Source organism: Pseudomonas sp. AU11447, assembly GCF_001672555.2.
In the GTDB taxonomy this organism is placed as follows: domain Bacteria; phylum Pseudomonadota; class Gammaproteobacteria; order Pseudomonadales; family Pseudomonadaceae; genus Pseudomonas; species Pseudomonas nitroreducens.
The window spans coordinates 1-57671 of the sequence record NZ_LZDG02000074.1; the positions used below are offsets into that span (position 1 = coordinate 1).

48 protein-coding genes, 1 pseudogene and 1 riboswitch (1 of these 50 running past the window's edge) are annotated in these 57671 nt (G+C 65.8%); of the genes and pseudogenes, 24 read left to right on the plus strand and 25 right to left on the minus strand.

All coding sequences use genetic code 11. The annotated features are described in order from the left end of the window. Positions 1-13: 13 nt before the first annotated feature. The 5 genes and pseudogenes from A6723_RS25820 to A6723_RS25835 form a co-directional block, all read right to left on the minus strand. Positions 14-382, minus strand: a pseudogene (locus A6723_RS25820) (polyphosphate kinase 2); the annotation flags it as partial. Between the two features lie 288 nt (positions 383-670). Next, positions 671-1123 carry a PaaI family thioesterase gene (locus A6723_RS25825; RefSeq protein WP_054907685.1) on the minus strand — a complete coding sequence of 151 codons (453 nt, stop codon included), beginning with the start codon at positions 1121-1123 and terminating at the stop codon, positions 671-673. Between the two features lie 135 nt (positions 1124-1258). Continuing rightward, positions 1259-1651, minus strand: a complete 393-nt coding sequence (locus tag A6723_RS25830) for a hypothetical protein (RefSeq protein WP_054907686.1) — start codon at positions 1649-1651, stop codon at positions 1259-1261. 338 nt (positions 1652-1989) lie between these two features. Continuing rightward, a complete protein-coding gene (locus tag A6723_RS32220; protein ID WP_175405590.1) occupies positions 1990-2145 on the minus strand; it encodes a hypothetical protein in 156 nt (51 codons plus the stop codon). A 274-nt stretch (positions 2146-2419) separates the two neighbouring features. Next, positions 2420-3541, minus strand: coding sequence for a M14-type cytosolic carboxypeptidase (locus tag A6723_RS25835; protein ID WP_054907687.1), 1122 nt, complete (start codon positions 3539-3541; stop codon positions 2420-2422). Between the two features lie 210 nt (positions 3542-3751). Here A6723_RS25835 and lpdA point away from each other — a divergent pair, with 210 nt between their 5' ends. The 10 genes from lpdA (at position 3752) to A6723_RS25885 (ending at position 18084) form a co-directional block, all read left to right on the plus strand. Continuing rightward, the gene (gene lpdA, locus A6723_RS25840; protein WP_054907688.1) at positions 3752-5152 is read left to right on the plus strand and encodes a dihydrolipoyl dehydrogenase; all 1401 of its coding nucleotides are present in this window, start codon (positions 3752-3754) and stop codon (positions 5150-5152) included. Between the two features lie 246 nt (positions 5153-5398). Next, positions 5399-5668 (plus strand): hypothetical protein, encoded by a 270-nt coding sequence (locus A6723_RS25845; protein WP_024763325.1) that lies wholly within the window; start codon positions 5399-5401, stop codon positions 5666-5668. A gap of 304 nt (positions 5669-5972) precedes the next feature. After that, a complete protein-coding gene (locus A6723_RS25850; protein WP_054907689.1) occupies positions 5973-9656 on the plus strand; it encodes a PAS domain S-box protein in 3684 nt (1227 codons plus the stop codon). After that, a complete protein-coding gene (locus tag A6723_RS25855; protein WP_054907690.1) occupies positions 9653-10654 on the plus strand; it encodes a two-component system response regulator in 1002 nt (333 codons plus the stop codon). Before A6723_RS25850 ends, A6723_RS25855 begins: the two co-directional genes overlap by 4 nt. Positions 10655-10717: 63 nt before the next feature. Further along, entirely contained in the window at positions 10718-11263 is a 546-nt protein-coding gene (locus tag A6723_RS25860) for a DUF4256 domain-containing protein (RefSeq protein WP_054907691.1), read from the plus strand. Between the two features lie 150 nt (positions 11264-11413). Continuing rightward, positions 11414-12496 (plus strand): efflux RND transporter periplasmic adaptor subunit, encoded by a 1083-nt coding sequence (locus A6723_RS25865; protein ID WP_054907692.1) that lies wholly within the window; start codon positions 11414-11416, stop codon positions 12494-12496. After that, a complete protein-coding gene (locus A6723_RS25870) occupies positions 12496-15537 on the plus strand; it encodes an efflux RND transporter permease subunit (protein WP_054907693.1) in 3042 nt (1013 codons plus the stop codon). The genes A6723_RS25865 and A6723_RS25870 overlap by 1 nt, the downstream gene beginning before the upstream one ends. A gap of 96 nt (positions 15538-15633) precedes the next feature. Continuing rightward, positions 15634-16638, plus strand: a complete 1005-nt coding sequence (locus A6723_RS25875) for a GlxA family transcriptional regulator (protein ID WP_054907694.1) — start codon at positions 15634-15636, stop codon at positions 16636-16638. A 27-nt stretch (positions 16639-16665) separates the two neighbouring features. Then, entirely contained in the window at positions 16666-16908 is a 243-nt protein-coding gene (locus A6723_RS25880) for a DUF1272 domain-containing protein (RefSeq protein WP_054907695.1), read from the plus strand. A gap of 9 nt (positions 16909-16917) precedes the next feature. Next, positions 16918-18084 (plus strand): MFS transporter, encoded by a 1167-nt coding sequence (locus A6723_RS25885; protein ID WP_054907696.1) that lies wholly within the window; start codon positions 16918-16920, stop codon positions 18082-18084. Positions 18085-18293: 209 nt separating this feature from the next. Here the strand turns inward: A6723_RS25885 and nfuA are convergent, their stop codons facing one another. The 5 genes from nfuA to A6723_RS25910 all read right to left on the minus strand — a co-directional run bounded on the left by nfuA (position 18294) and on the right by A6723_RS25910 (position 25876). Then, a complete protein-coding gene (nfuA, locus tag A6723_RS25890) occupies positions 18294-18878 on the minus strand; it encodes a Fe-S biogenesis protein NfuA (protein WP_054907697.1) in 585 nt (194 codons plus the stop codon). 208 nt (positions 18879-19086) lie between these two features. Next, positions 19087-21369, minus strand: a complete 2283-nt coding sequence (locus A6723_RS25895; RefSeq protein WP_054907698.1) for a fatty acid cis/trans isomerase — start codon at positions 21367-21369, stop codon at positions 19087-19089. 71 nt (positions 21370-21440) lie between these two features. Then, complete coding sequence (locus A6723_RS25900) at positions 21441-23600, minus strand: AAA family ATPase (RefSeq protein WP_054907699.1); 2160 nt, start codon at positions 23598-23600, stop codon at positions 21441-21443. Then, positions 23585-24802 (minus strand): hypothetical protein, encoded by a 1218-nt coding sequence (locus A6723_RS25905; RefSeq protein ID WP_054907700.1) that lies wholly within the window; start codon positions 24800-24802, stop codon positions 23585-23587. The genes A6723_RS25900 and A6723_RS25905 overlap by 16 nt, the downstream gene beginning before the upstream one ends. Before the next feature lie 267 nt (positions 24803-25069). Beyond that, positions 25070-25876, minus strand: a complete 807-nt coding sequence (locus tag A6723_RS25910; RefSeq protein ID WP_054907701.1) for a hypothetical protein — start codon at positions 25874-25876, stop codon at positions 25070-25072. Between the two features lie 274 nt (positions 25877-26150). Between A6723_RS25910 and metH the strand changes: the two genes are divergently transcribed. Both metH and A6723_RS25920 read left to right on the plus strand, forming a co-directional pair. Then, the gene (gene metH / locus A6723_RS25915; RefSeq protein ID WP_054907702.1) at positions 26151-29843 is read left to right on the plus strand and encodes a methionine synthase; all 3693 of its coding nucleotides are present in this window, start codon (positions 26151-26153) and stop codon (positions 29841-29843) included. Between the two features lie 189 nt (positions 29844-30032). Next, complete coding sequence (locus A6723_RS25920) at positions 30033-30386, plus strand: 50S ribosome-binding protein YggL (protein ID WP_024763316.1); 354 nt, start codon at positions 30033-30035, stop codon at positions 30384-30386. 59 nt (positions 30387-30445) lie between these two features. On the opposite strand, the gene A6723_RS25925 is transcribed toward A6723_RS25920, so the two are convergent. From A6723_RS25925 to A6723_RS25940, 4 genes are all read right to left on the minus strand, one after another. Next, positions 30446-30805, minus strand: coding sequence for a hypothetical protein (locus A6723_RS25925; protein WP_017519512.1), 360 nt, complete (start codon positions 30803-30805; stop codon positions 30446-30448). A 71-nt stretch (positions 30806-30876) separates the two neighbouring features. After that, positions 30877-31287, minus strand: a complete 411-nt coding sequence (locus tag A6723_RS25930) for a hypothetical protein (protein WP_024763314.1) — start codon at positions 31285-31287, stop codon at positions 30877-30879. 32 nt (positions 31288-31319) lie between these two features. Continuing rightward, complete coding sequence (locus A6723_RS25935; protein ID WP_054907703.1) at positions 31320-31850, minus strand: ATP/GTP-binding protein; 531 nt, start codon at positions 31848-31850, stop codon at positions 31320-31322. Next, complete coding sequence (locus A6723_RS25940) at positions 31847-32446, minus strand: hypothetical protein (RefSeq protein ID WP_054907704.1); 600 nt, start codon at positions 32444-32446, stop codon at positions 31847-31849. The genes A6723_RS25935 and A6723_RS25940 overlap by 4 nt, the downstream gene beginning before the upstream one ends. A gap of 121 nt (positions 32447-32567) precedes the next feature. After that, a riboswitch (cyclic di-GMP riboswitch) is annotated at positions 32568-32655 on the minus strand. 229 nt (positions 32656-32884) lie between these two features. On the opposite strand from A6723_RS25940, the gene A6723_RS25945 reads away from it, so the two are divergent. The 5 genes from A6723_RS25945 (at position 32885) to A6723_RS25965 (ending at position 37699) form a co-directional block, all read left to right on the plus strand. Beyond that, complete coding sequence (locus A6723_RS25945) at positions 32885-34210, plus strand: MATE family efflux transporter (protein ID WP_054907705.1); 1326 nt, start codon at positions 32885-32887, stop codon at positions 34208-34210. Positions 34211-34258: 48 nt separating this feature from the next. After that, positions 34259-34474: a DUF2970 domain-containing protein gene (locus A6723_RS25950; protein ID WP_024763310.1), complete on the plus strand. Its 216-nt coding sequence runs from the start codon at positions 34259-34261 to the stop codon at positions 34472-34474. 314 nt (positions 34475-34788) lie between these two features. Continuing rightward, positions 34789-35283: a PaaI family thioesterase gene (locus A6723_RS25955; protein WP_054907706.1), complete on the plus strand. Its 495-nt coding sequence runs from the start codon at positions 34789-34791 to the stop codon at positions 35281-35283. Between the two features lie 270 nt (positions 35284-35553). Further along, complete coding sequence (locus A6723_RS25960; protein WP_045208334.1) at positions 35554-37212, plus strand: nitrite/sulfite reductase; 1659 nt, start codon at positions 35554-35556, stop codon at positions 37210-37212. Then, positions 37196-37699, plus strand: coding sequence for a DUF934 domain-containing protein (locus A6723_RS25965; protein WP_054907707.1), 504 nt, complete (start codon positions 37196-37198; stop codon positions 37697-37699). The genes A6723_RS25960 and A6723_RS25965 overlap by 17 nt, the downstream gene beginning before the upstream one ends. 295 nt (positions 37700-37994) lie before the next feature. Here A6723_RS25965 and A6723_RS25970 read toward each other — a convergent pair whose 3' ends face one another. Next, positions 37995-38573 carry a TetR/AcrR family transcriptional regulator gene (locus tag A6723_RS25970; protein ID WP_054907708.1) on the minus strand — a complete coding sequence of 193 codons (579 nt, stop codon included), beginning with the start codon at positions 38571-38573 and terminating at the stop codon, positions 37995-37997. Positions 38574-38696: 123 nt separating this feature from the next. Between A6723_RS25970 and A6723_RS25975 the strand changes: the two genes are divergently transcribed. Both A6723_RS25975 and A6723_RS25980 read left to right on the plus strand, forming a co-directional pair. Beyond that, positions 38697-39134 carry a hotdog fold domain-containing protein gene (locus A6723_RS25975; protein WP_024763305.1) on the plus strand — a complete coding sequence of 146 codons (438 nt, stop codon included), beginning with the start codon at positions 38697-38699 and terminating at the stop codon, positions 39132-39134. An 11-nt stretch (positions 39135-39145) separates the two neighbouring features. Further along, the gene (locus A6723_RS25980; protein WP_038803142.1) at positions 39146-40000 is read left to right on the plus strand and encodes an alpha/beta fold hydrolase; all 855 of its coding nucleotides are present in this window, start codon (positions 39146-39148) and stop codon (positions 39998-40000) included. A gap of 21 nt (positions 40001-40021) precedes the next feature. Here A6723_RS25980 and A6723_RS25985 read toward each other — a convergent pair whose 3' ends face one another. Beyond that, complete coding sequence (locus A6723_RS25985; protein WP_054907709.1) at positions 40022-41014, minus strand: YhdH/YhfP family quinone oxidoreductase; 993 nt, start codon at positions 41012-41014, stop codon at positions 40022-40024. A 73-nt stretch (positions 41015-41087) separates the two neighbouring features. Further along, positions 41088-42116, minus strand: a complete 1029-nt coding sequence (sohB, locus tag A6723_RS25990) for a protease SohB (protein ID WP_054907710.1) — start codon at positions 42114-42116, stop codon at positions 41088-41090. Positions 42117-42327: 211 nt separating this feature from the next. Between sohB and A6723_RS25995 the strand changes: the two genes are divergently transcribed. From A6723_RS25995 to A6723_RS26010, 4 genes are all read left to right on the plus strand, one after another. After that, complete coding sequence (locus A6723_RS25995; RefSeq protein ID WP_054907711.1) at positions 42328-43038, plus strand: histidine phosphatase family protein; 711 nt, start codon at positions 42328-42330, stop codon at positions 43036-43038. A gap of 59 nt (positions 43039-43097) precedes the next feature. After that, entirely contained in the window at positions 43098-43409 is a 312-nt protein-coding gene (locus tag A6723_RS26000) for an SCP2 sterol-binding domain-containing protein (protein WP_017519529.1), read from the plus strand. Positions 43410-43727: 318 nt separating this feature from the next. Then, the gene (locus A6723_RS26005) at positions 43728-44795 is read left to right on the plus strand and encodes a phosphotransferase family protein (protein ID WP_054907712.1); all 1068 of its coding nucleotides are present in this window, start codon (positions 43728-43730) and stop codon (positions 44793-44795) included. A gap of 167 nt (positions 44796-44962) precedes the next feature. Continuing rightward, positions 44963-45730, plus strand: coding sequence for an SDR family oxidoreductase (locus A6723_RS26010; RefSeq protein ID WP_045208354.1), 768 nt, complete (start codon positions 44963-44965; stop codon positions 45728-45730). Between the two features lie 88 nt (positions 45731-45818). Here the strand turns inward: A6723_RS26010 and A6723_RS26015 are convergent, their stop codons facing one another. After that, positions 45819-46463 (minus strand): hypothetical protein, encoded by a 645-nt coding sequence (locus tag A6723_RS26015; RefSeq protein WP_037011890.1) that lies wholly within the window; start codon positions 46461-46463, stop codon positions 45819-45821. Positions 46464-46621: 158 nt separating this feature from the next. Here A6723_RS26015 and A6723_RS26020 point away from each other — a divergent pair, with 158 nt between their 5' ends. Then, the gene (locus A6723_RS26020; protein ID WP_054907713.1) at positions 46622-47404 is read left to right on the plus strand and encodes a TSUP family transporter; all 783 of its coding nucleotides are present in this window, start codon (positions 46622-46624) and stop codon (positions 47402-47404) included. A 24-nt stretch (positions 47405-47428) separates the two neighbouring features. Here the strand turns inward: A6723_RS26020 and nudC are convergent, their stop codons facing one another. The 7 genes from nudC to dnaQ form a co-directional block, all read right to left on the minus strand. Next, entirely contained in the window at positions 47429-48268 is an 840-nt protein-coding gene (gene nudC / locus A6723_RS26025; protein ID WP_054907714.1) for an NAD(+) diphosphatase, read from the minus strand. Further along, a complete protein-coding gene (locus tag A6723_RS26030; RefSeq protein ID WP_054907715.1) occupies positions 48268-49941 on the minus strand; it encodes a hypothetical protein in 1674 nt (557 codons plus the stop codon). Before A6723_RS26030 ends, nudC begins: the two co-directional genes overlap by 1 nt. A 42-nt stretch (positions 49942-49983) precedes the next feature. Beyond that, the gene (locus tag A6723_RS26035; protein WP_054907716.1) at positions 49984-50796 is read right to left on the minus strand and encodes a crotonase/enoyl-CoA hydratase family protein; all 813 of its coding nucleotides are present in this window, start codon (positions 50794-50796) and stop codon (positions 49984-49986) included. 238 nt (positions 50797-51034) lie between these two features. Next, a complete protein-coding gene (locus A6723_RS26040; RefSeq protein WP_054907717.1) occupies positions 51035-52378 on the minus strand; it encodes an amino acid permease in 1344 nt (447 codons plus the stop codon). A gap of 191 nt (positions 52379-52569) precedes the next feature. Beyond that, positions 52570-54744 (minus strand): bifunctional diguanylate cyclase/phosphodiesterase, encoded by a 2175-nt coding sequence (locus tag A6723_RS26045; protein WP_256233662.1) that lies wholly within the window; start codon positions 54742-54744, stop codon positions 52570-52572. A 118-nt stretch (positions 54745-54862) separates the two neighbouring features. Then, positions 54863-57115 (minus strand): arginine/lysine/ornithine decarboxylase, encoded by a 2253-nt coding sequence (locus A6723_RS26050; RefSeq protein ID WP_054907719.1) that lies wholly within the window; start codon positions 57113-57115, stop codon positions 54863-54865. A gap of 207 nt (positions 57116-57322) precedes the next feature. Beyond that, positions 57323-57671 carry the 3' end of a DNA polymerase III subunit epsilon gene (dnaQ, locus tag A6723_RS26055; protein ID WP_054907720.1) on the minus strand. The gene runs 389 nt beyond the window's last position, so 349 of the gene's 738 nt are visible here — the last part of the coding sequence; its start codon lies beyond the right edge, outside the window; its stop codon occupies positions 57323-57325.

Below are 57671 nucleotides of genomic sequence, written 5' to 3' on the forward strand. Positions count from 1 at the left end.
GCTGGAAGTATTACTGGGTCTGCTCGCGGTCGTTCGGCGCGGGCAGCGCGGCGACGCGGCAGACACGCGGATTGAGGCGCTGGGTGATGCGCTTGATCACGCCGCCCTTGCCGGCAGCGTCGCGCCCCTCGAAGAGGATGACCACCTTGTGGCCGGTCTTCACCACCCAGTTCTGCAACTTGACCAGCTCGGCCTGCAGGCTGAACAGGGTGTGGAAGTAACGCTGGCGCGCCAGGCGCTCTTCATGGGTTTGCAGGCTGCCGTGGCGCAGCCCTTCGAAATCGTAGAGTTCGTCGAACAGTTCGAGTTCGAGCTCTTCGTCGCGGTCGTCCTGCAGGTCGCGCTGGACGCGCCGTGGGAAGTTCTTGTCATCGAGCAGCATGGTGGGTTGCCTTGTGCCGTCACTGGCTCAGTCACATTGAGTGACACTTTCATGACAGAAAAATGTAGACACGCTTTATGACGAATTCATTACAACCGGTGAAAGAAGTTTCTTGCAGAGCCCGTGCTAGAGCGTCCCTTGATAGGACACCCGATGAATTAAGAAGATCTTAAGAACGCCGCCGGGCCGCCGAGCGGTGCTGGTATCGAAGCGCTATCAGCCCGGGGAAACAGCCGCGAACATCCGTCCGCGGCCGTGGGGAGGTGAATATTCGGGGGCGGAAAATGCTCAGGCGTCAGCCAGCGGGCGCGGCTTGTTGACGTACTTGAAGGTGCCGGAGGCGGACGCCACGGCCACACCGGCGCTATTGCGCAACTCGGCCTCGCAGAAGGCGATGGAGCGCGTGTGGTGGCGGACGCTGCCAAGGGCTTCCAGCACCTCACCCACTTCCCCGCCCGGCCGCAGGAAATTGGTCTTCATTTCCACCGTCACCACGCCGCGGCCGGCTTCGTCGGCATCGCTGGCACTCAGCGCCATGGCGACATCCAGCAGGGTCATGATCAGCCCGCCATGGGCGTTGGCCCAGCCGTTCACGTGCTGCGGTTCGACGCGCACCACCAGCCGACCGGGGCCATTGCCGTCGTCCGCCGGGGCATGGCGGAACTGCAGGAAGTCGAGCATGGGAATGGCGATGCCACGGTGTGCGGTGTAGAGCTTGAGCTGTTCGATATCGAGGGGCATGGGGCTTCCTGGTGCAACGAGTGGGGCCAGGCGATATTCCCCGCTCCGATCGGCAGATCGCAAGCCCGACGAAGCTTCATGCACGGCGGGAATGCCCACCGATTGCAACGCTCAGCGCCCCACCGGCGCGGGGGGTCAGCGCGCCTTGCGGGTGCCGTTCTTCTTTTCGCTCTGGCGCTCGACGGCCTGGACGAAGAGTTCCTCCACCAGCAGCGACTGGATCGGCGAGCGCGTTTCCAGCGACAGGCTCATGGACTCCAGCTTCTGGTTCACCCCCAGGCGGGCGATGCCGCACAGCAGGATGCGCTGGGCGCCGAAAATGCTGCCCTTGTCGACCAGCACTTCGCGGGGCTTGTCGCCGTCCAGGTAACTGATCTTGAGGGATATACCGGTGTCGTCGCGCACAGCCAGGTTGAGCCAGGTGGCAACGTTGAACTCGACCACCCATCCCAGACCGGTCTTCTTGGCCACGGCTTCACGGACCAGATGAGCGGGAACCGGACCCAGGGGGGTACTGTGGTTTTCCATGGGGTTACTTCTGACGGCTGCGGGTAGAGCGAAATGCGCTAACGGAAGACCCGAGTTTATGTGAAGCAGTTCAAGTTTTCAGTCTGTATTTTGTATGACATCGACTATTCAGTAAGCCCGAAGTTACAGATCCGGAGCGCTCTAAAATGCCGCCTCCAGCATGGAAACGGATGACGGAAGGGAGCTGACGGCGCGGAACAGCAGGTGCGGTCCGACGAAGTGAATGACTGCAGGTCAACAATCACGCAAGGCCGGTCCGGCGGGGAGCCGAATCGGCCTTGGTGTATCTCCCTGGCTGGCGCACTCGCCAGTGAGGCATGCCCCTCGGGCCTGCTGGTTCAGGCCGCGCCAGCAAACGGGCGTGACCTGTGTTCGCCCGCGCGGTTCTTGCGCACTTCACGGCGGTCTCTGAAATCCAGTTCTTCCACGGCGTCCGTGCGGTCCTGCAGGTCTTCGATGACTTGCGGGGTCAACAGCTTGCGATGTCGAGTCATACCTGCCTCCTGAATTCGTATGTCTCATGCTTTGGATTAGCACGCGAGGGTGAAGATTCAACAGCCAGGCGGGACGGATTACCCCAACGGTCAGCCGCCAGGGATGTAAGACTTCGCTAGGAAAGACGCCTTTCTGTAGGAGCGAGCTTGCTCGCGAACACCCGGAAGCTCTAGGGCTGGGCCGGTTCGCGAGCAAGAACTGGGCGTCCCCCTCGGCCCTACGAAGAGCTCCGGGGCGGGACATCGCAAACCTCGATGTCCGTCCGCTCGCGAATCAGCGCAGCTCGTCGACCATGCTGGCGACCGTGACCAGCACCGCCTCCGCCAGCGCCTTCGACCGCGCCCCGCTCCAGCCGGTACGCAGGTTGGGCGACAGGTTGTGGTCCTTGAACGGCATTTCCAGGGTCAGCGACAGGCAGTCGTAGGTGCGGCCGACGTGATTGCAGGCCAGGGTCAGGTTGGCCTGGCCGGGGGCGTCCTTCGGGTAGCCGTGCACGCTCTGGAATTCGCCGTTGGCTTCCAGACGCTCGCGGAACAGGCTTTCCAGGCGATCCAGGCGCGGCGTGAACTCCGGGTTGCCTTCGCAGCCGGCGGCGAACACGAAGGGGATTTCCTCGTCGCCGTGCACGTCAAGGAACAGGTCGACACCGTACCGGGCCATCTGCTGCTGGACGAACAGCACTTCCGGGCTTTCCTCGGCGCTGGGCGCGGCCCAGGCACGGTTCAGGTCCTTGCCGGCGGCGTTGGTACGCAGGTGGCCGTGGAAGGCACCGTCCGGGTTCATGTTCGGCACCAGGTAGAAGTCGGCGCGCTCCAGCAGGCGCTGGACCTCGGCATCACCCGATTGCAGGCGATCGATCAGGCCTTCCATGAACCACTCGGCCATGTGCTCGCCGGGGTGTTGCTGGGCGATCAGCCAGATCTTCCGCGCACCCGCCGCGCCCTTGCCGATGCGCAGCAGGGGCAGTTCGCGGCCTTCGATGCTGTTGCCGGTGGCGAGCAGCTCGGCGCCATTGGCCTGGGCGCGCCTCACCAGTTCGGCGTGGCGTTCGCGGCTGTAGGGCTCGAAGTAGGCGAACCAGGCCTGGGGCTGTTCGGCATCGAGGCTGAAGTGCAGGCCGTTGGAATCATAGGTGCTGGGCACGCGGAACCAGTCGCGCTGGTCATACGAAGCCACCGCGTTGTAGCCCGGCCAGCCGCCGGTGTAGCTGGAGCCGGGTGTATTGGTCAGGCTGAACCGGTACTGCTGGCCGGGTTCGAGGCCCTCGGCCTTGAAGTGGAACCACTGGAAGTGCGGGCTCTTCGTGTCCGGGCGCAGCGCCAGGCGCACGTGGCGCGGGTCACTGTCGTCGATGACCTGGATGTTGCCGCTGTCGAAATCGCAGTCGATCTTCATGAATTCTCCGTAGGCGCACGAACCTGAGGCGCCAAAGCCCTGCATTTTCGCCCTCCCCGCCGCGTCTGTCATGTCTGCGTGACTTGCGTTGAATCATATATTATGTTCGTAATATAAATCGAGTAACGCTTATCCCAGGCCCTGCGCTGGTGATCCGGCGAGCGCGGGCTAACCTCGATTGACCCCTTTTTCCAACTCGGAGAGCACTGCATGAGCGCATACGATGTGATCGTCATCGGCGGCGGCCCCGGCGGCTACAACGCGGCCATTCGCGCGGGCCAGCTGGGCCTGAAGGTCGCCTGCGTGGAGGGCCGCGAAACCCTCGGCGGTACCTGCCTGAACGTCGGCTGCATGCCGTCCAAGGCGCTGCTGCATGCGTCGGAACTGTACGAAGCGGCGGCCGGCGGCGAGTTCGCCAACCTCGGCATCCAGGTCAAGCCCAAGCTGGACCTGGCGCAGATGATGAAGCAGAAGGCCGAAAGCGTGACCGCGCTGACCAAGGGCGTGGAATTCCTCTTCCGCAAGAACAAGGTGGACTGGGTGAAAGGCTGGGGCCGCATCGACGGGCCGGGCAAGGTGGAAGTGACCGCCACCGACGGCAGCAAGAGCAGCCTCACCGCCAAGGACATCATCATCGCCACCGGTTCCGAGCCCTCCCCGCTGCCGGGCGTGGACGTCGACAACAAGCGCATCCTCGACTCCACCGGCGCGCTGTCGATTCCCGAGGTGCCCAAGCACCTGGTGGTAATCGGCGCCGGCGTGATTGGCCTGGAGCTGGGTTCGGTATGGCGCCGCCTGGGTGCGGAAGTCACGGTCATCGAATACCTCGACCGCATCTGCCCCGGCATGGACCTGGAAACCGCCAAGACCTTCCAGCGCGCGCTGACCAAGCAGGGCATGAGCTTCAAGCTGGGCTCGAAAGTCACCCAGGCCAAGGTCAGCGGCAAGCAGGTGACCCTGAGCGTCGAGCCGGCTGCTAGCGGCGCGGCAGAGTCGATCCAGGCGGATTACGTACTGCTCGCCATCGGCCGCCGCCCTTATACGCAGGGCCTGGGGCTGGAAAGCGTGGGCCTGGCTACCGATAAGCGCGGCATGCTGGAAAACCATGAACACCGCAGCAGCGTGCCCGGCATCTGGGTGATCGGCGACGTGACCTCCGGCCCGATGCTCGCGCACAAGGCCGAGGACGAGGCCATCGCCTGCGTCGAGCTGATTGCCGGCAAGGCCGGGGAAGTGAACTACGACGTCATCCCCAGCGTGATCTACACCCATCCGGAAGTGGCCACCGTGGGCAGGACCGAGGAACAGCTCAAGGCCGAGGGCCGCGCTTACAAAGTGGGCAAGTTCCCCTTCACCGCCAACAGCCGGGCGAAGATCAACCACGAGACCGAGGGCTTCGTGAAGGTGCTGGCGGACGAGCGCAGCGACGAGATCCTCGGCGTGCATATGATCGGCCCGAACGTCGGCGACATGATCGCGGAGTACTGCGTGGCCATGGAGTTCCGCGGCGCCGCCGAGGACATCGCGCGCACCTGCCACCCGCACCCGACCCGCTCCGAGGCACTGCGCCAGGCGGCGATGAACGTGGACGGCTGGGCCATGCAGGCCTGACCGCTCGTCGCCAACTACAAATGGCACGTGCGGCGCGATGGCGCACCCCTAAAATCGCTACAGGCCACGGCTGACGGGGCCTGTAGCGACTGAAACAGTTTTATTTGCGACTATTTTGTGTACAACCGCGACATGGGTTGTGACTTTCTTCGACTCTGAATCCATCAATTGCGTGAACGAACACGAAAGTGGATGAACCGCTTTCGCCACCTTCGCAATGGATTACCACGCAGAGAGATCACAACCATGCATGCGACTCTTCGTTTCAACGAGGCTCTGCTGATCACTGGACGAGCCTTCCAACCCTTCAATTGTGTGACCTGGGTTGACCAAGGGGGCGACGGCAGCCTCGACCTGTCCGTCCTCGATCGCACCGGTACCCGTCTGCTGGGCCTCACCCGCATTCCCAGCTCCGCCTACTCCGACCCGGAGCAGCTCGAAGGCCTGCTGAACCAGGCCCGCGACGAGCTGAACCGCGAAGGCTACCGCCTGCAGGAATGGCACATGCCCGCCTGATCCGCAGACAGGTACCCAAAGAAGCCCGGCCCCAAGCCGGGCTTCTTCATTTCCGGCGCCAGCCGTCGGCAACCGCTCAATTTGCCGCTTCGTCTGCCGACAACGAAGTGTCGGTCGCCGTCCGGGCTGCATCGTTTCAGCTTCGATTCCGAACATTGGCTTTCCGCTCGTCCGAAACCCGCATTCCACCGCCGGTTCAGCGGGAGCAGCGACCGACAATGATGGCAATTTGCAGCCATCCTGTGTTTTGCTCACCCCGTCTCGTCTTCCACCGGGCCTTCGGCACGCAGTACGGTCTCGTTCAATGCTCGATCTGCAGCGATATTTCTACAGCGGCGACACCCCTTCGCTGCTGGTTTTCGGCGAGCACAACAATGCTCTGGTGCTGCTCTCCATCCTCATTGCCGTCTTCACCTCGACCATGGCCCTGCAACTGTCAGGCGTGGCGCGGCTGGCGCGCAGCCCGTTCTACCGCCAACTGGCCATCGGCACCGGCGCGGTGGCCCTGGGCGGTGGCGTGTGGGCGATGCACTTCATCGGCATGCTGTCCTTCCAGCTCTGCGCAGCGGTGCGCTACGACCCGTTGATCACCCTGCTTTCCGGCCTGCCGAGCCTGTTCGCCTCATGGATCGCACTCAACCTGCTGGCCCAGCGCAACGTCAGCACGCTGCAGTTCATCGGTGGCGGCGTGCTGGTCGGCGCCGGCATCGGCGCCATGCACTACAGCGGCATGGCGGCCATGCAGATGGCGCCGCTGCTGCGCTACGACCCGTGGATGTTCGCCCTGTCGATCCTCGTCGCGGTGGTCCTGGCCGTCATTGCGCTCTGGGTGCGCTTCGGCCTGCGCGGCAAGATGCGCCCGAACCTCGCCATTCTGGTCAGTGGCCTGGTGATGGGCCTGGCGATTGCCGGCATGCACTACACCGGGATGGCGGCGGCACGTTTCGTCGGCATGGAAGAATTTGGCGTGCCGCAAGGCGTGCAGGGCAGCTTCTACCTGGCGATGGCGGTGTCCATGGCCACCATCAGCCTAAGCATCTGCGTCGCCGCGGTGAACGGCCTGCTGCGCTATCGCCAGCTGTTCCAGGAGCTGGAGCGCCGACGCAAGCACCTGGATTCGCTGCTCGACGCCGCCGTCGAGGCGATCCTCACCATCGATCACAGCGGCGTGATCCGCTCAGTCAACCACGCAGTGCTGCGCCTGTTCGGCTGGCACCCGCACGAGCTGGTCGGCAAGCCCATGCAGGTGCTGATGAACGAGGCTTACGGCCATCAGTTCCGAATGGCGCTGGAGAACTACAAGAGCAGTGGCAAGCGCCAGTTCAGCAACTCCGAACTGGAGCTGGAAGGCCTGACCCGCGACGGCCGGGAGATCCCCGTGCGCGTCAGCCTCGGCGTCACCGATCACAACGGCAAGCCCTGGTTCGTCGTGTTCGTCGCCGATATCAGCGAACGCCGCGAGATGGAGCAGGCCCTGCGTACCAGCGAGGAGCAGTACCGCTCGCTGATCCGCAACATGCCCGGCATCGCCTTCCGCGTCCTCCCGGACGACGCCTGGAGCACCCTGTTCGTCAGCGATGCGGTGGAGGCCGTCACCGGCTGGTCGGCGCAGGACTTCAGCGACCAGCGCATCACCTTCGCCCAGCTCTACCATCCCGATGATCAGGAAGCGGTGAACGAGGAAGTCCGCCGCGCCATTGCCGAGCGCCGCAGCTACGTCGTCGAGTACCGGCTGTTCGACCGCAGCGGCGCCGAACACTGGATCTGGGAAGGCGGCAGCGCCTGCTACGACGAGGCTGGCAACCCGCAGTGGATCGACGGCGTGCTGCTCGACCAGACCGAAACCAAGCTGCTGAGCAACGAGTACGAAGGCAAGGTCACCGCCATCGGCCGCGCCATGGCGCTGATCGAATTCGACCTGGACGGCCGCGTACTCGCCGCCAACGAGAACATCCTCGAACTCTTCGGCTACACCGAAGCCGAGGTACTGGGCCAGCACCACAGCCTGTTCTGCCCGCCGGACATCGCCGCCAGCGCCCGCTACCAGGCCTTCTGGCAGGGCCTGCGCGAGGGCGAGTACAACGCCGGCGAATACCGCCGCCTGGCCAAGGACGGGCGCGAGGTGTGGATCCACGCCACCTACAACCCGATCCTCGACTTCGACGGCAAACCGGTGAAGGTGGTGAAGCTGGCCACCGACCTCACCCCGCGCCGGGTCATGGAGCAGGAACTGCGCAGCGCCCGCGACCGCGCCGAACAGGCCGCCGCCGCGCGCAGCAGCTTCCTGGCCAACATGAGCCACGAAATCCGCACGCCGATGAACGCCATCATGGGCTTCACCGAACTGCTGCTGGATTCACCGCTGGAAGACAATCAGCGGCGCTACCTGAGCACCGTACAGAACGCCTCACGCTCGCTGCTGGGCCTGCTCAACGACATCCTCGACACCGCCAAGCTGGACCGTGGCGCCATCGAACTGGAAGCCCTGGACTTCTCCCTGCCGGAGCTGTGCGAGCAGGTCTGCGCGGCGCTGCGACTGTCCGCCGAGCGCAAGGGCCTGAGCCTGCAGATCGACTATGGCCCGCGCGCCGGCGAGTATTTCTGCGGCGACCCGCTGCGCCTGCAGCAGGTGCTGACCAACCTGCTGGGTAACGCGGTGAAATTCACCGAGCGCGGCGAAGTGAGGCTGGTGATCAGCGGCGAACCCGGCGCGCTGCGCCTGGCCATCCGCGACACCGGCATCGGCATCGGCACCGACCGCCTGGAGCGCATCTTCGACCCCTTCGCCCAGGCCGACGCCTCCATGAGCCGGCGCTTCGGCGGCACCGGGCTGGGCACCACCATCTCGCGCCAACTGGTGGAGCTGATGGGCGGCCGCATCACCGTGGAAAGCGAAGTGGGCCGGGGCAGCGTGTTCACCGTCGACCTGCCCTTGCCAGCCGGCCACAGTGTGCAACCGGTTACCCGCAGCCACGCGCCGAGCCTGCCGCCGCTGCGCATTCTGGTGGCGGACGACGTGCCGCAGAACGTCGAGCTGCTGGAGCTGAACCTGCGGCGCCTGGGCCACCACCCGCACAGTGTCGGCGACGGCCAGGCCGCGGTGGAGGCCTACAGCGCGCAGGACTTCGACCTGGTCCTGATGGACGTGCAGATGCCCGGCATGGATGGCCTGGAAGCCACCCGGCGCATCCGCACCCTCGAGCAGCAGCGTGGCGTCGAGGCCGTCCCTATCATCGCCCTGACCGCCAGCGTGCTCGACCGCGACCGGCAGAACGCCCTGGACGCCGGCATGAACGGCTTCGCCAGCAAGCCGCTGGAGCTCAATGCCCTGCTGGATGAGATAGCCCGCCTGCTCGGCGCCGCGCCCGCAGTACGCAGCACGCAAGCCACCGCGCCAGCACCACTGGCAACCCTGGACTGGACCGTCGGCGCCCGCCTGTGGGGCGGGCCGCTGCCCATGGCGCGAGCCATCGTGCGCTTCCTCGAAGAGCAGGAAACCAGCCTGAACACCCTGGAAAGCGCAGTGAGCAACGGCGATCGCGCCGGCATTGCCGCCCTCGCCCACCGCCTGCGCGGCGCCGCCGCCAACCTCGCCCTGCCGCGTCTGGCGGGCGCCATCGGCGCGCTGGAAGGTTCCGCAGAGCAGGGCAAGGCTGAACAACTGGCGGCTGCCCTGGAGCGTGTCCGCGCGGAGTTCACCACGGTCCGCGAATCAGTGCCGCTGGTACCGGAAGCTCTCGCCGAGGCGGTTGGGGCAGCCGTTGGCGAGGCCGCCTCGCAGGACCTGCGCGACGCGCTGCAGGCCCTGCAACTGGCCCTTTCCCGCGGCGGCCTGGACGACCAGGCACTGGAACGCCTGCGCCTGGGCACCGCCCAGGGCGAACACCGCGAGGCCTTCGAAGCCCTGCGCTATGCCATCGACGACTTCGACTTCGACCAGGCCCTGGAATGGGTCCGGACCCTCGGCGCCCGCCTGGAGCAAGCATGACCCTGACCGCCCAAGATCATCGTCCCTGCCTGCTGCTGGTGGACGATGAAGCCACCAACCTCCAGGTGCTGCGCCACATCCTTCAGGACGACTACCGCCTGCTGTTCGCCAAGGACGGCGACAAGGCGCTGGAGCTGGCCAACCGCGAACGCCCGGACCTGGTCCTGCTGGACGTGATGATGCCCGGCATGACCGGCTTCGAGGTCTGCCAGTGGCTCAAGGCCGAGCAGGCCACCTGCGCCATCCCGGTGATCTTCGTCACCGCGCTGGCCGATGTGCCCGACGAGGCGCGGGGCTTCGAGGTCGGCGCGGTGGACTACATCACCAAGCCGGTGAGCCCGCCCATCGTCAAGGCGCGCGTGCGCACGCACCTGTCGCTGGTGCGCGTGGAAGAGCTGCGCGAGACGCGCCTGCAGATCGTCCAGCGCCTGGGCAAGGCCTCCGAGTACAAGGACAACGAGACCGGCCTGCACGTCATCCGCATGAGCCACTACGCGCACATCCTGGCCCGCGCCGCCGGCTTCTCGGAGAAGGCCGCCGACGACCTGCTCAACGCGGCGCCCATGCACGACGTGGGCAAGATCGGCATTCCCGATGCCATCCTGCAGAAGCCCGGCCGCCTCGACGAACAGGAATGGGCGGTGATGCGCCAGCACCCGGAGATCGGCGCGCGGATCATCGGCGAACACGACTCCACCCTGCTCACCCTGGCGCGCAGCATCGCCCTCACCCACCACGAACGCTGGGACGGGACGGGTTACCCCAATGCCCTGCGCGGCGAGGAAATTCCCCTGGAGGGCCGCATCGTCGCCATCGCCGACGTGTTCGACGCGCTGACCAGCGTGCGCCCGTACAAGCCGGCCTGGAGCATCGACGAAGCCATCGAACTGCTGCGCCGGGAAAAAGACCGCCAGTTCGACCCGGAGCTGGTGGAGCTTTTCCTCGGTTGCCTGCCCGACATCCTCGCCGTGCGCGAGCGCTGGGCCGACGCCGGCTGAGCCGCAGGCCGCGCAAATCCTGCTTTACTCTCTGACCTGCAACCCCTGCCGAGAGTAAGCAAGATGAATGCGAAGCAACGCGACACCCTGCTGGCCACCCTGCAGGCGCGGTTCAAGCAACACCCCGAGCGCCACAAGGGCATCGACTGGGCGGAAGTCCAGGCGCGCCTGGAGGCCGCCCCGGCCAAGTTGAAAGCGCTGGAGCAGATGGAGGAAACCGGCGGCGAACCCGACGTGGTCGGCCGCGAAAGCGCCAGCGGCGCCTTCCTGTTCTTCGATTGTTCCGCCGAGACCCCGGCTGGCCGCCGCAGCCTCTGCTACGACCGCGAGGCGCTGGACGCACGCAAGAAGGACAAGCCCGCCGGCTGCGCCACCGAGCTGGCCGCGCAGATCGGTATCGAGCTACTGGACGAGGCGCAGTACCGCCAGCTGCAGGAGCTGGGCAGCTTCGACCAGAAGACCTCCAGTTGGCTGCGCACGCCCGGCTCCATGCGCAAGCTGGACGGCGCGCTGTTCGGCGACCGCCGCTACGAGCGGGTGTTCACCTACCACAATGGCGTGCAGTCCTACTACGCAGCGCGTGGTTTTCGCGGGGTGCTGATGGTTTAGAGCCGCTCACCTGTAGGGCATTTCTGAACGATTCCTGTACCGCTACCGAACTTTCCCAGGGCCGGCCGGCAGCCCTTGATTCATGTCAGACGGATTCCTCCGAGCGGCGCGCAGCCTTGCCTCACCCGCTCAGCTCAAGAGGAATCCCGCGTGAAAACGCCCGCCTGCCTTCTGCTCGCCGGCCTGCTGGTTGGCTGTGGCCCGACGCCGTCGGCGCCGATCGATATCGTGCGCCCGGTAAAGCTCTACAGCGTGCCCGCCGCTAGCGCCGAAGGCGTACGGCAGTTTCCCGGCCAACTGGTGGCCTCGGATGAGGTCGACCTGTCCTTCCGCCTCGCCGGCCACCTCAAGACCCTGACAGTGAAACAGGGCCAGCGCGTGGAGCGCGGCCAACTGATCGCCGAACTGGACGACGCCGACCTGCGCCTGCGCCTGCGTGACCGCGAAGCCAGCTACAACCTGGCTCGCGCCCAGTACCAGAGAGTTGCCACGCTCAACGAACGGCAACTGGTGGCCCGCGCCGAGTTGGATCAGCGCAAGGCCCAGCTGGATTCCGCCGAAGCCGCGTTGAAGCTGGCCCGCCAGGAACTGGGTTACGCGCGCCTGACGGCGCCCTTCACCGGCGTCATCGCGCAGGTGCCGGTGCAGAACCACCAGATGCTGCAGCCCAAGCAGCCGGTGGCCATCCTGCAATCCGCCGATAGCTACGACGTGCAGTTCCAGTTGCCGGAAAGCCTGCTGGAGCGCGTCGACGGTGCGAGCCTGCGCAGCGACTACCAACCCATCGTGCGCCTGGCCCGTGTGCCTGGCCGGGACTTCCCCGCGCACTACAAGGAGCACAGCACCCGCCCCGATCCGGCGACCCTGAGCTACACCGTCACACTCACCCTGGAGCGACCGAAGGACGTCACCCTGCTGCCGGGCATGAGTGCCACCGTCGAGGTGGATTTCGCCCAGCTCGGCCGCGTTGCACAGGCGCTCCTGCGGGTGCCGGTGGAAGCGGTCTTCAGCGCCGACGACGGCGCGCCGGGGCAGAGCCAGGTGTGGGTGGTGAAAGGTGAAGGCGATGCCCTGCACGTCGAGCGCCGCGCCGTGGAACTCGGCCAGCCCGGTCCCGAGGGCATCCGGCTTCTGTCGGGGCTGGAGCCGGGCGAGCGCATCGTCGCCGCCGGCACCGCCGAGCTGCGTGAAGGCCAGGCGGTGCGTCCGTGGCAACGCGAGCGAGGGCTGTGATGGACTTCACCGGCTATTTCCTGAAAAACAAGGTCGGCAGCTGGATCGTCATCCTGCTGCTGGCCCTCGGCGGCCTCTACGCCATCCTGGAGATCGGCCGGCTGGAAGACCCGGCCTTCACGGTGAAGACCGCCGTGGTCGCCACCCGCTACGCCGGCGCCTCGCCGCAGCAGGTGGAAGAGGAAGTCACCTACCCGCTGGAAAACGCCATCCAGCAACTGGCCTACGTCGACAAGCTGACTTCGATCTCCAGCGCCGGCCTCTCGCAGATCACCGTCAACGTGAAGCCGCAGTACCGCGCAGGCGACTTGCCGCAGATCTGGGACGAACTGCGGCGCAAGGTCAACGACCTCGCTCCGCACCTGCCGCCTGGCGTTTCGCCGCCACAGGTGAACGATGATTTCGGCGACGTATACGGCATCCTCCTGTCGCTCTCCGGCCAGGGCTACAGCTACCAGGAACTGCGCGACTACGCCGACTACCTGCGCCGCGAGCTGGTGCTGGTGCCCGGCGTGAGCAAGGTGGTGGTTTCCGGCCTGCAGGCCGAACAGGTACAGGTGGATGTCTCTCGGGAAAAGATGACCGCCATGGGCGTGCCGCTGACTCGCCTTGTGGACCTGCTGACCCGGCAGAATGTGGTGTCCGACGCGGGTAGCCTGCGCGTCGGCAGCGAGAGCATTCGTCTGCATCCCACCGGCGAATTCACCGACGTCTCGGAGCTGGAACAGCTGCTGGTCAGCGCACCGGGCAGCACCCAGCTGATCCGCCTGGGCGACATCGCCACGGTGAAACGCGGCTTCACCGACACTCCCAGCCACCTCTGGCGCGCCGACGGCGAAGCGGCCCTGGCGCTGGGCATCGCCTTCGCCCCGCAGGTGAACGTGGTAAAGGTCGGCGACGCCGTGCACTTGCGCCTCAACCAGTTGGAAAGCGAACGCCCCGCTGGCATGCAGCTGACGCCGTTCTATGACCAGGCCGTGGAAGTGCACGGCGCAGTGAACGGTTTCCTGCTCAGTTTCGTCCTGGCGCTGGCCATCGTGGTCGGCACGCTGCTGGTCTTCATGGGCCTGCGCAGCGGCCTGGTGATCGCCGGGGTGCTGGCGCTTAACGTGCTCGGCAGCCTGCTGCTGATGTACCTGCTGGGCATCGAGCTGCAGCGCATCAGCCTCGGCGCGCTGATCATTTCCCTGTGCATGCTGGTGGACAACGCCATCGTCGTGGTCGAGGGCGTGCTGGTCGGGCGCCTGCGCGGCCAGGGCATCGACGCCGCGATCCGCCACATCGTCCGCCTCACCGCCCTGCCCCTGCTGGGCGCCACGGTGATCGCGGTGCTGGCCTTCGCGCCCATCGGCCTGTCTTCCGACTCCACCGGCGAATACTGCCGCTCACTGTTCGACGTGCTGTTGGTGTCGCTGCTGCTCAGCTGGGTGACGGCCATGACCCTGACGCCGCTGTTCGCCCGCTGGGCCTTCGCGAAGATGCCGGCACAGGCAGCGAGCGCCGAGCCGCACCAGGGCTGGCTGTACCGCACCTACCGCGGGCTGCTGGAAGCCTGCCTGCGCCAGCGCGCGCTGACTCTGGGCGTGCTCGCCCTGGCACTCGCCGCATCGCTGCTGGGCTTCTCCCAGGTGCGGCAGAACTTCTTCCCGCCGGCCAACACGCCGATGTTCTTCGTCGACCTGTGGCTGCCGCAGGGCACGGCCATCGAACACACCCGCGACCTGGCCGCCGAGATCGACCGGCACATCACCGCCCTGCCAGGCGTCGAACGCACCGTTACCAGCATCGGCCAGGGCGCACCACGCTTCATCCTCACCTACAGCGCCGAACGCCAGCACGCCAACTACGCGCAAGTGCTGGTGCGCACCGAGAACCGCGCGCAGATTCCAGGGCTGATCGCCGACCTGCAGCACTACCTCGATGAGCGCTATCCGCAAGTGCAGACCGGCCTCAAGCGCCTGATGTTCGGCCCGTCCAACGGCAGCGCCATCGAAGTACGGCTGACCGGCGCCGATCCGCAGGTGCTGCGCCGCCTCGGCGCACAGGTGGGCGATATCCTCGCCGCCGACCCGGTCGCTACCGGCGTCGGCCATGACTGGCAAGCCCGTGCGCTGCTGGTCCGCCCACAGTTCAACGAAGCCCGCGCCCGCGAACTGGGGATCGACAAGGGCGACCTGGACAGTCTGCTGCGCATGAGTTTCAGCGGCCTCTCCGTCGGCCTCTACCGCGACGGCACGCAGCAATTGCCCATCGTCGTGCGTGAACGCGACCTGGACGCTGGGCAGATCAACGACCTGATGCTGTGGAGCCCGGTGAGCCAGCGCTACCTGCCCATCGAACAGGTGGTCGGTGGCTTCGACAGCGTCTGGGAAGACCCGCTGATCCTGCGCCAGGACCGCAAGCGCACGCTGACGGTGATGGCCGACGTCGCCCCACAGAGCGGCGAAACCTCCTCGCAACTGCTCGCCCGCGTGCGCCCGCAGATCGAGGCGCTGCAACTGCCACCGGGCTACGAACTGGCCTGGGGCGGCGACGTGGAAAGCTCCGGTGATGCCCGCAATGGCGTACTCGGCAGCCTGCCGATGGCCTTCCTGGCGATGTTCATCATCACCGTGCTGATGTTCGCCTCGCCGCGCAAGGCGCTGCTGATCTGGCTGACCGTGCCGCTGGCGATGATCGGCGTGACCGTCGGCTTCCTGCTCACCGGCATTCCCTTCGGCTTCATGGCGCTGCTCGGGCTCCTGAGCCTGTCGGGCATGCTGGTGCGCAATGGCATCGTGCTGCTGGAGGAAGTCGACAACCTCGCCGCCGGCGGCCAGCCACCGCGCGAGGCGCTGGTGAACGCGTCCTGTGCGCGCCTGCGGCCGATCTGCCTGACTGCGCTGACCACCATCCTCGGCCTGGCTCCCCTGCTGCTGGACGCGTTCTTCCAGAGCATGTCGGTGGTGATCATGTTCGGCCTGGGTTTCGCCACGCTGCTGACATTGATCGTGCTGCCGGTGCTGTATGCCAGCGCGTATCGGCTGGGTGCAGCCAGGTAGGCCGGCCTGCAGATTGGCAAGATTCGTGGGGTGACTGACGTTGCCGCCAGCGTCGGCCACCGCCACACTCGTGACATCCAATGAACGAGTGTCGCCATGGAATCGCTGCGCCGGATCGCCTGCCTGCTCTACCCCGAGGTCATGAGCCTGGACATCACCGGGCCGCTCCAGGTGTTCGCCTCGGCCAACGTCGAGCGCCAGCGCCAGGGCCTGGCACCGGTCTATGAGCTGCTGGTACTGAGCGAACAGGCCGGGCCGGTGGCCACCTCGGCCGGCCTGCGCATCTGCGCTGACATGGGATGGCGGGAGGTCGAGCCCGCCACCTTGGATACCCTGCTGGTGCCCGGCGGGCTGGGCGTCCCGCAACAATGCGAAAACACCGACCTGCTGCGCTGGCTGGCTGCCGCCGAGCCCCAGGTGCGCCGGCTCGGCTCGGTGTGCTCCGGCGCGCTGATCCTCGCCGCAGCCGGCGTGCTCAACGGCCGTCCGGCCACCACGCACTGGGCGGATGTCGATGAGCTGTGCAGTGACTACCCCGAGGTACTGGTCCAGGGCGACCGCCTGCATACCTACGATCCGCAGCACCGCGATGGCGACGATCACGTGTTCACTTCGGCCGGCGTCACAGCCGGCATCGACCTCGCCCTGGCGCTGGTGGAAGCCGATCTCGGCCGTGCCCTCGCCCTGACCGTGGCGCGGCGGTTGGTGATGTTCCTCAAGCGCCCCGGCGGGCAGGCGCAGTTCAGTCACTGGTTGACCCCGGAACCTAGCCGCACGCCACGCCTGGCGGCACTGCTGGAGTGGATACCGGCCAACCTGGGCAGCGACCTGTCGCTGGAGGTTTTGGCCGAACAGGCGTGCATGAGCCCGCGCACACTGTCGCGGGTGTTCATCAACGAACTGGGCATGGGCCCGGGGCGCTACGTCGAACGCGTGCGCCTGGAAGCCGCCCGCGCGCTGCTGCAGGACGCCCAGGCGTCGATCAGCACGGTGTCGCGCCTGTGCGGCTTCGGTCACCCGGAGAACCTGCGCCGCACCTTCCACAAACACCTGGCGATCAGCCCGCAGGAATACGCCGAGCGCTTCGGCCAGTTGCACTGACTTCAATCCACAGCAAAGGACTTTGCCATGCTCGAACTCCGCCCCGGCTGCGAATGCTGCGACCGCGACCTGCCCGGCGACAGCGCCGACGCACGCATCTGCAGCTTCGAATGCACATTCTGCACGGACTGCGCCGAACAGGTGCTGCACGGCCATTGCCCGAACTGCGGCGGCGAACTGCTGCCACGCCCACGCCGGCCGCTGGCGAAGCTGGCGGCCAACCCGGCCTCGACCCAGCGCGTGCTCAAGCCTGCCGGCTGCCAGGGCTGAGGACGGAGCATGCTGCTGCGCACTCCGGCGATCCGCCTGCTGTTCACCAGCCAGGCGCTGTACTGGTCCTGCTCGCTGATCGGCATCACCCTCACCTCGCTGGTGGGCGCGCAGCTCACGCCGATCAACAGCCTGGCTACGCTGCCCCTGGCGATCCTGGTGCTGGGCAACCTGCTGGCGGTGCAGCCGTTGTCGCTGTTCATGCAACGCCACGGACGGCGGCGCGGCCTGCTGCTGGGCGCCGCCTGCGGCGTGTTCGGCGGGCTGCTTTGCGCGCTGGGCGTGTGGCTGGCGGACTTCCTGCTGTTCTGCCTCGGCGCGCTGCCCATCGGCGCCTACCAGGCGTCGGCGATGTATTACCGCTTCGCCGCGCTGGAAGCGGTGGACGAAACCCACAAGGGGCGCGCCACGGCCTACGTGATCGGCGGCGGCGTGCTGGCGGCGTTGCTCGCACCGAGCCTGGCGCTGTGGTCGCGCAATGCCCTGCCCGCGCCCTTCGTGGGTTCGTACCTGACCATCGCTGTGCTGGCGCTGGTCTCCCTCGCCGTGCTCAGCCGTCTGCCGGAAGGCGCAGCGCCCGCGCCATCCACCGGCGGCTGGAAGGTGATGCGCGAGCTGCTGTCGCGCCCGGCGGTCCGCGCGGCCATGGCCTGCACCGCAGCCGGCCACGGGCTGATGATCCTGATCATGAACGCCACGCCACTGGCCATGAGCTTCTGCGGGCTGCCGCTGGAGCGCTCGGTGAGCGTGATCCAGTGGCACGTGCTGGGCATGTTCCTCCCCGCCTTCGTCGCCGGCCCGCTGGTGGACCGCCTCGGCGGCCGCCGCGTGGCCTGGGTCGGCATGGCGCTGCTGGCAGTGAGTGCGGCGGTGGCGCTGAGCGGTCAGTCGGTGGCGCAGTTCCTCATCAGCTCACTGCTGCTGGGCATGGGCTGGAACCTGATGCTGGTGGCCGGCACCACCCTGCTCGCCTTCGGCCACACGCCGCAGGAGCGCGGGCATGCGCAAGGGCTGATGGAACTGGGCAACGGCAGCCTGGCGGCGCTGATGTCGTTCAGCTCCGGCGCGCTGATCACCAGCGTCGGCTGGAGCGCGGTGAACCTGCTGGTGTGGCCGGTGCTGCTGGTGGCGCTGGTGATGCTCTGGTCGGGACGGCGGGAAGTGGCGCAGGCCTGAGGGTTTGGCTGCCTACGCGGTTCGCGAGCAAGCTCGCTCCTGCAAGGAGCTCAACTGCGTAGGGCGCATAACCCGGAACGGGTTATCCGCCGCAATGGCGGATAACGCCTGAGGCGTTATTCGCCCGACGTTTCCGAGCAGGCCCAGGCCCGGCTCCAAACGAAAAAGGCGACCCGAAGGTCGCCTTTTCACTGCTCGATCGCCTGCCTTTAGTAGTAGGCGTTCTCGCGGTTGCTGTGGTCGGTGACGTCACGCACGCCCTTCAGCTCAGGGATGCGCTCGATCAGGGTCTTCTCGACACCGTCCTTCAGGGTCATCTCGACCGCACCGCAGCCCTGGCAACCGCCGCCGAAACGCAGCACGGCGATGTTGTCCTCGACCACGTCCACCAGGCTCACCTGGCCGCCGTGGCTGGCCAGGCCGGGGTTGATCTCGGTCTGCAGGTAGTAGTTGATGCGCTCGGTGATCGGGCTGTCCTCGTTGACCATCGGCACCTTGGCGTTCGGCGCCTTGATGGTCAGCTGGCCGCCCATGCGGTCGGTGGCGTAATCGACCACGGCGTCTTCCAGGAAGGGCTCGCTGATGGCGTCGATGTAGGCGGTGAAATCCTTCAGGCCGACCGGGGTGTCTTCCGGCTTCTGCTCACCCGGCTTGCAGTAGGCGATGCAGGTTTCGGCGTACGTGGTGCCCGGCTGGGTGATGAAGATGCGAATGCCGATGCCGGGAGTGTCCTGCTTGGACAGCAGCTCGGCCAGGTAATCCTGTGCGGCTTCGGTAATGGTGATAGCGCTCATGGCAACTCCTCGCAAACGTGGCGCCAGTTTACGCCAAACGGGGGGATCGGATAAAGCCCTACTGATTTAGTAGGAATAATTCGCAGGTAGGCTAAGCACTTTCCTGTAGGAGCGAGCCTGCTCGCGAATGGCCCCGCAGCGGGGGCTGGTTCGCGAGCAAGGACCGGGCGTTCCCCTCGGTCCTATAGGTTCAGGTCCGCGATCTGGTTTACAGGTTCTCGTAGCGATTCATGTCCAGCACGCCTGCCTCCACCGGCTCGGTTTCGCGCAGGTAGGCATCCAGGTCATGGAAGTAGAACCAGAACTGCGGGTTGCTGCGACGCACTCCCCAGCGGTCGGCGATCTTCTCGAAGTCCGCCGCACTCTTTACCTGCTCCAGGGCGCCGACGAAGTCCCGCACGTCGGCCGCCTTCAGGTTGAACATGAAGTTCGGGTAGCTCGACAGCACGCCTGGGTAGATGGTCAGGGTATCCAGGCCCGGCTGGTAGCGCAGCGACTCGCCCGTCATGAAGGCCACGTTGCTGTGGGCACGGTTGCGCAACACGGTGTAGATCTCGCGCTGGCCGTCCGGCAGTTCCACACGCAGCATGGTCGCCTCGGGGAACTGGTCGATGACCGGCAGGCCGGCAGCCGGGCGGCTGACCAGCCGGCTGAAGGCCTGTTCGGTGTCCTGCAGCGGCGCGGCCACGGAGTTGCGGTAGCAGGCGCCGTTTTCGCACAGGTTGATCGGGTCGGGCCGCGCATTGAGCGCCACGTAGTGCTTCAGCAATTGCTTGGCGAAGGCCAGCTTGGCGCCCTTCTCCGGCAGGAACAGCCCGGTGGGCGCGTCGCTGTCGGTGGTGTAGTAGTCGGCCCACATCTTCAGCTTGCCGCTGCTCTGGTACCAGTCATCCAGCAGCTTCTTGCGCGCACCGACGGGCATCAGGCGCAGGAAGTTCTGTTCGGCGCCGTTGCGGATCAGGTCGAAGTACAGACGCGTCTGCGCCTGGTGGGCGACGTTGCCGAACACGTCGAAGTTCACCACCAGCCCGTAGTAGGTGCGCTCCAGCAGCGGGTAGTCCATCCACCAGAGGGTCTGCGGCACGCCGCCGATCAGGCCCTTGCGCACCGACGCGCTGTCGTACTGGCGGAAGATGCTCAGCACGGCGTTGTCATTGCCGGCCCAGATGTCCGCCCAGGTCGGCGCGGGCGCCTCGTCATAGACATCCTGGCGCAGCTCTTCGTATTTATTGCGCTTGTCGCGGTAGGAGCGCCATTGCGACAGCATCGCGCCGACGTCGTCGATCTGCCCCGGCAGCGCCAGCAGCGGCGAGGCCTGGCGCTGGAATTTCGGATCGGTGACATAGAGGTCGTGGTCCGGGTCCTGGAACACCGCCCAGAAGTTGTCGCGGATCACGTCGGTGGCGATCTGCCCACGGCACACCGGCCCGCGGATGAAGGTACGGACGAAGTACTCGGCGTTGTCCAGCATGAACTGGTAGCGCGCCCGCGCCGGAATCGCCTCGAAGGTCACGAAGGGGTTGGCGCGGTGCTGCAGGCCGTAGCCGGGCACCTTGTCGGTAGTCCAGGGGGTGCCGTAGAACAGCTCCTGGTTGCGCTTGAGCCGCGCCTCGTTGAGCGGATAGGTGATGTGCGTCTTGTGCACGATCACACCCTGGATCGGCCACAGGCGGTAATAGAAGGTATTGCCCGGATCGTCGTTCGGCCGCCGCGTGGCGATGGGGTCGATGGGCTGGCCGCTGGGCGTGCGCGAGCGCACCAGCTGGAAGAAGTGCCCCGGCTCGCCGCGCTCGGTGAAGTACAGGTGGGCGAGGAACAGGTGCTCGTAGATCCAGCGCGACACCAGGCTCTGACGGGCGCCGGGCTGGTTGAGGAAGCTTTCCCACTCGGCGATCTGCTGCGCTTCGCCGCTGCCCGGCTGCCAGGCCAGTTCGTCCACCGGCGCGCCCTGGGCCAGCCAGGTCTTGATGGTTTTCAGCTGCTTGTCGGTCAGGCCGGTAACGGCGAAGGGCATGCCGCTGCGCGGGTTCTTCGCCACGAAGTCGTCGATGGTCGCGGGCGTCGGGCACTGGTTGGTGCGGTTGATCGACAGGTCGAGGCCATCGGGGATCTTCGCGTTGGGCACCAGTGGGTGGTCATGCCCCAGGTCGATCATCCGTGCCATCAGCGCCGCCTGGCTGCCGCGGCCATCGAGCACCGACCAGAAGTCCTTGCGTCGCCAGGCATCCGCACCGTGGGCGTCGAGGAACAGCCGGGTGGTGTCCTGCGCCTTGGTACGCGCGCCGTCATACACCGGCAGCTTGTTCGCGCCGCGTTGCGCGCCTTCGGCGGCCGTCAGGTTGAGCTGGCACGGCGAGTCGTAACAGGCATGGCAGGCCACGCATTTCTCGGTGAAGATCGGTTGGATATCGCGGGTGTAGGACATCGATTCGGCACGCAGGCCTACGCTGGCCATTAGCAGGGCCAGCAGCACGAGGATCCGGGGGAGCATGGGGGTGTTCCTTGGCCAGTAACGCCGGCAAGTCTATCAATTCGCGGCCCGGCCGGCTCCGCGCCTTTTGGCTAGCGCGCGTCGCGCTCCAGGGTGGATAGCTCGTGGCGCAGCAGTATCGGCAGCTCGGCGGCCTCGAACTGACCGGCGAACAGCGGCACGGCAAAGGCGTAGCCATCGCCGCTGCGCTTGAGCACGAAAGCCAGTTGCAGCCGCGCCAGGGAGGCCTTGAGCGCCACAGCATCGATGCGCTCGCCGAACAGCTCGATCAGCGCCGCCAGGCCGGTGCCGGTATGCTGCGCACAGTGGTAGACGATGATCCGGTCCAGGCGGCAGGCCGTCTCGTCCTGGCTCAGGCGGCCCCAGCCGGCCAGTGCATCCTGTACCGCCTGGGAGGCCAGCGCGCCTTTGAGTTGCAGCCGCTCGATCACCCGCGCCCCCGGCGGCAGCGCCTCCAGGCATTCCTGGCAGAGGATGGCGACCAAATTGGCGCGCTGGCCGCTGGCGTCCACCAGGTCTTCCAGCAGGGTGTCGCTGGCGAACCCCAGCCGCAGCCGCGCCAGGGGCACACTGGCCAGTTCGCGGCAGGCCTGGCGCTCCAGCGCGCCGATGGTCAGCACCTCGCCGAAGTTGCGCAGCGGCGACTGGTAGTCCAGCACGGCAGTGGCATAGAGGTCCCAGAAACCGGCCAGCATGAACCAGCAACGCCCCTCCTCGCTCAATGCGCGCAAGGTCGATAGCTGTGGATAGCCGTTGGCGGCCTCGTCACGGAAGAACAGGTCGGCCTCGTCGATCAGCAGGAACAGGCGCTTGCCGAGTTGCTGGGTATTGATGTGTTCGATGATCGCCTCCAGCGTGCTTTCTGCAGGAAGGCCGAATTGCAGCGCCAGCCGTGGCGTGAGCCGGTGGTCGCGGAGCGACACATAGTGGCAGACCACCTGCGGATGATCCTCCAGGCGCCGCTGCACGGCCTTGAGCAGACTGCTCTTGCCCAACTGCCGGCCGCCGACCACCAGGTAATTGGCCGGCTCGCGGTTGAGTACTCGCGCCAGCAACTGGTCGCGGCCGAAGAACGAGCTGGCGCGCACCACGCCGCCGCGCGTCTGATACGGCGAGATGCGGGTCAGCCGCAGCTGTGCGGCGAGCAGGCGCAGCAGCAGCTCGCCGGGGTTGCCGCCCAGCAACCATTGGGTCTGCTCGCGGGCGTCGATCGCCACGCAGAGATTGGCGGTATCGGCGCAGTACTTCAGCAATTGTTCCTGGCGCTCGCCGAGCAGCACCAGCATCACGTCGAGCCCGGTGTGGGAAACGCGCAGGTGCTGGAGGACGCGGGTCTCGTTCTCCTCAGTCGCCGGCACATAGACCAGGCAACGATCCAGGGAAACCGGCACATCCTCGGGCAGCTTCCACTCGAACACCCGCCCCGGCAGCGACCAGCCCCAGCTCACCTGGCAACTGGCACCCAACGCCAGGGCCAGCGCCTGGGCGCGCTGCTCCGCTTCGGCGCCCACGTAGGCCAGCGCCTGCTGCCAGCTCTGCGCTTCGATGCCGGCGGCACGCAGGGTTGCCCTGCGCCGCCCGAGCAGACCGAGCAGGCGGTCGACCCTGGGCAGGTCCGCCGGCGGCAAGTCCAGCAGGCGTTGCGGGCGCAGCTGCACCGGCCCCAGCAAAGGGTGGCGGAACAGCAGGAGCAACGCGGCGATGACGAACAGCAGCGCGCAGATGATCACCAGCCAGCGCAGGTTCTCCACCAGCGGGCTGTCGTTCGAGGCCTTGTCCGCGGACTCCAGGCAGAAGTTCATCAGGTAGCGCGCGGGAACCGGCGGGCTCCCCGGCCGGCAGCTCCACTCGCTGCTGCGCGGCGGCATGTCGACGATGACTTGCTTGCCGGCCAGGTCGCCCATCTCGCTGCGATCCGCGACGGTCATCAGCAGGCGCTGCGGCTGCGGCGAAACGACGTTCAACACGGGATGTTCGATGGAGGGCGCGAAAGCCTGGATGTTCTCGGGCCAGTGGCCCTCGATCTGCTGCGCCTCCATCATCGCCGTTCGCCAGGCGGCCATTTCGCCGAAGAACTGTTCGAACGCCGCATTGCCCAGTGCCGCATCGCGGGTGAAAGGATTGAGCCGGGGCGCCAACACAGCGCTGACCAGCAGAAAGGTCACACTGGCAATGACCAGCAGGCGCTTGTAGCTCACCGCGCCCCGCTGGCGACTCAGGCCTCGACGCATGCGTCCAGCACTTGGCGGCCCGTCTGCCGGATGATCTCGCAGCGCCATACCAGGCGCGCCGAATCCCCGTGACCGCGGACGGTGATCAGGTTGTTCCAGAACAGCCGACGCAGCTCGCCATCGGCCAGGTACGGGCTGGCGCGCCCCAGGTCGTCCGCCTCCAGGCGCAGGCGCAGGCGTTCACGTGAGCTGTCGGTTTCGCTCAGCGGCAGGAAGGCCTGCCAGAGCCGGGCACTGCGGGACAGTAGTTGATGCAGCGCTTGGCGGGACTCCGCGGTCAGCACGGTGTACTGCACCAGCCACTCCAACCCCTCCTCCGCCAGCGCCGGGTGGCCGCCGCAGCTTTCCAGCAGCTCGCCGAGCATGGCCTGGTCGAAGCGCTGCCCGGGCCAACGGCGCTGGGCGAGCAGCGCCAGGTCGGCGAGGGTCAACTCGGACCAGTGGCTGACCTGAGCGATGTTCAGCAGCGAGAGGTCGCCACTGCGGTATTTCAGGTCGGCCAGCGCTTCCCCGCCGCACAACAACAGATGCAGGCGGCCACTGTGCATTTCACTCAGGCTGCGCAGGATGCCGGCGAGCATCTCGCGCAGCTCCGCGGTGCCCTGCTCGAAACGGCTGACCAGGCAAAATATCCGTTCGCCGGCCAGCAGGCGGCGCTCCAGGGCGGCTTCGAAGTCGTAGTCCGAGGTGATGTCGGCGAAGCCACACTGGCGGCCGATGGCGGCGAAGTAGTCGCTGCTGGCGGTGCTGGCGCTGTAGGGCGGCTGGATATGCAGCACCGACTGTTCGCCGTAAAGCCCACGGGCACGAGTCAGCAGCTCCTGGCGGAACGGCGGCTGGCCCCAGTGCGCCTGGGACAGCAGCAGGACGATGGGATACGGCGTGAGCCTGCGCAACTGGTCGAACAACGAGTCGATGTAGGGCGCGAAAGGCACGCCGCCGGCAGCCTCGGCCTGCAGCGGGAATTCCGGTTCGAAGCCCGCGGCACTGAACAGGCGGTTGGTTTCCGACTCGGTCAGGCGCAGGTAGCGGGCGCAGGCGATGAGCTTGTCGCGGGATTTCGGGTTAGGCAGCGACAGGCCGTTGCGCCAGTTGTTCACCGCCTCGCGGCTCAGGCCGATTTCCGTCGCCACGCCCGAAGCGCTGGCGCGAATGCGCCGCATATAGAGCGTCAGCAGTTGCGAAAATGCATCCGTATCCAAGGTCGCCAATCCATAGCTTGCGTGGGGCGGCCAGCTGCGCCGCACGCTCCATCCCTGCCGGTCCTGCGATGCTGCCGGCTGCATGATCCGGCAGGCGATCATGGCGCCCTGCCGACGGCGAGCAGGCAGATAGCCACTACCTCTCGCCGCGCGCCAGCATACGCATGGCCGGGTTTTGCGCCTAGATGGGTGCGACAGCGTTTCGCTTTTGGCTGCGACGGGTTTCGCATTTCACGGTAGCGGACCGATGGGCCGGAAGCTGGCGCATCAGTCCGCGCCATCGGCAACCTCGGGTTCCTCGCGCTTTTCGCTGAGGTCGCTGTACTCGACCCACCCATACAGCAGCGGCAGGACGATGGCGAGTACCACGCCCAGGCCCAGCCACATCCAGAAACCCTTGAAGAACACCAGCGCCAGCACGGTCAGGATCACCGCATGCAGCAAGCCCTTGGCCATCTGCCAGAGCACCAGCCCGGTCTTGATCACGCCGGCGGGGCCGACGCCCGTCTGGCGCGCCACCTTGGCGATTTCGGCGATGCCCTCCACCAGCGCCTTGGCTTTCTCCTCCTGCTCGCGCTCTTCCTCGATCAACTTGCGCAGGGGCACCGGTCGCGCCACGCAGACACTGGTGTCCTCCTCCCCTTCCTCGCGCTGAACGTCCAACTGGGCGGTGACGATGGGTGCGATGAAGGGCTCGCGGTGATACAGGTCGGAGCGATTCACCAGCTTGCCGTCGAGGAAATGGTGGCGCTGGGTTTCGCCGACCTGGCCATGGAACACCTCGACCACCGCCGCGCGCAGGCCGCGCTCGAACAGGCTCTCCAGCAGCAGCAGCGGCAGGTTGGCGCGCACCGAGGTGTCGAAGTCCAGGCGGATGTACTCGGGCTGCGCGCTGAACTGCTGGTTGAACCATTCGCCCTGCCAGACTCCCGAAAGATCGACGCCCAGGCGCTGCTGGTAGACGAGGGATTTCTCCTCGTCACCCCGCATCAGGTTGACCAGCGACAGCACGCACAGCTCGTGCGGGCCCTGCTCCTTGAAAAACAGCATCAGGGTGTTGGCGTTCTGCGACATGGGTGTCTCCTTGCGTACGGATTCCTTGGGCGAGCGGCCAGCGACGCGAAACTTCCTCATCCGTGCCGCCTTGTGCCGTGGATTCTTCCAGCAAGCCCGTCGTCAGGCAGTTCCGGACTTGTCAGGTCCGGCCGGGGCGCGGTTGACAGGACGTCAAGTCGTCCCTCGCGCCAACATGAGCAGAATTCATGGAAAACCGCGAACCACCGGAAAGCTGTGCAGCTTTGCTATCATCAGCGACCTTTCGCCACGCCCTTTTCCCCCAGGTATTCCAATGATCGACCGTGCCGCACGCCTGCAAGCCCTCCAGCAAGCCCTCAAGGAGCGCATCCTGATCCTCGACGGCGGCATGGGCACCATGATCCAGAGCTACAAGCTGCAGGAAGAGGACTACCGTGGCGCGCGCTTCGCCGACTGGCCGAGCGACGTGAAGGGCAACAACGACCTGCTGCTGCTCAGCCGCCCGGACGTGATCCAGGCCATCGAGAAGGCCTACCTCGATGCCGGCGCCGACATCCTCGAGACCAACACCTTCAACGCCACCCGCGTGTCGCAGGCCGACTACGACATGCAGGAACTGGCCTACGAGATGAACGTCGAGGGCGCGCGCCTGGCCCGTGAAGTGGCTGACGCCAAGACCGCCGAAACCCCGGACCGCCCGCGCTTCGTCGCCGGCGTCCTCGGCCCGACCAGCCGCACCTGCTCGATCTCCCCGGACGTCAACGACCCCGGCTTCCGCAACGTCACCTTCGACGAACTGGTGGAGAACTACAGCGAATCCACCCGCGGCCTGATCGAGGGCGGCGCGGACCTGATCCTGATCGAGACCATCTTCGACACCCTCAACGCCAAGGCCGCGATCTTCGCCGTGCAGGGCGTCTATGAAGAGCTGGGCGTCGAGCTGCCGATCATGATCTCCGGCACCATCACCGACGCCTCCGGCCGCACCCTGTCCGGCCAGACCACCGAGGCCTTCTGGAACTCGGTGCGCCACGCCAACCCGATCTCCGTCGGCCTCAACTGCGCCCTCGGTGCGAAAGAGCTGCGCCCGTACCTGGAAGAGCTGGCGACCAAGGCCGGGACCCACGTCTCCGCCCACCCCAACGCCGGCCTGCCGAACGCCTTCGGCGAGTACGACGAGACCCCGGCGGAAATGGCAGTGGTCGTGGAAGAGTTCGCCTCATCCGGCTTCCTCAACATCATCGGCGGCTGCTGCGGCACCACGCCGGGCCATATCGAGGCCATCGCCAAGGCCGTGGCCAAGTACGCGCCACGCGCCATCCCGGAGATTCCCAAGGCCTGCCGCCTGTCCGGCCTGGAACCCTTCACCATCGACCGCAACTCGCTGTTCGTGAACGTCGGCGAGCGCACCAACATCACCGGCTCGGCCAAGTTCGCGCGGCTGATCCGCGAGGAGAACTACGCCGAAGCGCTGGAAGTGGCGCAGCAGCAGGTGGAAGCCGGCGCCCAGGTGATCGACATCAACATGGACGAGGGCATGCTCGACTCCAAGGCGGCCATGGTGAAGTTCCTCAACCTGATCGCCTCCGAGCCGGACATCTCCCGCGTGCCGATCATGATCGACTCCTCCAAGTGGGAGGTGATCGAAGCCGGCCTGAAGTGCATCCAGGGCAAGGGCATCGTCAACTCCATCTCCATGAAGGAAGGCGTCGAGCAGTTCAAGCACCACGCCCGCCTGTGCAAGCGCTATGGCGCCGCCGTGGTGGTGATGGCCTTCGACGAAGCCGGCCAGGCCGATACCCAGGCGCGCAAGGAAGAAATCTGCCAGCGCTCCTACGACATCCTGGTCAACGAAGTGGGCTTCCCGCCGGAAGACATCATCTTCGACCCGAACATCTTCGCGGTCGCCACCGGTATCGAGGAACACAACAACTACGCGGTCGACTTCATCGAGGCCTGCGCCTACATCCGTGACAACCTGCCCTACGCACTGACCTCGGGCGGGGTGTCCAACGTGTCGTTCTCGTTCCGTGGCAACAACCCGGTGCGCGAGGCGATCCACTCAGTGTTCCTCTACTACGCGATCCAGAACGGCCTGACGATGGGCATCGTCAACGCCGGCCAGCTGGAGATCTATGACGAGATTCCGAAGGAGCTGCGCGACAAGGTCGAGGACGTGGTGCTCAACCGCAGTCCGGACGCCACCGAGGCGCTGCTGGCCATCGCCGACAACTACAAGGGCGGCGGCGCGGTCAAGGAAGTGGAAGACGAAGAGTGGCGCAGCCACAGCGTCGAGAAGCGCCTGGAGCATGCCCTGGTCAAGGGCATCACCACCTTCATCGTCGAAGACACCGAGGAATGCCGGCAGAAGTGCGCGCGCCCCATCGAGGTCATCGAAGGCCCGCTGATGTCCGGCATGAACGTGGTCGGTGACCTGTTCGGCGCCGGCAAGATGTTCCTCCCGCAGGTGGTGAAATCCGCCCGCGTGATGAAGCAGGCCGTGGCGCACCTGATTCCCTTCATCGAAGCGGAAAAAGGCGACAAGCCCGAGGCCAAGGGCAAGATCCTCATGGCCACGGTGAAGGGTGACGTCCACGACATCGGCAAGAACATCGTCGGTGTGGTGCTGGGCTGCAACGGCTACGACATCGTCGACCTGGGCGTGATGGTCCCGGCGGAGAAGATCCTGCAGACCGCCCGCGAGCAGAAGTGCGACATCATCGGCCTGTCCGGCCTGATCACGCCGTCGCTGGACGAGATGGTCCACGTGGCCAAGGAGATGCAGCGGCAGAACTTCAGCCTGCCCCTGCTGATCGGCGGCGCCACCACCTCCAAGGCGCACACCGCGGTGAAGATCGACCCGCAGTACAGCAACGACGCGGTGGTCTACGTCACCGACGCCTCCCGCGCGGTGGGCGTGGCGACCACGCTGCTGTCCAAGGAAATGAAGCCCGAGTACGCCCGCAAGCTCCGCGAAGAGTACGCGGAAGTGCGCGAACGCACCGCCAACCGCAGCGCGCGCACCGAGCGCCTGAGCTACGAACAGGCCATCGCCGCCAAGCCGAAGTTCGACTGGGCCGGCTACCAGCCGCCGGTGCCGAGCTTCACCGGCGTCAAGGTGCTGGATGATATCGACCTCAACGTGCTGGCCGAGTACATCGACTGGACGCCCTTCTTCATCTCCTGGGACCTGGCCGGCAAGTACCCGCGCATCCTCACCGACGAAGTCGTAGGCGAAGCGGCGACCAGCCTGTTCAACGACGCCCAGGCGATGCTGAAGAAGCTGATCGACGAGAAGCTGATCAAGTCCCGTGCCGTGCTGGGCTTCTGGCCGGCCAACCAGGTGCACCACGACGACCTGGAAGTCTACGGCGACGACGGCCACAAGCTGGCCACCCTGCACCACCTGCGCCAGCAGACCATCAAGCCCGACGGCAAGCCGAACTTCAGCCTGGCCGACTTCGTCGCGCCGAAGGACAGCGGCGTGAAGGACTACGTCGGCGGCTTCATCACCACCGCCGGCATCGGCGCCGAGGAAGTGGCCAAGGCCTACGAGGCCAAGGGCGACGACTACAGCGCGATCATGGTCAAGGCCCTGGCCGACCGCCTCGCCGAAGCCTGCGCCGAATGGCTGCACGAGCGCGTGCGCAAGGAATACTGGGGTTACCAGCCCGAGGAACACCTGGACAACGAGGCGCTGATCAAGGAGCAGTACGTCGGCATCCGTCCGGCGCCCGGCTACCCGGCCTGCCCGGACCACACCGAGAAAGGCACGCTGTTCCAGCTGCTCGATCCGCAGGGCCTGTCCGGCGTGACCCTGACCGAGCACTACGCGATGTTCCCCGCCGCCGCCGTCAGCGGCTGGTACTTCGCCCATCCGCAGGCGCAGTACTTCGCCGTGGGCAAGCTCGACAAGGACCAGATCGAACGCTACAGCGCGCGCAAGGACCAGGCAATCAGCACCAGCGAGCGCTGGCTGTCGCCGAACCTGGGCTACGACAACTGATCTGACGCCCCACGCCGCAGCCGGGCCCGCCCGGCGCGGCGGTTTCGTCAGGCAGGTCCGCGGCCTGGGGAAAAGCTTCGCTGCATATCCTGCGCAGATGCGGGATAATCCCGCCATCCTGGGCACCCCCAGGGCACAACGGATCGAAGCTGGCCACCCGCCAGGCTTCCGCTGAAGAGAGAATCACAGATGAAATACCTCACCCCCGAACAAATGGCCAAGCCTCGCAAACGCCGCCTGCTGAAGAAGCTGCGCCTGGGCGAGTTCCAGGAGTTCGGCTTCAGCCTCGAAGTGAACTACACCGGCGACCTGGATGACGTGCTCGACCAGTGGATCGCCTTCGTCGAATCCGAAGGCTGGGTCTTCGTCGGCGGCGCCACCGAAGACGGCGAGTTCACCGGCTACCTGTGCCTGAACGACGTCGGCAGCCTGACCGAAGCCGACCGCGAGACCACCCGTCTGTGGCTGGAAAAGCAGTCCTGGGTGAAATCCTTCGAACTGGGCGAGCTGAGCGACTGCTGGCACGGCCTGTTCGAGGAGTAAGCACTCCTTGCGCAAAGCGTGGGCGGGCCTCCCCGCCCGCCCACGTCCATCAGCTCACCTCAGATCGCCACCTGCGCCTCGACCTCCTGCAACTTGCGCCGCGCCAGCGCCAGGTTGGCTTTCACCTTGTCCAGCACGTAGTACATGAACACCCCTTCGTGCTTCGCCATCGGGCGGATGATGTGGTACTGCCGGCCGAGGGTGATGAGGATGTCCTCGATCACGTCGTTGAGCGCCAGGGACTTCATGGTCTTCAGCTTGGCGCGCACCACCTCGGTGTTGCCCGCGGCCGCCAGTTCCAGGTCCACGCCGCCTCCTGCCTGCCCGAGCAGCATGCCGCTCTTGGCATCCACCACGGCCGACGCCAGGGCACCATCCAGGTTCAGCAGTTCGTCCAGCGATTGTTGCAGTGCTGCCATAGCGATTACTCCTTGAGTGCGCGTCCTGTTATAGGGGCCCCGCGACCGCGCGCGCCGCGAAGCCTTTTGTCTCAGCCGGCCAGCGACAGATCCGCCAGCCGGGTTGCCGTTCGCTTGGCCTGGTAGAGCACCTGGCCAAGCATCTCCTCGCGATCGGCGACCAGGTTGAGGATCATCGGATGGCTCGGATGCGGTATGTCGACGATGACGATGTAGCCCTCGCTGGCCTCGACTATCACGTTCTGGTGCGGGCCGACCTCGCTCTCCTGGCCGACCATGGCGCCAAGGGCCGAAATCGAGCAGGCCATGGCTGCCAGCTTGGAAACCTCCAGCCCCTTGCCGGCGCGGGAGGCCACCTCGAAGCCGTCGGTGGTGGCGATCACCGCCGCGCTCAGCCGCCCCAGGCTGGCGCCGAGCTCATCCAACGCCTGTTCGGCGTCGTTCCGCAGTCTTTCCGGCAAGCTCGTCAAGGCGTGTTCCATGGTCGACTCCAGTCGGTTGCAAACGTCAGGCTTCAGGCCGCCGTGCATTCCAGTTGCAGCAGGAGCAGGTCGAGCAGCATGCGCACCTGCTCCGCCTCGCGTACGTCCACTTCGACTACCGGGAAGCTGTGGCCGGCCCGCGCCAGCGCGGCGGCGTAGTCATCCAGGCCGGGGACGGGATGCCCTGGCAGTCGCCCGACGCCGATGACACAGGGCGCACCGGCGATGCAGTCGGCAAAGCCATCGAGGTAAACCTGCAGGTCGCCCAGCGGATCGGGCCGCGAGTTGTCGATCAGGATCACCAGCCCCAGCGCCCCGCGCGCGAGGATGCCCCACATGAAGGCGAAGCGCGCCTGACCGGGCGTGCCGTACAGGCGCAGGCGCTCATCGGGCCCGAGCACCACTTCGCCGTAGTCCAGGCCGACCGTAGTGCGTGCCTTGTCCAGGTTGGGATCGTTGTTCTGCACATCGGTGCTGACCGGCTCGATATCGCTGATCGCGGCGATGGCGGTGGTCTTGCCGGCGCCCATGGTGCCGGTGAAGAGGATCTTGTATTCCCTCATCGACCGGCCTCCGAAGCACCGCCAAGGCCGAAGTGGCGGCGGATGCGCGCCAGCAGGCCGACGGGGGCGGCTGCCTGTTGCTCGGGCCGCGCCGGCAGGGCCTCGCCGGGCTGGAGCATGTCCTGGGCGGCCATCAGGCGGGCGAAGCTCTCCGCCACGTGGCGCGGCACGCCGGAGCGCTCGCAAAGCTCGTCCAGGCTCATGGTCCTTGCACCGAGCAGCGTGGCCAGCCGGACGTAGCGGTGATCACCCTTGAGCAGCGCCGCTGCCGGCCAGTGCTTCAGGCGCAGAGCTTCACCCGTGGAATGCGCCGGCCGCTGGCCGATGGCGCGGGCGGCACGTTCCAGGCAATCGAATACCTCGCTGGCACGCAGCGGCCAGTGCACCCAGAGCGGTTCACCCTCGGCCGTGCGCAACTGCACCCGCGGCTCGCCCTCCTCGCCCTCCACCAGCAGGTCGGCCGGGCCATCGACATACGCCCAGCTCGCCAACGTGCGACCACTGAGCAAGCCGACAATGGACTTGAACACCACCTGATCACGCAACGCCATCCGGGCGAACCCGTAGGTGTACTGAAGCTGGTACGGCTGATTCATCGGCGCGCTCCCTTGGGCCAACAAACACCATCAACCTGCACGGGTTGATCAGGAGGCTCACCGGGACGTTGGAGGATGCCGAGCACAAGCTCGCAGAGGGCGCGGACGAACGTCCGGCCTGCTTGGCAACCCCGCGGTCATGGCCCTTGCGGGCGGTAGATCGGTGGCTTTGCGTCCCTGGCTTTCGCACAGGTTTGCCCTGGTCAATTGAATTTCAGCGTAGTACGCCGCCTTCGTTCGCCAAGCCGAAAAAACGTGACGGACCTCACACAAACATCGGAAATATCACCGGAACAACTTCGCAATGTTCGTAGGCATATTCCGCCCCAAAAGGGAGCAGGAAGCCTGCCCTTCGGCTAGGATTTCCCACAGCGGCGCCTCACCGGCACGGCCCGCCGGATATCCACAACAAGCCGGAATTCACTGCCCCGAGACGCCATGCTAGAGCGCCAGCGGTTCCAGAACATTCTCAGCCTGGGCCTGCCGATCATCGGCGGCATGCTCAGCCAGAGCCTGCTCAACCTGGTGGATGCAGCCATGGTTGGCCACCTGGGGGAGAAATCCCTCGCCGGGGTCGGCATCGGCAGCTACGCCAACTTCGTCGCCATCTCCCTGGTGATGGGGCTGGGGGCCGGCGTACAGGCGCTGGTAGCTCGCCGGCGGGGCGAAGGTCGCAGCGACGAGCTGGCCGCACCGCTGAACTGCGGGCTGCTGGTCGCGCTGGGCCTGTCGCTGCCGATCACGCTGATCTGCCTGCTGTTCGCCGAGCCCATCGTCCGCGCCCTGTCCAGCGACCCTGACGTGCTGGCGGTCGGCATCCCCTACTTCGAATGGCGCGCGCTGTCGGTGCTCGCCGTGGGCCTGAACTTCTCCTTCCGGGGCTACTGGAACGGCACCCGGCGATCAGGCATGTACATGCGCACTCTGGTGGTCATGCACCTCGCCAACGCGGCGATCAGCTACAGCCTGATCCACGGCCTGTTCGGCCTGCCGCGCATGGGCGCGGTGGGCAGCGGCCTGGGCACCACCCTGGCGTTGTACATCGGCTCGCTGATCTACGCCTGGATTACCTGGCGCGATGCACGCGCCCAAGGCTGTCACCCGCGCCTGCCGAGCGAGCGCGACGTCCGCACGTTGTTGCGCCTGTCGTTGCCCAACTCGCTGCAGCAGTTCTTCTTCGCCGCCGGCATCACCCTGCTGTTCTGGATCATCGCCCAGGTCGGCACCCGCGAACTGGCCGTGGCCCACGTGCTGATCAACCTGGCGCTGTTCCTGATCCTGCCTGGCGTCGGCCTGGGCATGGCGGCAACCACCCTGGTCAGCCAGAGCATGGGCGAGCGCGATTTCGACAGCGCGCACCGCTGGGGCTGGGACGTGGTGAAGGTGGCGGCCTGTGGGCTGGCGCTGCTGGGTGCGCCGTTCTGGATATTCCCCGAGGCCATCCTGCGGCTGTTCGTCAGCGACCCTGCGCTGATCGAACTGGGCCGCGTGCCGCTGATGCTCACCGGCATGGGCATGGTGATCGACGCCACGGCGCTGGTGCTGACCCAGGCACTGCTCGGCGCGGGCGCCGTGCGCACGGTGATGGCAGTCAGCCTGGGTAACCAGTGGCTGTTCTTCCTGCCGCTGGCCTACCTGGTCGGCCCGGTACTGGGCGGCGGCCTGCTGGCGATCTGGAGCATGCAGATTCTGCAGCGCGGGCTGGCCTCGGCGATCTTCGCGGTGATGTGGCAGAAGCGCCAGTGGACGCAGATCGAACTCTAGCGCCAGCTCCGTCAGGAGCTAGGCTTGCAGGCAAAAGGAGGATGAACGATGGACGAGCAACAGAACAAGCCGCCGACCTTCTGGCAGATGCTGCACAGCGTGCTGGCCGCGGCTTTCGGCGTGCAGAGCGGGCGCAACCGGGCGCGCGACTTCACCCACGGCAAGCCCAGTCACTTCATCGCCATGGGCATTCTCTTCACGCTGATCTTCGTGCTGCTGCTGTACGGGCTGGTGCAACTGGTGCTGCATTTCGCCGGGCTGTAGGACAGGCGGCGAGGCGTTTGGTACCAGCGGGCCGCAGGACGGCCCGCCGGCACTGCTGTCACTGATGGCTGACCCAGAACACCGCGGTCGCGACCACCAGCAGGATCAGGATGAATGCGGCGCGGGCATCGACGACGCTGTCGCTGGTCTTGTTCGACGTTTCTTCGCTCATGCTTCCCCCATCTTCTCGTTATTGGCTGAAGAACCACACCACGAGTTAAGACCAGCTCTGCCCGCCCCGCTACTCCCGCCCTGCTTCGAAAGCCGTTAGGCTGGCTGCTCGACAAGCACAACGACAAGAACAAGGAACAGTAATGAACCTGGTATCGCTACAGGACACCGTCGCGCCCGAGGGTGTCTGCTATGGCTGCGGCGGCAGCAACCCGCACGGACTGCACATCAAGAGCCGCTGGCACGAGGACGGTATCCACGTGGTTGCCGAACACCTACCCGAGGCCAAGTACTGCGGCTGGCCGGAGCTGGTCTACGGCGGCCTGATCGCCATGCTGGTGGACTGCCACTCCAACTGGACCGCCATGGCCTACCACTACCGCGCCGAGGGCCGCGAGCCAGGCAGCCTGCCGCGTATCGACTGCGTCACCGGCAACCTGGGCATCAAGTACATCAAGCCGACGCCCATGGGCGTGCCGCTGACCCTCAGGGCGCATGTCGAGGGCGAAGTCGGCCGCAAGAGCCGGATCATCTGCGAGGTTTACGCCGGCGACGTGCTGACCTGCGTCGGCGACTCGATCTTCGTCCGCGTCGACACCTCGCAACTGCGTGATGCTGCCCACGGCCGCGAAGCCTGATCGACTGCCAATTGCACCGCTGCCGTTTGAAATGGGTATAAAGGGCAGCGCCGCAACGGCGAGCCCGGGCACCGGCGCAAGCCCCCGTCCCGCCTGAGCCTCAGGCCTGGCGCGGCTTAGATCCGAAAGTTCTCGCCATATACTCAAACATCACTTTTGCGCATATTCCCGAACTGGTATCGTGCGCCCCACTCCGCGTGGAGCGCGTTGCCGTGCGCGCTGGGAAACGCAGTACGCCCTGAGCGCTATAGCCTGACAGCAGGATGATTCATGTACGTATATGACGAATACGATCAAAGGATCGTAGAGGATCGCGTCAAGCAGTTCCGCGATCAGACCCACCGTTACCTGGCGGGCGAACTGACCGGCGAGGAATTCCGCCCGCTGCGTCTGCAGAATGGCCTGTACATCCAGCGCTATGCGCCCATGCTGCGCGTGGCCGTGCCTTACGGCCTGCTGAACTCCCAGCAGGTTCGCAAGCTGGCGCAGATCGCCCGCGACTACGACAAGGGCTACGCGCACATCAGCACCCGCCAGAACGTCCAGTACAACTGGCCGGAACTGGAAGACGTGCCGGAAATCCTCGCCGAGCTGGCCACCGTGCAGATGCACGCGATCCAGACCAGCGGCAACTGCATCCGCAACACCACCACCGACCAGTTCGCCGGCGTCGCCCATGACGAGCTGGTCGATCCGCGCCCCTGGTGCGAGATCATCCGCCAGTGGTCGACCTTCCACCCCGAGTTCGCCCACCTGCCGCGCAAGTTCAAGATCGCCGTCAACGGCGCCGTGAGCGACCGTGCCGCCATCGAGGTGCACGACATCGGCCTGGAAGCAGTGCAGAACGAAGCCGGCGAGCTGGGCTTCCGCGTCTCCGTCGGCGGCGGCCTGGGCCGTACGCCGATCGTCGGCAACTTCATCAATGAATTCCTGCCGTGGAAGCACCTGCTGTCCTACCTGGACGCCATCCTGCGCGTGTACAACCGCTATGGCCGTCGGGACAACAAGTACAAGGCGCGCATCAAGATCCTGGTGAAAGCGCTGACGCCGGAAGTCTTCGCCCAGAAGGTCGACGCCGAATGGGCGAACCTGAAGGACGGCCCGAGCACCCTGACCGACGCCGAGCTGCAGCGGGTGGCCGCGCACTTCGTCGACCCGGCCTACCAGGCCCTGGAAAACCAGGACGCCGCCCTCGCCCAGCTCGACGCCGAGAACCCCGGCTTCGCCCGCTGGCGTAGCCGCAACACCTTCGCCCACAAGAAGCCCGGCTATGTCGCCGTGACCCTGTCGCTCAAGCCCACCGGCGTGGCGCCCGGCGACATCACCGACAAGCAGCTGGACGTGGTCGCCGACCTGGCCGATCGCTACAGCTTCGGCGAAGTGCGCAACAGCCATAACCAGAACATCATCCTCGCCGACGTCGAGCAGGCGCAGCTGTTCACCCTCTGGGGCGAACTGCGCGAGAACGGTTTCGCCACCCCGAACGTGGGCCTGCTGACCGACCTCATCTGCTGCCCGGGCGGCGACTTCTGCTCCCTGGCCAACGCCAAGTCGATCCCGGTGGCCGAAGCCATCCAGCGTCGCTTCGACGACCTGGACTACCTGTTCGACATCGGCGCCATCGACCTGAACATCTCCGGCTGCATGAACGCCTGCGGCCACCACCACGTCGGCCACATCGGCATCCTCGGCGTGGACAAGAAGGGCGAGGAGTTCTACCAGGTCTCCCTCGGCGGCAGCGCCAGCCGCGACGCCAGCCTGGCGCAGATCCTCGGCCCGTCCTTCGCCCAGGAGCAGATGGCCGACGTGATCGAGAAGATCATCAAGGTCTACGTGGAACAGCGCACCGAAGAGGAACGTTTCCTCGATACCTACCGTCGCATCGGCATCGACCCCTTCAAGGAGCGCGTATATGCAGCGAATCATTAAGCACCGCGAGGTCGTCGACGACCGCTGGCACCTGCTGCCCAAGGACGCGACCCTGGAAACCGTGCCCAACTGCGACGACGTGATCATCCCGCTGAACCTGTGGCTGGAACACGGCCCTGCCCTGCGCGGTCGCGACGGCGGCCTGGGCGTCTGGCTGGATGCGGACGAAGAGCCCGAAGCCATCGCCGGCGACCTGGACAACTTCCAGGTGATCGCCGTGAACTTCCCGGCCTTCACCGACGGCCGCGGCTTCAGCACCGCGCGCCTGCTGCGCGAGCGCTTCGGCTACAAGGGCGAAGTGCGCGCCATCGGCGATGTCCTGCGTGACCAGCTGTTCTTCATGCAGAGCTGCGGCTTCGACGCCTACGCCATCCGCGCCGACCGCGATCCGCAAGCAGCGCTGGCGGGCCTGGACGACTTCAGCGAGGTCTACCAGACCTCGGTGACCCAGCCGCAACCGCTGTTCCGTCGCCGCCAGCTGGCCTGACCCGGCAGAGCTGATTCAGCGACATGAAAAAGCCCCGCATCGCGGGGCTTTTTCTTTGGCTCTGTGTAGGAGCGAGCTTGCTTGAACCGATCCAGCGTTTCTCGTAGGGCGCATAACGCGCCAGCGTTATCCGCCGCCAGGGGACGGCGGATAACCTGTTCCAGGTTACTCGCCCTACGGCCCTTCGTAGGAGCGAGCTTGCTCGCGAACCGATGCAGCGCCGCAACTGCCGGGAACACCGTTCGCGAGCAAGCTCGCTCCTACAGAAGGTGCATCCGCCTAAGCCTGCAGACCATCAGGCCCGCACGCTCTCCCAGGCAATCTGCGCCAGCTGATCCCGGCAATCGATCAAGTCCACACGCGTGCGCCCGGCCAGCCAGTTGCGCGCGTAGTCCTGGCTTGGGCCGATCACCACTGAATTGAACAGCTCCGGCGCCAGCTCCTTGAACGCCCCGGCCTTGCGGTGCTCGGAGAGCAGCCCGGCAATGCGGCGGCCCTGTTCGCGGTTGGCTTCGCGCAACGCCTCGCCTACCTCTCCCGCTTCGACACGCCCCCTGCTGTGCAGGATGAAACGCGCCCACTCCGGGTTCGCCGCCACCCAGTCGACGTAGCAGGTGACGAACAGCTTCACGCAAGCCTCCGCGCTCATCCCGTCCTCGATTCCGGCATCGAGCAGTGTGGCATATTGGCCGACGCCCGTGAGGTACAGCGCGCCGATGATCCGTTCCTTGTTGCCGTAGTGGTGATACAGGCTGCCGATACTGGCGCCGGAGCGGTCGCGGATCATCTCGATGGTGGTGGCGTCCACGCCGGATTCGCTGAAGCAGGCCAGCGCGGCCTGGAGAATGTCGTCTTTGCGGGAAGGTCGGGCCATGGGGTTCCTGTTGGAAAAACCGCTCGAACAGAATTCTAGAATATTTTTCTAGAATAAATTTCCAGTCTTCGTATACTGCCTGGGCGCGCATCCATCTTCAATCCGCTTTGCCCCGGAGTTGCCATGAGTCAGATGATGCAAATGTACCAGCAGGCCGGCCCCGCGCAGTTCAGCGCCATGATCGGCCAGGTCGCCCCCTACTTCGCCAGCATCGCCCCGCAGTTCGTCGAACTGCGCCCAGGCTACGCGGAAGTGACCTTCCCCAAGCGCCGCGAAGTGCTCAACCACATCGGCACCGTGCACGCCATCGCCCTGTGCAACGCTGCCGAACTGGCCGCCGGGACCATGACCGACGTGTCGATCCCCAAGGGCCGCCGCTGGATTCCCCGCGGCATGACCGTGGAATACCTGGCCAAGGCCGACGGTGACGTACGCGCCGTGGCCGATGGCCGTGCCGTGGACTGGAACCAGGAAGGCGACGTTATCGTCCCGGTGCTCGCCTACGTCGGTGACAAGAAGGTATTCCGCGCCGACATCACCATGTACATCAGCCAGGCCTGAGGGATCGCGCCATGATCACACCGCTTCCCCGCCCGCTGGACAACGGTAATGGCCAAAGCCTCTCCAGCCACTGGTACTACCCACCCGGCGAAGCCCGCGGAGCGGTGCTGATCGTCCCCGCCATGGGCGTCGAGCAACGCTTCTATACCGCCTTCGCCAACTGGCTGGCCGAGCGCGGCTACCTGACAGTCACCTTCGACTATGTCGGCATGGGTAAATCCCGCGCCGGCTCCCTGCGCGACCTGGACGTCGACATCCTCGCCTGGGGCAACCACGACTGCAGCGCCATGCTCGATGCCGTGGTCGCCGCGGCCGGTGAGCTGCCGGTGTACTGGATCGGCCACAGCCTCGGCGGGCAGATACTGCCCTTCGTGCGAGGTACCGAGCGCATCCACCGCGCCTTCACCATTGCCACCGGCAGCGGCTACTGGCGCGAGAACACCAAGGGCTTGCGGCACAAGGCCTGGCTGCTCTGGTACCTGCTGGCACCGACGATCACGCCGCTGCTGGGCTACTTCCCCGGCAAGCGCCTGGGCGTGGTTGGCGACCTGCCGCGCGGGGTGATCGAGCAATGGCGGCGCTGGTGCCTGGACCCGGAGTACTCGGTGGGCGCGGAAGGCGGCGCGGTGCGCGAGGCGTATTCCTCGGTGAGCACACCCATTACCTCCATCTCCTTCACCGACGACGAGATGATGTCCGGGCGCAATACCGAGTCGCTGCACGGTTTCTACCGTGGCTCGCCGAAGACGCTGAAGAGAATCGCGCCGGAGGATATCGGCGTGAAGCGCATCGGCCACTTCGGATTTTTCAGAAGCCAGTTCGCCGATTCGCTGTGGGCGGATTACCTGTTGCCGGACCTGGGCTGACTCCCAGGCCCGGCACGGGCATCAATCCAGGTTGACCAGCACCCGCCCGACCAGCTTGCCGGCCAGGATCTGGTGGATGGCGGCCGGCAGGTCGTCGAGTTTGACCTCACGGACCGCCGCTTCGAGGTTGTCGAGCTTCCATTGCAGGGACAGCTTGTCCCACATGGAAGCCTTGACCACCAGCGGCAGCTCTACCGAGTCCACGCCCAGCAGGTTCACGCCGCGCAGGATGAAGGGCAGCACGGTGGCCTTGAAGGCGGCGCCGGCGGTCAGGCCGCAGCAGGCGACGCTGCCGCCGTACTGCAGCGACTTGACCACGTTGAACAGGATGTCGCCGCCCACGGTGTCCACCGCGCCGGCCCACTGCTCGCGCAGCAGCGGCTTGTCGACGCCGTCGGAGACGGTGGCACGGTCGAGAATCTGCCGCGCGCCAAGGCGGTTCAGCAGCTCGGCCTGTTCCAGCTTGCCGGTGGCGGCAGCCACGGTGTAGCCCAGTTGCGCCAGCAGCATCACCGCGATGCTGCCCACGCCGCCGGTGGCGCCAGTGACCAGGATGGGGCCGGCGGACGGCGTCAGGCCGGCGCGCTCGAGCTTGTCGACGCACAGCGCGGCAGTCAGGCCGGCGGTGCCGAGGATCATCGATTCGCGCAGCGACAGGCCCTGCGGGCGCTTGATCAGCCAGGCGGCAGGCACGCGGATGTACTGGCCAAAGCCGCCTGGGGTGTTCATGCCCAGGTCATAGCCGGTGACGATGACTTCATCGCCGGCGGCGAATTCGCCCACCGAGGACTCTTCCACCACGCCGGCGGCGTCGATGCCGGGAGTGTGCGGGTACTTGCGGGTGACGCCACGGTTGCCGCTGGCGGACAGCGCATCCTTGTAGTTGAGCGAGGAATACTTCACCCGCACCAGCACTTCACCAGCCGGCAGATCGGCAACCTGCCGCTCGGCCACCTGCAGGTCATGCACGCCGTGCGCGCTCTCCGTGACCCACAACGCCTTGAATGCACTCATCTCGACCCTCCTCTTTCGAATTCGATAAACGGGCGCGATCCCGGCGCCCGACGCCCAATCATTGCCAGAAGAGTCACTGCCAGAAACGGCTGCGACCCAGGCGGTCCCACCAGGTCACCAGCACGCGATCGATCACGCCGCTGACGCCCACGCCGAAGCGTTCCTGGATGGACTTCTTCTGCACATAACTGAGCTGGTAGACATCCGCCTCACGGGCGCGTTCGGCCAGGTATTCGTCACTGGTCTTGAGCTCGTCAACCAGTTTCTTGCCCAGCGCCGCCTGACCCAACCAGACCTCGCCGGTGGCGATCTCGTCGATGGCCAACTGGGGGCGGTAGTGGACGACGAAACGCTTGAACAGTTCGTGGGTGGTTTCCAGGTCTTCCTGGAACTTCTCGCGGCCCTTGTCGGTGTTCTCGCCGAACACGGTCAGGGTGCGCTTGTACTCGCCGGCGGTGAGTACTTCGAAATCGACGTCGTGCTTCTTCAGCAGGCGATGGATGTTGGGCAGCTGGGCCACCACGCCGATGGAGCCGAGGATGGCGAAAGGCGCAGACAAGATGCGCTCGCCGATGCAGGCCATCATGTAGCCACCGCTGGCGGCGACCTTGTCGACGCAGACGGTCAGCGGCACACCGGCCTGGCGGATGCGCGCCAGCTGGGAGGCGGCCAGGCCGTAGCCATGGACCATGCCGCCGCCGCTTTCCAGGCGCAGTACCACTTCGTCACGCGGAGTAGCCAGGGTCAGCAGCGCAGTCACTTCATGGCGCAGTTGCTCGGTGGCCGAGGCCTTGATGTCGCCATCGAAGTCGAGCACGTAGACGCGGTTCTTCTCGCCGCCCTTCTTCTTTTTCGCTTCCTTCAGCGTTTTCGCCTCGGACTTGCGCAGGGCCTTCAGCTTGGCCTTCTCCAGCACGCTGTGCTGCAGGCGCTCGCGCAGTTCCTTGTAGAAGTCGTTGAGCTTATGCACCTCCAGGTGCCCGCTGCCGCCACGACGGCCGCGGCCGCGCAGAGCGGCGATCACCACCAGGACGATGACGATGGCCACCACCACGGTGAAGGTCTTGGCCAGGAAACCCGCGTAATCCGCTAGAAACTCCACTCACATCCCCTTTTACAATTCTGTACGCGCACGCGTGACAAGCGCTGTGAATCCCGCAAGCATACCCACGCCGCGGGCCCGCCACCAGCGCTGGCAAAGCGCTGTATCAGTCCAGCGAATAGCATTCAAACAAGCGTATGTTTTTTCGTTGACAGCCCCAGGTGATCCTCATAACCTCGCCGGAACTTTCAGCCCTGCCGGGAACGCGCGCGTGGGAAGCATCTACCTGATTCGACATGGCCAGGCTTCATTCGGTGCCGACGACTACGATGTGCTCTCGGACACCGGCGTGCGCCAGGCGCAAATCCTCGGCGAGCACCTGGCCAGCCTCGGCCTGCGCTTCGATCGCTGCATTGCCGGCGACCTGCGCCGCCAGCGCCACACCGCCGAAGCGGTGATGGGCCGGCTGAACGAAGCCGGGATCGATACGCCCACCCTGGAAATAGACTCCGCCTTCAACGAATTCGAAGCCGACGCAGTGATCCGCGCCCACCTGCCGGACCTGCTGGAGATCGAGCCGCAGGCGCTGCACATCATGCGCAACGCCGCCGACCACCGCGCCGAATTCCAGCGTCTGTTCTCCACCGTGATCGCCCGCTGGGTTTCCGGCGACCACGACAAGGACGGCCTGGTCAGTTGGGCACAATTCCTCGACACCGTGCACGGCGGCCTCAAGCGCCTGCTGGAGTCGGCCAGCGGCAAGGACAACATCGGCGTGTTCACCTCCGGCGGCACCATCACCGCCGTCCTGCAGATGGTCACCGGCATTCCGGCGCTGAACGCCTTCGAGCTCAACTGGCAGATCGTCAACACTTCGCTCAACCGCCTGAAGTTCCGCGGCAGCGAAGTGGCCCTGGCTTCCTTCAACAGTCACGTGCATCTGGAACTGTTGAGGGCGCCGGAACTCATCACCTATCGTTGAGTACCGGCCCAATGCGGCGCAGAGCGCCGCGCGAGAAAACCTAGAAAAGGAATAGAACCATGAGTGTTGCTGACATCGTTTCCACCATGAAGAGCAAGTTCAACGCCAGCGCGGCCGCCGGCCTGGATCTGGTGTTCCAGTTCAACATCGAAGACGGCGACAACCACTACCTGGTCGTCAAGGACGGTACCTGCGAAGTGGTACAGGGCGACGCCGAGTCCCCCAACGTCACCCTGATCATGGACAGCGAGACCCTCAAGGGCATCACCAGTGGCGAAACCGACGGCATGCAAGCCTTCATGGCCGGCAAGCTGCGCGCCGAAGGCGACATGATGCTGGCGATGAAGCTGGGCGAACTGTTCCCGGTCTGATCCGAGGAAGCCTGCCCGCGCAGCACGAAAAACCGGAGTCCCTGGCTCCGGTTTTTTTATGCCCGGGCCCCGCTCCGGCCCGCGAATCAGGCAGCTTGATCGGAGTGCAACACGGACGCCAATAACGTCCCGCCGTGCTTGTGAGCGGCAGACGTCGACATTAGATTAGCCAATGATCACCCGGCGCCATCATTGCTTTGCCTGATTCTGCCGCACCCCATCAGGCCAGAGCACGACGCCACCTTGCGCGCCACCCTTGCCCGCCGCTTTCGCTGCGGTGCGATGACCCGTACAAGCCCAGTACAAGAAGGGACCAGCATGTCGTTGACCGACCAGACCATCCGCTCCCGCGAAGGTGAAGAACTCGACGCCGCCGTGATCGACGGCTACCTCAAGGACCACATTCCCGGCCTGCAGGGCCAGCCGCGCATCAGCCAGTTCCCCGGCGGCGCGTCGAACCTGACCTACCTGATCCAGTACGACAACCAGGAACTGGTCCTGCGCCGCCCGCCGTTCGGCAAGAAGGCCAAGTCCGCCCACGACATGGGCCGCGAATACCGCATCCTGAACCAGCTGAGGGACGGCTTCCCCTACTGCCCCAAGGCGTACGCCTACTGCACCGACGAATCGGTGATCGGCGCCGAGTTCTACGTCATGGAACGGGTCAACGGCATCATCCTGCGCAGCGACCTGCCCAAGGAACTCAACCTCGGCGCGGCGCAGACCACCGCGCTGTGCAAGAGCTTCATCGACAAGTTCGTCGACCTGCACAACGTCGACTACAACGCCTGCGGCCTGGGTGACCTGGGCAAGCCCGAGGGCTACGTGCAGCGCCAGATCGGCGGCTGGATCGATCGCTACGAGAAGTCCCTGACCCCCGACGCACCGGCCTGGGAACAGGTGAAGGTATGGCTACGCGAGAAGATGCCGGCCGACCACCACAAGCCGGGCATCGTCCACAACGACTACCGCTTCGACAACGTCATCCTCGACCCGAACAACCCGATGCAGATCATCGGCGTGCTCGACTGGGAGATGACCACCATCGGCGACCCGCTGATGGACCTGGGCAACACCCTCGCCTACTGGATCGAAGCGGGCGACCCGCAGCCGATGCAGATGCTGCGCCGCCAGCCCAGCCACGAGCCGGGCATGCTCACGCGCCAGCAATTCGCCGACTACTACGCCGAACGCGCTGGCATCCAGATCGACAACCTCGATTACTACTACACCTACGGCCTGTTCCGCCTGGCCGGCATCATGCAGCAGATCTACTACCGCTTCTTCCACGGCCAGACCCAGGACAAGCGCTTCGCCACCTTCATCCACGCCAACAAGCTGCTGGAACAGGTGAGCCTGCAGGTCATCGGCAAGTCCCGCCTGTAAGAGTCGACTGTCGACCTGGCGAGCTAGAGCCGTACAAGGCGGAAGCCAGACGAAGAGCGGAGTTTACCGATTGTAAATGAGCATCTGAGTCCGGCTTCCAACGCAGTACAGCCGACGCGCAGCCGGTCGCCAGCCGACTCTTGCGGCCCAAAACAAGGAGAATTTCCATGTCCAAGACCCAACTGTTCGACCTCGAAGGCAAGATCGCCTTCGTTTCCGGCGCCAGCCGCGGCATCGGCGAGGCCATCGCCAAGCTGCTGGCCCAACAGGGCGCCCACGTGATCGTCTCCAGCCGCAAGATCGATGGCTGCCAGGCCGTGGCTGACGAGATCGTCGCCGCCGGCGGCAAGGCCACCGCGATTGCCTGCCACATCGGTGAAATGGAGCAGATCCAGGCCGTCTTCGCGCAGATCCGCGAGCAGTTCGGCCGCCTGGATATCCTGGTCAACAACGCCGCTACCAACCCGCAGTTCTGCAACGTGCTGGACACCGACCTGTCGGCCTTCCAGAAGACCGTCGACGTGAACATCCGCGGCTACTACTTCATGTCCATCGAAGGCGGCAAGCTGATGAAGGCCAACGGTGGCGGCAGCATCATCAACGTTGCCTCGGTCAACGGCGTTACCCCGGGCGAGTTCCAGGGCATCTACTCGGTGACCAAGGCCGCCGTGATCAGCATGACCAAGGTCTTCGCCAAGGAATGCGCGCAGTTCAACATCCGCTGCAACGCCCTGCTGCCGGGCCTGACCGACACCAAGTTCGCCTCGGCCCTGGTGAGCAACGACGCCATCCGCAACGTTGCCCTGCAGCGCATCCCGCTCAAGCGCGTAGCCGACCCGAGCGAAATGGCCGGCGCCGTGCTGTACCTCGCCAGCGATGCCTCCAGCTACACCACCGGCGTGACGCTGAACGTGGACGGCGGCTTCCTCGCCTAAGCGCTTTCGCGGAAACGAGAAAGGGAGCCATTCGGCTCCCTTTTCTGATTTTGCAGGAGCGAGCAGGCTCGCTCCTGCAGACGGCGAATTACTGCCACTCCTTGAGTGCCTGATTGGCCGCCGCATTCATCGGCTCGGCGGTCAGCCCGCCCGCCCCGTAACGCACGGCGAAAACCGCCTGGTCGGCCATTGGCAGATAATTCACCCGCCCGGCTTTCGGCACGAAAGTCAGCAGATCGTGCTGGCCATCGCGCAGCCAGCGCCAGAGGTCGATCCCCGGCGCATCGGAAACCAGCGAAACCTTGCGCCCGAGGGACTGCTGCTCAACCGCCAGGAAGCGGCCGGACAGGTCCTGCAGGCGATAACCGGGCGCCATGCCGATCAGCCGTGCCAGGCCTTTCCACTCCAGTACCCGTGCATCCAGTTGCCAGAGGTCGCCGGCCAGCTCCACGCGACGCTCCTCGTCGCCCTGCAGCAGCGTCACGTCATAGCGTTGCTCGCCGACCTTGTGGAAGCTCAGGGTCGCCAGAGGCCGCTCTGCCGGCAGCGCGTCATAGCTGCGCAGGTCCCAGGCCACCAGCGCCACCAACGCGGCCAAGGCCACGAACAGCATTCCCGCCGTACCGCGCAACCAACCGAGGAACCAGTGACGGTCGAACAGAATGCGGGCGGCTACCGCCAGGGCCAATAGCGCCAGGATGGCAACGACCCAGGCCAGACCGTCGTACTGCATCGAATGATTTCCTTCCTCGTAGAATTGCCGGCATTATGCGCACCGCGTACCTGCGCGGCCAGCCAGACCGTCGCAGCTTTCGGGCCCGTTAACGTTTCCTATGCCACCCGCTCTTTACAAAAGAGTGGCTGGACGGGCCCCTGATCAAGGCGAACCCAATGCCCTTCGAACTCGTCGTAGACCCGACCACCCTCGTCATCCTCGCCGGCGTCGCCTTCCTCGCCGGTTTCATCGACGCCATTGCCGGCGGCGGTGGCCTGCTGACCATCCCCGCCCTGCTCACCGCCGGCGTCCCGCCGCACCTGGCGCTGGGCACCAACAAGCTCAGCTCGACCTTTGGCGCCGCCGTGGCCAGCTACACCTTCTACCGCCGCAAACTGTTCCAGCCGCGCCAGTGGCGCAAAGGGCTGATCGCCACCGCCATCGGTGCAGCGCTCGGCGCCTGGGCCGCGCACCTGATGCCGGCGGAATGGCTGAACCGCATGCTGCCGGTGGTGGTGTTCGGCTGTGGCCTGTACCTGCTGTTCGGTAAGACGCCCGAAGCGCCGCTGGACGCCAACCCGCAGATCGCCCAGGGCCGGCAGTGGCCGCAGGGCCTGGGCCTGGGCTTCTACGACGGCGTGGCCGGGCCCGGCACCGGCGCCTTCTGGACCGTCAGCACGCTGCTGATGTACCCGCTGGACCTGGTACGCGCCAGCGGCGTGGCGCGCAGCATGAACTTCGTCAGCAACATCGTTGCGCTGGCGGTGTTCATCGCCTCGGGCCAGGTGGTCTGGCTGCTGGGGCTGTGCATGGGCAGCTCACTGATGGTCGGCGCCTACTTCGGCGCGCGCACGGCGATCGGTGGCGGCGCCAAGTTCATCCGTCCGGTATTCATCCTGGTGGTATTGGCGCTGACCGTGCGCCTGGCCTGGCAGCACTGGTTCGCTGCCGCGGCCTGAAGACGGCCAGTGCGGCGCCTGGAGTCAGGCGCCGCCGGGCAGGACGGGATCGGGACGACCGGCGCGGCGCGCCAGGTAGACCTCGATCAGGTAGCGGGCGATGGAGCGCTCGGCCGGCAGGCGCGGCAGCTCGTCGACGTGGAACCAGCGGGCATCCTCGATCTCGTCCGGCTGCATGACGATCTCGCCGCTGACGTACTCGGCGTGGTAGCCGAACATCAGCGAATGCGGGAACGGCCAGGGTTGGCTGCCCATGTAGCGGATATTGCCGATCTCGACGCCCACCTCTTCGCGCACTTCGCGCGCGACGCAGTGCTCCACCGACTCGCCCGGCTCGACGAAACCTGCCAGGGTGCTGTACATCCCCGGCACGAAGCGCGGCGAACGGGCCAGCAACACCTCGTCGCCACGGGTCACCAGCACGATCATGCTCGGCGACAGCAGCGGGTAACGCTGGATGCCGCAGCTTTCACACTGCATGGCGCGGTCGCGGGGCATGCGCTGATTGGGCTGCCCGCAGCTGCCGCAGAAGCGGTTCTGCCGCCACCAGATGCCGATCTGGCTGGCGAAGCCGAGCATGGCGAAGATGTCTTCCTCGGCCTGCATCATGAATTGGCGCAGGCCGATCCAGCTGGCACCCTCCAGCGGGTCGGTACGATCGACTTCCAGCAGGTACACCGGCTCGCCATCGAACTGCCCGACGGCGTGCTCGGAAAGCACGGAAAGGTCCTGGCGCTTGAGCCAGTCACGGGGAAACAGCACGCCGTTGCTGTCGGCAAGGAACTGCTGCTGGCAATGGGCGAGCGCCCAGCCACCGTTCGTAGCCACCTCGAACATCGAGGATTCCCAACGCCCGGTACGCATCAGGCAGCCACCGTCAGGCCCAGGGCCTTGACGCTCTCGCTGGCGACGTCCAGGACGTCGGGTTGGCCTTCAGGCCGCATCATGGCTCCACCCTCCAGGTAGTACTCCAGGCCGGTCAGAGCATCGGCCAGGGTTTCCAGCATCTGCTCGGACGGCATCTGGGTCGTCTCGATCATCTGCCCCTGAATGTAATCGGCACAGGCACCCACGAGCAATGCCGCACGCTCCTGGCCGAGGAACCACAGGCCGCCGCGCACTGCCTGCAGGCTGATCGGCACGTTGGCCAGGTGCAGCTTGTCGCCGTTGGATTCCAGGTACGCGGTGATCGCGCGCTTGGCCAGCGCCAGGCCCGACTGGGCTTCGTCGATCACCACAATGCGCGCTTCGGCAAGCTGATGCACGGCGAAGGAATCGTCCTCCCCCATCGGCGCCGGGCGCGCGCTCATGCGCTCGCCACGCTCCAGGTTGCCGACCATGCTTTCGACGTACAGCAACGCGTCGGCCAGTGCGTTGAGCGCAGCCGGATCGTCCACCGCGCCCTTGGCGACCCAGCCGGCGACCACGCCATGCTGGTGCTGCAGCGACGTGGCGGCAGAATTCAGGCCCACCATGCCCAGAGTCTTGGCCAGCTTGCCCAACTGGGTGTGCAGGATGCCCAGCGCATCGGCCTGGGAAACGCCGCGCTCGATCAGGTCGAGCTGGTCCTTCACCGCCGTGAGCTCCTCGCGGATCGCCACCGACAGCGAACGCATCACCGACTGGCCGGGGCCGGACAGGCGTTGCGACTCGTCTTCGAGCAGGTGATCGGTGAACGGCAGCGGTGCCAGGCCGAACACCTGGCGCAGCTCAGTGGCGCGCACGCCGCCGGTGTCGGCCAGCGTGGTGAGATAGAGCAGTTCCTTGAGCAACTGCCGCGGCGCTTCGTACTGCGGGTTGGCGATCAGTTGCTTGAGCTCGCGATCCAGGCGCGAGAACACCAGCTTGCGTGTCTTGCGTGGCAGCATCTGCGCGTCGACCAGCGCTTCCAGCGCGCCGGCGCCGACCCAGCACAGGCGAGTGCGCGCCGCACTGCCCAGCAGCACGTCGAGCTTGCCCAGTGCGCGACCCATGAGCTTGAGGCTCGGGTAGAGATTCTGTTCGCGGATCAGCCCCACCAGGCCGACCTGGTACATCTGCCGCAAGCGGCGGACTTCACGCGCAGGGTTGTCCACCTGCGGCGCGGTAACGGCGCGCAGCGGGCGCGGCAGGTCCAGGCGCGCACTGAAGAAGAAGCTCTCCGGCAGGGCGGGCTGGCCAGCGGCCTGGCGCACGTCGTTGATCGCCGGCAGCAGCAGCTCGGGGATTTCCTGACGGTGCGCCTCGAGGTTTTCCAGGTAGCGGCGCAGCACATAGAGCGCATTGCCGAGCGCAGCCAGTTGGCCGTCGCGGTCTTCGCTGACCCCGGTGGGAATGTCGGTGGCCAGGTCCAGCGCTTCCTGCGCCAGCAGTTCGGCACCCGCCAGCTCGATCAGGTTCAGCGTGCCGCGGATCTGGCTCAGGCAATCGACGGAATGTTGCAGCAGGCTGCCGTTCTGACGCTCGGCGATGAAGTGCTCGAGGTTCTGCTCGGCCTCCTCCATCGTGGCGAACAGCTCGTCGCGGACCAGACTGAGGGACGTGGCTCCAGTAACCATCGGCCTAGTGCGCCTCCTGCGCGCAAGAAGAGTGGACGGACATCAATCGGCGAACTCGGGGGTCTTCTTGCTCATGTGCGCCATCATGGCGGCCTGCAGGTCAGCGGACTGCAGCATCGCGGCGTTCCAGGTGGCGATGTATTCCAGGCCGTCCTCGACGCGGTGGTCGCGGGCGTAGCCGATCATTTCCTTGGTGCCGCGGATGGCGATCGGCGATTTGGCGGCGATCTGCCGGGCCAGCTCCATCACGCCGTCGAACAGCGAGGCGTGGTCGGCGTAGACGCTGTTGACCAGGCCGATACGCTGGGCTTCCTCGGCATTGACGTTACGCCCGGTGTAGGCCAGTTCGCGCATGATGCCGTCGCCGATCAGGCGCGGCAGGCGCTGCAGGGTGCCGACGTCGGCAGCCATGCCCATGTCGATTTCCTTGATGGAGAACTGCGCGTCCGCGCTGCAGTAGCGCATGTCGCAGGCGGAGATCAGGTCGATGCCGCCGCCGATGCAGTAGCCCTGGATCGCCGCGAGGACCGGCTTGCTGCAGTTGTCCACGGCGTTGAAGGAGCCCTGCAGCTGGAGGATGGTCTTGCGCAGGGCGCGGGCATTGCGGCCGACGTCCTTGCCCAGCTGGCTGGCAGCCTGGGCCAGCAGCGCCAGGTCGATACCGGCGGAGAAGTGCTTGCCGGCGCCGCTGAGGACCACGACACGGACTTCATCCGTTTCATCGGCCCACTGGAAGATATCGATGATTTCCTTCCAGAAATCGGCATTCATCGCGTTGAGTTTTTCCGGACGGTTGATCTGCACATGGGCGATCTTGTCCGCCAGCTCGATGCGGAAGGCTTTGTATTCTTTCACGGGGATGTCCTCGGGTATGCCCTGCTTCTCGTCTGGGTGCGGCGCAGTGCCGCTGGAGCCCGGGCCAACAGTTCTTATTCGTGCTGGGAATCAGATTTTGGAAATCGCGTCACTATAACAAGGCGAAACTAAAAGTCGATGCCGTGGTCTGTGACGCAGCCCACGGCATCGGGCGGGAACTGGCTCGCAGATCGGCCAGCAAGTGCTTGATCTGGCTGCAAGGCCCGGTACGCGACAATCAGTCGCCGGCCGCCATCGGTAGCCCTTGCACGCGATTACGGTACTGCCGCCAGGTGTACATCGGGATGCCCGCCATGAACACCAGGAAGCCCCAGAAGATCGCCTGTTCGCCGGTGCCATAGAGCGCCCACAGCGAATAGAGGAAGCCCAGGCAACCGATGGCCAGCACCTGCGGGCGCGAGCGTGGGGAGAAGGACTCCGGCTTGGTCGCCAGCATCTGCAGCAGCGCCGCGGTGCAGAAGGCGTAAGGCACGACACCGGTCATGGTGCCGAGCAGGATGATGACGTTGAATACCTCCACCAGCTCGCCGTGGCCGTCGACCATCACCAATGCCGTCACCAGCAGCCCGGAAGAAAGCAGCCCATTGGCCGGCGCGCCGTTCTTGTTGAGCTTGCCCAGGGACTCGGGGAACAGCCCGTCACGGGCCGGTGCCACCGGAATCTGGCCCTGCAGCAGCACCCAGCCATTGAGCGCGCCCAGGCAGGCGATCACTGCGCCGCCCGCGACCAGGTAGTAACCCCAGTTGCCCAGCAGGATGCGCGCGGCATCGGCGAACGGCGACGTGGACTTGGCCAGTACCTCCGGCGGCATCAGGCCCTGCACGGCAGTGATCGAGAGGATGTACACCGAGGCAGCCGCCAGGGTGCCGAACAGCGTGGCGCGGGGAATGGTCTTCTTCGGGTCGCGCACGTCGTCCGCCGGCACGGTAGCCGACTCCAGGCCGATGAACGACCAGAGCGTCAGCGCCGCCGTGGTGGCGATGGCCTGGGCGTATCCCATGTTCGGCAGTTCGCTCGGCGCCGGGATGGTCAGGTAGTCCGGATTGAAGTGGAACCAGCCAAGGATGCCGACCAGCAGCAGCGGTATCAGCTTGAGCGCGGTCAGGCAGTTCTGCACCACGGCGAAGGCGGTGATACCACGCAGGTTGATCAGGGTGCACAGCCAGATCGCGCCAATGGCTGTGGCGACCATCAACAGCGGATCGGCCAGCGCCGGAATGAACACCCGCAGGTAGCCCACCAGGGTGACGGCAATGGCCGCGTTGCCAATCCACGCGGCTTTCCAGTAGGTCCAGGCACACAGGTAGCCGGCAAAGCTGCCGAAACCGTCGCGGGTATAGGCATAGGGGCCGCCCGCACCGGGGTTGAGCCGGGCGAGCCGGGCAAAGGTGAAGGCCAGGATCACCGCCCCGGTGCTCGACACCAGCCAGCCGAACAGGCTGAGCCCACCGAATGCCGCCAGGCTCGACGGCAGCAGGAATACCCCAGACCCGACCATGTTGCCGACCACCAGCGCAGTGCAGCTCCAGAATCCCATGCTGCCCTTTTTCGCTTCCGCCATCTGCGCTCCTTAGAAGCCCGCGACCTGTACTTTTCATTTAATTGCCCTGCCCCTGCGAAGGTGCAGAACAGCGATCTGTCCTACAGGGTAGACAGCGGCGGGCAAAGGAGGAAACCGATTTGCGAGGCGACACCGCCCGTTTCGAACGGTTTCGCCCCGCACGGTCAATGTCGCTGCAGAAAATCCGTCGCTCAGGCCCGGCCGACCTGGCGCTCGCCGAGACCGTACAGCTGCTCGAACTGCAGCGCAGGCATCGGCTTGGCGAACAGGTAGCCCTGCCCTTCATTGCAGCGTTCAGCACGCAGGCGGTCGCGCTGCGCGGTGGTCTCGATGCCTTCGGCGATGGTTTCCAGGTCGAAACTGCGCGCCATGTCGAGAATGGCGCGGATCACCGAGAGGTCCTGCTGGGTTTCCAGCATGCCGATGACGAAGGTGCGGTCGATCTTGATGCGCGAGAGGGGGTAGGTCTTGAGCAGGCTGAGCGATGCGTAGCCGGTGCCGAAGTCGTCGAAGGCGATGCCGACCCCATAGGAGCGCAGGCTCTGCAGGGTGCTGAGCACGCTGTCGTCGTGGTTGAGCACGATGTTCTCGGTGATTTCCAGCTCCAGCGCCTCGGCCGGCAGGCCGTGGCGTTCCAGCGCCTCCAGCACCTGGGTGACCAGGTTGCCCATGCGGAACTGCGCGCCGAACAGATTGACGCCCATACGCAGGTCCGGCGCACCGTTGCGCCGCCAGTAAGCCGCCTGGGCACAGGCCTCGTCCAGGATCCAGGCGCCGACGATGGCCGCCAGCGGCCCGCCTTCCAGCGACGGCAGGAAAGCCGCCGGCGACAGCAAGCCGCGCTGCGGATGCTGCCAGCGGATCAGCGCTTCGGCGCCGCGCAGCGAACCATCGCGCAGGCTGACCTGGGGCTGGTAAAACAGCAGGAACTCCCCATTGGCCACCGCGCGGTGCAGCTCCATGCCGTAAAGATGCCGCGCTGCCGCCTCCATCTTCAGCGCCGGGACGAACACGAAGGCATGGCTGCGCCCGCTGATCTTGGCCTTGAACAGGGCCAGGTCGGCGTCGCCGACCAGCTCCAGCGCTTCCTGGGCGTGCAGCGGCGCCAGCGCCACGCCACAACTGGCGGCAACGTGGATTTCATGGGCATCAATGAGGATCGGCTCGGCGATGCTGGCGATCACGGCCTGGGCGAAACGCATGGCGTGTTCCGGCGAAAGCAGGTTGGGCTCGAGGATGGCGAACTCGTCGCCGCCGATCCGCGCGACCGTGGCGCCGTCGGTTGCCAGACGCTCCAACCGTTCGGCCACTTGCCGCAGGATGCCGTCACCGACCGCATGGCCAAGGGAGTCGTTGACGTCCTTGAAGCCATCCAGGTCGATCATCAGTACCGTCGCCGGCCGCGACTGCACCAGCAGTTCCTCGGTTCGGCGATAAAACTGGCCACGGTTGGCCAATCCGGTGAGCACGTCGACGCTGGCCAGTTGGCGCAGCGCTTCCTCCTCCTGATGGCGGGCGGTGAGGTCCTTGAGTACGGCCTCGAACTTGAGCTTGCCCTTCTCCGACCAACTGAACAGCGTCAGGCCCAGGGACAGCTCGGAGCCGTCCTTGCGCACGCCGGTGATTTCCCCCGGCACGGCCACGCCGTCCAGGGAAGTGGCGTCACTGGCTCCGCTGATCAACGCGCGGAATGACGCGCGCTCACGCTCGGGCAACAGCAGCTCGAAGGCCTGCCCACTGCCTTCGACCAGGTCGTAACCGAACAGGTTGGCCGCTGCCTCGTTCCAGGCGCCGATCTCGCCCCAGCAGTCGAACCACACCACGGGCGTGGGTGAGGTGCCGGCGTACTCCTCGAACAAGGGCCGGGTGCGCGACGAGGCGACTTCGATGCGCCGCAGCTCCAGCCGGTCCGACGCCATGCGCGCCAGCTCGACCAGGCGTTCGCGGTCCTCGCCGGAAAAGTCCTCGTGGGGCCTGCTGTCGATGATGCAGAGAGCACCCAACGCCTGCCCTTCCACCGACAGCAGCGGCACGCCGGCATAGAAGCGCACGCCATTGGGCGCGGTCACCAGCGGATTGTCGTGGAAGCGCTCGTCGCGGCTGGCGTCGCCCACCACCATCACCCCGTCCTGGGCGATGGCATGGGCGCAGAATGAAACGTCGCGACCCATGTCCACCTCGCCGATGCCTGTGGCGGCGGCGAAGAACACATGGTCACTGCCGATCATGTTCACCGCCGCAACGGGCATGCCGAACATGCGGACCGCAATCTGCACCACCGGGTCGAGGCTGGGCAGCAGGCTTTCGTCGTCGAATCCATAGTCGGCGAGTGCGCTCAGGCGCTCGCTTTCATTCGGCAACGTCACGGGACAGCGCATAGGGGAAACCCCCCTTTTTCCTCAAGTTCTCCCTTTACCGATGCGCACAAGGATAGTTCTACTTTTCATACAGTGATGTATGTCACTTCTGTCAGGAGCCGGACGGTCACTTGCAGCACTCCACGGTATAGCGCCGCTCGCCGTCTACCTCGCGCACTTGCAGGCCATGGACGTCCGAATCGAAGCCGGGGAAGTTGCGCTCGAAACTCTGGGCGAAGGCCAGGTAATCGAGTATGGAACGGGTGGATTCGGTGAACCGCTCCCCCGGCATGATCAGCGGGATTCCTGGCGGATATGGCACCAGCATCACCGCGGCAACGCGCCCTTCCAACCGATCGATAGGTACCGCCTCGACCTCGCCGCGCACCAGCTGTGCGTATGCGTCGGCCGGGCGTATGGCGATCTCCGGGAGCACCGTGTACATGCGCTTCATCGCCTTCGCCGTGGCGTGGTCGCGATAACAGCGGTGCAGTTCATCGCACAGGTCGCGCAGGCCCATGCCTGCATATCGCGCACCGCCGGCCTGGGCGACGCTGGGCAGCGCATCCGCCAGCGGCTGGTTGGCATCGTAGCTGCGCTTGAACTCCAGCAACTCGGTGACCAGCGTGCTCCACTTGCCCTTGGTCACGCCCATGGAGAACAGGACGAGGAAGGAATACAGCCCGGTCTTCTCCACCACCAACCCGCGCTCCCAGAGGAAGCGACTGACCACCGCGGCGGGAATCCCCCGCGAATCCAGGCGGCCGCCAGCGGTCAGGCCCGGCGTAGCCAGGGTCACCTTGATCGGGTCGAGCAGGACGTAGTCTTCCACCGCGTCGCCGAAACCGTGCCAGTCAGCATTGGGCTCCAGCACCCAGTCGCGGGTTTTCACCTCGTCGGTCCCCTCGACGCCCGGCGGCTGCCAGACGCAGAACCACCAGTCATCCTCGGCGAGGTTCTGCTGCACGTTGGCCAGCGCCCGGCGGAAGCTCAGGGCCTCGTCGAAAGTTTCCTGGATCAGCGAACGCCCCGCCGGGCCCTCCATCATTGCCGAGGCCACATCCAACGAGGCGATGATGCCGTACTGCGGCGACGTGGAGATGTGCATCATGAAAGCTTCGTTAAAGCGCGCCTGCTCGAAGCGCCGGGAGCCTGCGTCCTGCACGTGGATCATCGAGGCCTGGCTGAACGCCGCGAGCATCTTGTGCGTGGAGTGAGTGGTGAACACCAGCGGGCCGCTGTCATCGCGGCGGGTGCCCATGCCGTAGCGGCCGCCGTAGAACTCATGGAACGCCGCGTAGGCGTACCAGGCTTCGTCGAAGTGCAGTACCTCGACGCTGTCGCCCAGGGCCTGCTTGATCATCTGCGCGTTGTAGCAGAGGCCGTCATAGGTGGAATTGGTGACCACCGCCAACCGCACTTTCGGCTCGCGGCCACGCGCCAGCGGGCTGGCCTCTATCTTCGCGGCGATGGATTCGCGGCTGAACTCGGACAACGGGATCGGCCCGATGATGCCCAGCTCGTTGCGCTCCGGCGTCAGGTACAGCGGGATGGCGCCGGTCATGATGATCGAGTGGAGAATCGACTTGTGGCAGTTGCGGTCCACCAGCACCAGGTCATCGCGGCAGACCATGGAATGCCAGACGATCTTGTTCGCCGTGGAGGTGCCGTTGATCACGAAGAAAGTGTGGTCGGCGCCGAAATTGCGCGCGGCGCGGGCCTCCGCCTCGGCCAGCGGGCCGGTGTGATCGAGCAGCGAGCCCAGTTCGGGCACAGAGACCGAGAGGTCCGAACGCAGGGTGTTCTCGCCGAAGAACTGGTGAAAGGCCTGCCCCACCGGGCTCTTGCGATACGCCACGCCACCACCATGGCCGGGCGTGTGCCAGGAATAGTTGGATTGCGCCGTGTGCTCCACCAGTGCGCGGAAGAAAGGCGGCAGCAAACCTTCCAGGTACTTGCGCGCAGCACGGCTGACCTGGCGGGCGAGGAACGGCACGGTGTCTTCGAACAGATAGAGGATGCCGCGCAACTGGTGCAGGTCGGCCATGGATTCGGCCGGCGCGTTCTCGATGGTCATCTGCTCGCCAAGGGCGAAGATCGGCAATTGCGGCGCGCGCACCCGTGCCATGCGGATCAGCTCCACCACGTCCTGCAGCAACCGCTGGTTCTCCCCCGCCCCCTCGGCGGCGACCAGGATGCAGGCGAGACCATGGTGGGTGGAGGCGACGATGCGCCCCTCCGCGGAGCTCGCAGTGGAGAGGATGCTGAAGCCGTCCTGCTCCAGCTCCCGCGCGATATCCCTCACCCGGTCGCCGGCCACGGTATCGGCCTTGATGTCGCGGTGAACGATTAGGATGGGGAATTTTAGGTCTTTGTACATTGTGAACCCCTGAAAAGACATACGACTGGCGTCGATCCTCTTCAGAGTATGGGCTCACGGAATGTAGGGGAATGCGCTGGACTGACGGCTGTACGAAAACGTCGCGTGGCTGACAGGAACGCTCACCTCGAGCGATTTGCTCTGGCTAGCGCCCACAGAAATGAAAAGGCCCCTGTTCAGGGGCCTTTTCTCGGTCAACGCGGAGGATCACTCCTTCGGCGCTTCCATCTGCGCCCACAGCGACGGGCCGCCAGCGGACTTCTCGATCACCGCCAGGCGCGCAACATGCGCCTCGATTTCCGCATCGGTGGCGCGGATCACCCGGGTCAATCCGCGCTCGGCCGCCAGGCGGCGAATCGCCGTGGCCGTGGCGCGCCCGCTGCCGTCACCTTCGGCGCCATTACCCGCCAGCGACAGGCTGGTCTGGCCACCGGTCATCGCCAGGTAGACGTCGGCCAGAATCTCGGCATCGAGCAGTGCGCCGTGCAAATCACGGCCGGAGTTGTCGACGCCATAGCGCTTGCATAGCGCATCGAGGTTGTTGCGCTGTCCCGGA

Coding starts and splice junctions, on each gene's coding strand:
- lpdA (WP_054907688.1), top strand. CDS start 3,752: ATGAGCGCATACGATGTGATCGTCATCGGCGGCGGCCCCGGCGGCTAC.
- A6723_RS25880 (WP_054907695.1), top strand. CDS start 16,666: ATGCTCGAACTCCGCCCCGGCTGCGAATGCTGCGACCGCGACCTGCCC.
- A6723_RS32220 (WP_175405590.1), bottom strand. CDS start 2,145: ATGACTCGACATCGCAAGCTGTTGACCCCGCAAGTCATCGAAGACCTG.
- A6723_RS26005 (WP_054907712.1), top strand. CDS start 43,728: ATGTCGTTGACCGACCAGACCATCCGCTCCCGCGAAGGTGAAGAACTC.
- A6723_RS25875 (WP_054907694.1), top strand. CDS start 15,634: ATGGAATCGCTGCGCCGGATCGCCTGCCTGCTCTACCCCGAGGTCATG.
- A6723_RS26050 (WP_054907719.1), bottom strand. CDS start 57,115: ATGTACAAAGACCTAAAATTCCCCATCCTAATCGTTCACCGCGACATC.
- A6723_RS25895 (WP_054907698.1), bottom strand. CDS start 21,369: ATGCTCCCCCGGATCCTCGTGCTGCTGGCCCTGCTAATGGCCAGCGTA.
- A6723_RS26020 (WP_054907713.1), top strand. CDS start 46,622: ATGCCCTTCGAACTCGTCGTAGACCCGACCACCCTCGTCATCCTCGCC.
- A6723_RS26040 (WP_054907717.1), bottom strand. CDS start 52,378: ATGGCGGAAGCGAAAAAGGGCAGCATGGGATTCTGGAGCTGCACTGCG.
- A6723_RS25855 (WP_054907690.1), top strand. CDS start 9,653: ATGACCCTGACCGCCCAAGATCATCGTCCCTGCCTGCTGCTGGTGGAC.
- A6723_RS25980 (WP_038803142.1), top strand. CDS start 39,146: ATGATCACACCGCTTCCCCGCCCGCTGGACAACGGTAATGGCCAAAGC.
- A6723_RS25955 (WP_054907706.1), top strand. CDS start 34,789: ATGAACCTGGTATCGCTACAGGACACCGTCGCGCCCGAGGGTGTCTGC.
- A6723_RS25860 (WP_054907691.1), top strand. CDS start 10,718: ATGAATGCGAAGCAACGCGACACCCTGCTGGCCACCCTGCAGGCGCGG.
- nfuA (WP_054907697.1), bottom strand. CDS start 18,878: ATGAGCGCTATCACCATTACCGAAGCCGCACAGGATTACCTGGCCGAG.
- A6723_RS25850 (WP_054907689.1), top strand. CDS start 5,973: ATGCTCGATCTGCAGCGATATTTCTACAGCGGCGACACCCCTTCGCTG.
- A6723_RS25960 (WP_045208334.1), top strand. CDS start 35,554: ATGTACGTATATGACGAATACGATCAAAGGATCGTAGAGGATCGCGTC.
- A6723_RS25930 (WP_024763314.1), bottom strand. CDS start 31,287: ATGGAACACGCCTTGACGAGCTTGCCGGAAAGACTGCGGAACGACGCC.
- A6723_RS25825 (WP_054907685.1), bottom strand. CDS start 1,123: ATGCCCCTCGATATCGAACAGCTCAAGCTCTACACCGCACACCGTGGC.
- A6723_RS25885 (WP_054907696.1), top strand. CDS start 16,918: ATGCTGCTGCGCACTCCGGCGATCCGCCTGCTGTTCACCAGCCAGGCG.
- A6723_RS25935 (WP_054907703.1), bottom strand. CDS start 31,850: ATGAGGGAATACAAGATCCTCTTCACCGGCACCATGGGCGCCGGCAAG.
- A6723_RS25845 (WP_024763325.1), top strand. CDS start 5,399: ATGCATGCGACTCTTCGTTTCAACGAGGCTCTGCTGATCACTGGACGA.
- A6723_RS25975 (WP_024763305.1), top strand. CDS start 38,697: ATGAGTCAGATGATGCAAATGTACCAGCAGGCCGGCCCCGCGCAGTTC.
- A6723_RS25970 (WP_054907708.1), bottom strand. CDS start 38,573: ATGGCCCGACCTTCCCGCAAAGACGACATTCTCCAGGCCGCGCTGGCC.
- A6723_RS26010 (WP_045208354.1), top strand. CDS start 44,963: ATGTCCAAGACCCAACTGTTCGACCTCGAAGGCAAGATCGCCTTCGTT.
- A6723_RS25910 (WP_054907701.1), bottom strand. CDS start 25,876: ATGTCGCAGAACGCCAACACCCTGATGCTGTTTTTCAAGGAGCAGGGC.
- A6723_RS25965 (WP_054907707.1), top strand. CDS start 37,196: ATGCAGCGAATCATTAAGCACCGCGAGGTCGTCGACGACCGCTGGCAC.
- A6723_RS25830 (WP_054907686.1), bottom strand. CDS start 1,651: ATGGAAAACCACAGTACCCCCCTGGGTCCGGTTCCCGCTCATCTGGTC.
- A6723_RS26015 (WP_037011890.1), bottom strand. CDS start 46,463: ATGCAGTACGACGGTCTGGCCTGGGTCGTTGCCATCCTGGCGCTATTG.
- A6723_RS25920 (WP_024763316.1), top strand. CDS start 30,033: ATGAAATACCTCACCCCCGAACAAATGGCCAAGCCTCGCAAACGCCGC.
- A6723_RS26030 (WP_054907715.1), bottom strand. CDS start 49,941: ATGGTTACTGGAGCCACGTCCCTCAGTCTGGTCCGCGACGAGCTGTTC.
- A6723_RS25900 (WP_054907699.1), bottom strand. CDS start 23,600: ATGCGTCGAGGCCTGAGTCGCCAGCGGGGCGCGGTGAGCTACAAGCGC.
- A6723_RS25940 (WP_054907704.1), bottom strand. CDS start 32,446: ATGAATCAGCCGTACCAGCTTCAGTACACCTACGGGTTCGCCCGGATG.
- nudC (WP_054907714.1), bottom strand. CDS start 48,268: ATGCGTACCGGGCGTTGGGAATCCTCGATGTTCGAGGTGGCTACGAAC.
- A6723_RS26000 (WP_017519529.1), top strand. CDS start 43,098: ATGAGTGTTGCTGACATCGTTTCCACCATGAAGAGCAAGTTCAACGCC.
- A6723_RS25925 (WP_017519512.1), bottom strand. CDS start 30,805: ATGGCAGCACTGCAACAATCGCTGGACGAACTGCTGAACCTGGATGGT.
- A6723_RS25985 (WP_054907709.1), bottom strand. CDS start 41,014: ATGAGTGCATTCAAGGCGTTGTGGGTCACGGAGAGCGCGCACGGCGTG.
- metH (WP_054907702.1), top strand. CDS start 26,151: ATGATCGACCGTGCCGCACGCCTGCAAGCCCTCCAGCAAGCCCTCAAG.
- A6723_RS25945 (WP_054907705.1), top strand. CDS start 32,885: ATGCTAGAGCGCCAGCGGTTCCAGAACATTCTCAGCCTGGGCCTGCCG.
- A6723_RS25870 (WP_054907693.1), top strand. CDS start 12,496: ATGGACTTCACCGGCTATTTCCTGAAAAACAAGGTCGGCAGCTGGATC.
- A6723_RS25950 (WP_024763310.1), top strand. CDS start 34,259: ATGGACGAGCAACAGAACAAGCCGCCGACCTTCTGGCAGATGCTGCAC.
- A6723_RS25835 (WP_054907687.1), bottom strand. CDS start 3,541: ATGAAGATCGACTGCGATTTCGACAGCGGCAACATCCAGGTCATCGAC.